The organism is Catenovulum maritimum (genome assembly GCF_001050375.1).
Lineage (GTDB): Bacteria > Pseudomonadota > Gammaproteobacteria > Enterobacterales > Alteromonadaceae > Catenovulum > Catenovulum maritimum.
The window spans coordinates 1-57,671 of sequence record NZ_KQ130483.1 but is presented as its reverse complement, the minus strand read 5'-3'; the positions used below and the strand labels follow the sequence as shown (position 1 = coordinate 57,671).

Genomic DNA, 57,671 nt, shown 5'->3' with positions numbered 1-57,671 from the left:
CATCCGACCACAGCCTGCGGAAAATAATGTATCACCACAAAAAATCCAATCTTGATTGTAGAAGGCAATGTGATCCAGCGTATGACCAGGTATAGTGATTATATTAAAACTAAGGTTTAATGCTTCAAAATAAATTTGAGATTGATCATTGAGTTTAACATCAATATTTGGGTAAGGACTGTTACTTGGGCCATATACTTGTATATTTGGAAACTCCTGCTTTAGCGCTGCAATCCCACCTGTATGATCCCTGTGATAATGAGTCACTAGTATCCCGACTATTTCGTCATCTGAATTTAATTGTTTTAAGACAACATCAGCATCACCAGGGTCAACTAAAATTAGTTTGGAGCCTAAACTAATTTTCCAGATATAGTTATCCTGAAATGCAGGAATGGGTGTAACTTTATACATAGTGCTTTGCTTCTGATTAAAACTTTGCATATAGTAATCAAAGCGTCTAGATAAAGATAGAGTAATAGGGTAACGCAATTAAATGAAACCAGCTTTGCAAGATTTATTATTAGAATTACCTAGTTGTTGGTCTGACTTGCCTAGTGGTTTATTTGTTCAGAAACAAATTGAACGCCACCTAAACCCCTGGCTTCCAAAAGTTTTTGGTTATCATTTTTTAAAATTAGGGCGTTTAAGCACTGCAATTAATACCACTAATTGCTCCATTAAACATCAAGTTAATGTAGGCAATGAAGGGCACAACCTAGGCGTGTTAGCTGATATACATCACCTACCATTTTCTGAAAACTCTGTAGATGGTATTTTATTAGCTCAGTCGTTAGATTTTACAAGCGATCCGCATCAGGTACTAAGAGAAGCTCATAGAGTACTCATACCAGATGGTTATATCTTCATCACGGGTTTTAATCCAATTAGCTTAACCGGTATTTGTCGCTATTTACCTGGCATGAAAAAAAACTTGCTCAACAATGCAAGGTTTTTTTCAGTTAACCGTATCGGCGACTGGTTGAATTTATTAGGGTGCGAAGTAATAGATGATAGTCGCTTTATTTTAAGCCCACTCACGGGCGGTTCTAATAAGTACAAGCCTAAGTTTTTGCGTCAATCTTGGTTTTCTAGTTTAAGCTATAAATATTTTAATCGGCTCGGCTCTGTCTATTTAATCGTTGCTAGGAAAAGAGAGCTACCTTTAACACCAATAAAACCCAAATGGAAAGTAAAACCTAAACTTCAAACGGTAACAAACGTTAGAATTAAAGCTGGTGTAGATTGATTTTAACAGAGTAATTTTACAAATTATTATTCAACGAATTTCTCTGAGATTATTCTAAATTTTCTGAATTGAATACTTAAGTTAAGCTGCTTGCCTTCATTATATTTCTACCTTTTAATTGATTTAAAGACAGAAATAATGAGAGAAAAAATGAAACAAGCTCAACTGTATACAAGTGTGTTATCAAGTCTGTTTATATTGGCAGCATGCAATAATCTTAACACCTTCCAAATCAATGATCACCAAGGTGTACCAACAGAAAAAGCTATTCAAGCAACTATGGCGCCTAAGATTGATGGACCTAATATAGTTCCAAGTCATTTTACTGCTACTCAGTATCAAATTGATCAGCTGAATAAAAGAGAGCGAGCAGTTCAATTCTTTGAAGGCCTATTTTTGCGCGACCCATATTTGTTTTTAGCGCCAGATGGACAGTATTATTTTACCAGTACCAGATTAGAGCTAATTGAAGGAGGCGATCCAAACAATCATTTAACTGAGGGCATTGAATTATGGAAAAGTTCAGATTTGTTAAATTGGCAGCTTGTTGGTGTGCCTTTTCGTTTTCAAGATTTATCTTGGCATAAAGAGCTAACTGAAATGGGTGAACAACTTAAGCGTAAACCTATGCTTTGGGCACCTGAGATACATTTTATTAATGGTCAATGGTTATTAACTCATACGACGAGTGTCAAAAGAGCGAATGTGTTACTGGCTGATAAACCGGAAGGCCCATATAAAGAGGTGTTTGAGGGTCCTAGTTTTGGCCATAGACACGACCCGAGTTTTTTCCAAGATCAAGATGGCAAAGTTTATTTGCTGAATAAAGCTTATGAAATGATAGAAATGTCAGCATCGCTTGATGCTTTTGTGGGCGAACCATTCAGAGCAGAACCTTCGAACAGGAAAATGGGACATGAAGGTTTAACAATGGCAAATATTTTAGGTAAATATGTTATTTTTGGTACAGCATGGAGCACGGATAAAATGCGTCATGGTACATATAACATGTATTATGCAACTGCTGATAACTTACATGGTCCTTATGGAGAACGTCAGTTTCTTGGACGATTTCTAGGGCATGGCACGCCTTTTAAAGATAAGCAAGGTCAATGGTGGGTTACTGCGTTTAAGAATGGCGAAGTTTATACTCATGAAGAAATAGCCAGCCGAAAAATTCAAGATGATAAAGCATATACGCCTATGTCGAGTGGTTTTATGCTAGTGCCGATTGAACCTAAATTAGATGTTCAGGGAAAGTTTTATTTTGATGTGTTAGATAAAAGATACAAATATCCTGGTCCAGAAGAGGTTCAAAATTTTAAGATAAGGTAAGTATACTTAAGAGAAAGTAAATATAAAAAAAACCGGCAGGGAGCCGGTTTTTTATTAAGTGTTCTTATCTTACTTTACTAAGAAACTTTAACTAATTTTAATGTATTAGTTGCACCAACAGTTTCCATAGCATCACCGTGAGTTAATAATACTAAGTCATCTTTATTTAAGTGACCGGCATCTTTAAGTGCTGCCAATACATCATTAGTTAATGATGCAGGGTTTGATTTAGTTGAATCAAAATAGAAAGGTTGTACACCACGGTATAATGCAGTTGTCGTTAGCGATTTATCGTGACGAGATAAAGCGAAAATACGAATACCTGAACTAATTCTTGAAACTAAACGTGCAATGCTACCTGACTCAGTTAAGCAGATTAATGCTTTAACATTTGGAGTGTGGTTTGCAGCATACATAGCAGATAAAGCTACTGTTTCTGTAATTGAGTCAAACTCTTCACTAAGTCTATGTTTAGAAGCTAAAACACTTGGGTGTTTTTCAGCACCAACACATACGCCAGCCATAGACTTAACTGTTTCTACTGGGTATTTACCAGCAGCTGTTTCGCCTGAAAGCATTACAGCATCAGTACCATCTAAAACCGCGTTTGCAACGTCCATAACTTCTGCACGAGTTGGCATAGGGTTATCGATCATTGATTCCATCATTTGAGTTGCAGTGATAACCGCACGGTTTAATTGACGTGAACGTGAAATTAATTTTTTCTGTTTACTTACTAAAGCAGCATCACCAATTTCAACACCTAGGTCACCACGAGCAACCATAACAACGTCACAGTTAGTGATGATGTCATCAATCGCTTCGTCAGTTTCAACTGTTTCAGCACGCTCTACTTTAGCAACAATTTGTGCATCTAAGCCTGCTTCTAATGCTAATTCTTTAGCATAACGTAAATCAGCACCCGATTGTGGGAAAGAAACAGCTAAGAAATCAACGCCAATTTTAGCTGCTAATTTGATATCTTCTTTATCTTTATCTGTTAACGCTGGTGCAGATAAGCCGCCACCTAACTTATTGATACCTTTTTTGTCAGATAATTTACCGCCAATTAAAACAGTAGTTAGAATTTTAGTACCTTCAACACTTTCAACAGTTAATTGAACACGACCATCATCTAACAATAAAGTGTCACCATGAACAACATCATCAACTAGATCTTTATAATCTAAACCTACCGCATCTTGGTGGCCTTCTTTTGGACCCATTGCTGCATCTAGGATGAATTTATCACCAACAGCTAATTGAATAGGACCGTCCTTAAAAGTAGAAACACGAATTTTAGGACCTTGTAAGTCACCTAAAATACCAACGTAAACGCCTAATTTTTTTGCAATTTCACGTACTTGGTTTGCTCTTTCTATATGATCTTCTGCTGATCCATGTGAGAAGTTCATTCGAACTACATTTGCACCTGCGGCAATAATTTTTTCTAAATTACCGTCTCTATCTGATGCTGGACCTAAAGTTGTAACAATTTTCGTTCTTCTAAACATTCGCTGGGCTCCCGGTGTGCGATAATTATAGCGATTTTTTAATTCTTAATATTGAACCAATGTTAGCTCAACATGTAAAATAAATATGATAAATAAAGTCTATTAGTGATCACGCATTCCTTTACTAAATCGTGATTCTTTAAGGCCGTCTTTAACACGTTTTAAATTTTCTCTAAACTTACTACCTCGTCTTAACGTAAAGCCTGTTGCTAATATATCCACTAAAACAAGTTGGGCAATACGAGAAGACATAGGCATATACATATCTGTATCTTCAGTAACTTCTAATGATAACACGAGATTGCACTCTCTTGCCAAAGGACTTGCTGAATCTGTTATGCCAATAACAGTAGCATCATTATTTCTTGCTAACTCAGCACTTTCAACATGACTTTTGGTTCTGCCCGTGTGTGAAATAAATACAACCACTTCACCTTCGCAGCTATTTATACAGCTCATACGTTGCATTAATACGTCATCAAAGTGAATAACAGGCACATTAAACCTGAAAAATTTATTTTGAGCGTCTTGAGCAACTGATGCTGACGCGCCTAAACCAAAAAAGGATATTTTTTTAGCTTGAGTTAAAATATCAACGGCTTTGTTAATTGTATTTATATCTAAATGTTTCCGCGCAACATCTAATGCTGCCATAGTTGAATCAAAAATTTTCGAAGTGTAGGCATCTGGACCGTCTTCTTCTTCAACATGTCGGTTTACGTAGGGTGTTCCATTTGCTAAACATTGAGCAAGATGTAATTTAAAATCAGGAAAACCTTTTGTTTCCATCCTACGACAAAATCGATTAACAGTAGGCTCACTGACATCTGCTGCTTTTGCTAACGTAGCTATACTACTATGCATTGCACTTTGCGGCGCAGCTAAAATAACCTCTGCGACTTTTTTCTCAGATTTACTGAACTCAGGTTGACCTTGAGCAATTTTTTCTAGGATGTTCATAAAAAGTTTACCAGTTACATTTTATTTACATTGGAGTGGTTATTATGCACTAAGTTTATTGGTAATTTAACTACAAAATTTACTTTTTGTTGTTTAATTATGTAATTTCACTACATTTCAGCTTGCAATATGGAATATAAATTGGTTGAATATGTCGAAAACTTGGTTATTTTTTGCATTTAATCTTATTGATATTATCTATTGGTTGTAAAATTACCAAATTTAGTGTTCAATACCCCGCTTAAATTGCGCAATTGCGTATTGGCTAAATACTTATTTTAAGACTATCGGGGAGCAATCATGGTCTCGCAAGCAAACAAACCATGTGATCTTGTATTATTTGGCACCAAAGGTGATTTGGCACGCCGTAAGCTTTTACCATCATTATATCAATTGGAAAAAGCAAATTTATTAGATGCAAATACTCAAATTATTGGTGTAGCTCGTCATGAAGTTACTCAAGAAGAATATGTAGCTTTAGTGCATGATGCACTTTCTACATTTATGAAAGAAGAGATAGATCAAGATACTTGGGATAGATTCTCTGCAAAATTAAACTACGCTAAAGTAGATATGAGTAATCCAGAGGAATACTCAAAAATAAAAGATTTAGTAGACCAAGTTAAGCGCGTAACAGTTAACTATTTCTCTACGCCTCCTTCTATTTTTGGGGCGATATGTGAAGGCTTAAATAGCGCTGGCTTAATTAATGATGAAACTCGTGTTGTATTAGAAAAACCAATCGGACACGATTTAGCATCATCTAAAGTAATTAATGATCAAGTCGCTAAGTATTTCGCTGAAGAACAAACTTACCGAATCGATCATTATTTAGGTAAAGAAACAACTTTAAATTTATTAGCTTTACGTTTTGCTAACTCATTATTTGCATCTAACTGGGATCATAACTGTATTGATCATGTGCAAATTACAGTAGGTGAAGAAGTTGGTATTGAAGGCCGTTGGGGTTACTTTGACGATGCGGGTCAAATGCGTGATATGGTACAAAACCATTTATTACAAATTTTGAGTCTAATTGCGATGAATCCTCCAATTAGCTTAAATGCTAGTGATGTTCGTGACGAAAAAGTACGTGTACTTAAGTGTTTACGTCCTATCACTAAACATAACGTGAAAGAAAAAACTGTTCGTGGTCAATATGCAGCAGGCGCAATTAAAGGTAAGCCAGTACCAGGTTATCTAGAAGAAGAAGGCGCAAATACACAAAGTAATACAGAAACTTTTGTTGGTATCCGTGTTGATATTGATAACTGGCGTTGGTCAGGCGTTCCGTTCTATTTACGAACTGGTAAACGTATGCCAGAAAAATTAACTGAAATTGTTATTCATTTCAAAAACATGCCTCATAATATATTTAAAGATAGTTATGCGACATTACCAGCAAATGTATTAACAATCAGAATGCAACCTCGTGAAGGTGTTGAAGTTCAAGTACTTAACAAGGTACCTGGATTAGATGACCATATGACATTGCAAGAAACTAAATTGGATTTAAGTTTCTCTGAAACATTTAAAGAAGCACGTATTGCCGATGCATACGAAAGATTATTGCTCGAAGCTTTATTAGGTAATCAATCATTGTTTGTACGCCGTGATGAAGTTGAGGGTGCATGGAAATGGGTAGATGGAATTTTTAAAGCTTGGGATGAAACATTTGATAAGCCTAAGCCTTACCCAGCAGGTACATGGGGACCAGAAGCGTCTGCATTTTTAATGGCTAAAGATGGCCGTGAGTGGGATTAGGGATAATAAAATGCAATTTGTAGAATTTAAAAATACAGACGAATTAAATTTACAATTTGCTGATCGCATCGCCAAGATATTGGCGAATGCGATTGATGCAAAGGGTAAAGCAAGTTTAGTTGTTTCTGGTGGACGCACTCCATTACCTTTTTTCAAACAATTATCTCAAGCAGATATTGATTGGAGCAAAGTAAGTATTACTTTAGCTGACGAACGTTGGGTTGATAAATCTCACGAAGCAAGTAATACTGCTTTAGTATTAAATAACTTATTACAAAACAAAGCCGCGGATGCTACCTTTGTTGAGTTGAAAACTAAAGAAACTAGCGCATTTGGTGCTGAACCAAGCGTAGCTGAAAATTTGAAAGCTTTGTCTTTCCCAATAGATGCATTGATTTTGGGTATGGGTGAAGATGGGCATACAGCCTCATTGTTTCCTTGTTCTGAACAAATTGTTCAGGGTTTAGAATCGAATGAAGTATGTATTGCTGTTCAGCCTACAACAGCACCACATGAGAGAATGTCGTTAACTTTAAAATCACTACTAAATAGTGAACAAATTTTTGTTCACTCAGTAGGCGACAGTAAGAAAGTGATTATCGACAAAGCTCTAGCTGGTGACGATGTACTAGAAATGCCTATCAGGGCAATTTTGAAACAAGATTCAACTCCGGTAGATATCATCTGGGCACCATAACAGCCAGGAGATTATCTCTGTATGAATTCCATATTGCAGGAAGTAACTGAACGAATCGTTGAACGAAGCAAAGAATCTCGCAAAGCTTACTTAAAAAAAGTTGAAGCTGCGCGAGTAAAAGGTCCACATCGAGAAGTTTTATCTTGCGGCAATTTGGCACATGGCTACGCAGCCTGTGCCAAAAATGATAAAAATATCTTAAAGCAATTCAATAAATCTAATATAGGTATCATTACTTCATATAATGATATGCTTTCTGCTCATCAACCATATGAGTACTATCCACAAATATTAAAAGATGCCATTGCTGAAACAGGCAGTGTGGCGCAGGTTGCAGGCGGCGTTCCCGCTATGTGTGACGGTGTTACACAAGGCCAGCCAGGCATGGATTTGAGTTTGCTAAGTCGCGATGTTATCGCACTAAGCTCATGTGTTGGTTTATCACACAATATGTTTGATGGCGCTTTAATGCTAGGTATATGTGACAAAATTGTACCTGGATTAGTCATGTCTGCGTTAGCATTCGGCCACTTACCTTTTGTTTTTGTACCAGCAGGCCCAATGCCAACAGGTATTTCAAATTCAGAAAAAACTCGTGTCCGTATGCTCCACGCTGAAGGTAAAGTTGGACGTGAAGCGTTACTAGAGTCAGAATCAGCATCTTATCACTCTCCAGGTACTTGTACTTTCTATGGCACAGCAAATAGTAATCAGCTAGTTGTTGAAATGATGGGTTTACATCTACCTGGTTCGTCTTTTGTAGAAACGGATTCAGTGTTGAGAACGGCTTTAACTAAAGCGGCTGCGAAACAAGTTACTCGAATTACAGATTTAGGTACAGAATACACACCGATTGCTAAAATCGTTGACGAGAAAGCAGTTGTTAATGGCATAGTGTCATTACTAGCGACTGGTGGTTCAACTAACCACACTATGCATTTAGTTGCTATGGCTCGTTCTGCTGGCATTATCGTGAATTGGACTGATTTTGCTGACTTATCTAATGGTACGCCTTTATTAACTCGTATTTACCCTAACGGTAGTGCAGATATTAATCAATTCCATGATGCTGGCGGTATGGCTGTACTTTTCCGCGAATTATTATCTGCAGATTTACTGCATAATGATGTGCATACTATTTGTGGACAAGGCTTAGATAAGTATACCAAAACACCTTCACTAGATGATGGTGAACTCGTTTGGTCAGAAAGCGTTACTAAATCTAAAGACAAAACAATTATAGCGACTGCAAAACTACCTTTTAAACCAAACGGTGGTTTACAAGTATTGCAGGGCAATTTAGGTAGAAGCGTCATGAAAACTTCATCTTTACCAAAAGGTGATGTTAGCTTTACTGCGCCTGCCAAAGTGTTTGAAAGTCAGCATGATTTAGAAAAAGCATTCCAAAATAAAGAGCTAGAAGGTGATTTTGTTGCAGTTGTTAGATTCCAAGGGCCAAAAGCCATCGGAATGCCAGAGCTACACAAATTGACGCCGCCATTAGCAATTTTACAAGACAGAGGCCAGAATGTTGCATTAGTTACCGATGGTCGTATGTCAGGTGCTTCTGGTAAAGTACCTGCTGCAATACATATGACACCAGAAGCGATCGATGGTGGTTTGCTGGCCAAAGTGAAAGAGGGTGACTTAATTTTAGTTGATTCAATTAATGGTAAAGTTGAACTTTTAGTTGATGAAAAAGAGTTAGCAACTAGAGAAAATGCAATGCCTGGGTTAGTTGATCAAGAAAGAATTGGCATGGGTCGTGAGTTCTTTGGCGCTTTAAGATCTAATTTATCAGGTGCAGAAGAGGGCGCTTGTAGCTTATTTACTTTAGACGGAGTTAGTTAATGATATCGCTTGTTGCTGATATAGGCGGCACCAATATGAGAATTGCTCAAACGAATGGTGTAAATTCTATTGATCAGATTAAAAAATATAAAGTAACTGATTATGCTTCTCCGGAAGCAACACTCAGAGCATATATGTCTGAGGTCGGTTTAGATAAGGTTGACCAAGTTTGTCTTGCTATTGCTTGCCCGATAAACTCAGATATAGTTTCAATGACTAATCATGATTGGTCTTTTTCAATAAAAGAAACTAAAGCGTCTTTAGGTTTATCTAAGTTATTTGTTATTAATGATTTTACCGCAATTGCTTTATCTGTTCCGTTTTTATCAGATGAACAAAAGATAAAAGTGGGCGGCGGTGAAGCACAGACAAAGCAACCTATTGCTGTTTGTGGTGCTGGCACTGGTTTAGGTGTTGCGCATGTTATTAATGCGAATGACAAGTGGATACCATTACCAGGTGAAGGCGGTCACGTCGATTTTGCGCCAAATAATGATGAAGAAGCTTATGTTTTAAAATTCCTTGCGAATGAATTAGGCCATGTATCAGCTGAACGTTTGTTATCTGGTCAAGGTATCGCAAATATCTATCGAGCACTTGCAGCTAAATCTGATGTGGCAGAAAAAGCATTAGAACCAGCTCAAGTTACCGAAAAAGCACTAGCGAATAGCTGTCCAGTCTGTAAAGCTAGTTTAGATATGTTCTGTGAAGCTATTGGTAGTTTTGCAGGAAACTTGGCACTTAATTTAAACACTACATCAGGTGTTTATATTGCTGGCGGTGTTGTACCGCGTTTTATTGAATATGTTTTAAATAGTAGTTTTCGAAAGCGTTTTGATGCCAAAGGGCGTTTTGAAGCATTAAATAAAAACATACCTGTATATATAGTAACTGAAGAGCAGCCTGGTTTACTTGGTGCTGCTGCTTACTTAGCTCAAAATTAAAAGGCTTATTAAATGACTACAAGAAATTGGTCTATGCAACCTCTAGACGTTATGAATGCTGGAAAAGTTGTACCAGTATTAGTTTTTAAAAAACTTGAACACGCAGTTCCTGTTGCTGAAGCATTATTAGAAGGTGGTACTAAAGTATTTGAAATTACTTTACGTACAGAATGTGCGCTTGATGCGATTGAGTTAATCGCACAAAAATTTCCTGAAAGCATTACTGGTGCGGGCACTGTGACAAATCTTGAACAGTTAAAAGCAGTTGAAGATCGTGGTGCTCAATTTGCAATTAGCCCAGGTTTAACACCAAAGTTACTTGATGCTGCAAATTTAGGTAAAACTGCATTATTACCAGGTATCTCTACTATATCTGAGTTAATGATGGGTATGGATCATGGCTATGATTGCTTTAAGTTTTTCCCTGCAGAATCAAATGGTGGTGTAAACGCACTTAAGTCTATTGGTGGACCATTACCTCATATCAATTTCTGCCCTACAGGTGGTATTAGCCCATCAAACTATAAAGATTATTTAGCATTACCAAATGTCCGTTGTGTTGGCGGTTCATGGTTAGTGCCAAATGATGTAGTTGAAGCTGGAGATTGGAAAAAAATTACAGAGTTAGCTAAAGCTGCTAACAACGTATAATTTATCAATATCTACAAAAGCCACCTTTTAGGTGGCTTTTTTGTATAAGCTTGTCACTTTTTTGTATAAAAACTTATAACGTATTGTAAAAACAATAAATTTGAGCTATTAACTTATTATAATTAAAAATAAATATCACCTTTGATAGGTACCCATAGCATGAAATCTAAAGCAACTTCACTAGATATAGCGTACAAAGCAGGTGTCTCTCAATCAACAGTATCAAGAGCATTGAGAAATAGCCCATTAGTTAATGAAGAAACCAGAAACAAAATTCAACAACTTGCAAAGGAACTTAACTATAAAGTTGATAAAAATGCGAGTAATTTAAGATCTCAGCAGACAGGTACTTTAGCTTTATTATTATTTGAAGACCCTACATCTGATGAATCTATGATAAATCCTTTCTTTTTATCTATACTTGGTTGCATTACCAGAGCGGCTGCAAAGAGTGGTTATGATTTACTCGTTTCTTTTCAGCAACTAAGTGAAGATTGGCATGCTGATTATGAAGATGCATCAAAAGCGGATGGCATCATTTTGTTAGGGTACGGTGATTACGTCGACTATGAAGCTAAATTGACTCAGTTAAATGAACAGGGTACACATTTTGTACGTTACGGAACAATAGTTGAAGGACAACCGGGTAGTTCATTTGGTTGTGATAATTTTGAAGGTGGTTATGTCATTACCAAACACTTGATCGATAAAGGTTTTAAACATTTTGCATTTTTAGGCGATTCATCTGAACATTCTCCAGAGTTTAGAGATAGATATCTTGGCCATTGCAAAGCCTTAACTGATCATGGATTAGACATCATTGCTGAAAATCAAGTACATGCCATTTCGACTGAAGATTCTGGTTGGGATGCGGCGATGAAATTAGTTCGAAATAATGCCAGGATTGATGCTGTATTTGGTGCTTCAGATATGATTGCTGTAGGTGCTCTTAGAGCTTTTCAGAAAGTTGGTATGAAAGTGCCAGAAGATTTAGCCATTGTAGGCTTTGATGATATACCTGTCTCGCATTTAACCACGCCACAACTGACGACTATGCAACAAAACACTAAACTTGCAGGTGAGATGTTAGTTGAAGCCTTAATTAAAAAGATACATAAGATTGACGTTGATTCAGCACTTATCCCAGCTAAATTAATCGTGAGGCAGTCATGCGGAGGGGTTAATTAATTAACCCCTCGAATAACAAGGATTATTTGTTTAGCATTAATCTATCTAATTCAGCTATCAGTGCTTTGTTTTCAGGTGTTTTGTTTAGGACTAAAACGTCTACACCATGTGCTGGTACTTTAATTTCTAGCATATTGTTTTCAACGATATGGCTTGAGTTTGTAATTTGACTCTGCCATTTACCATTAGTTAAATATTTATCAATCGAAATTGTTTTGTCTTCGCCTGATTTATTTAATAAAACTAAAGCCATCTGCTCTACACCATCAAGTTGTAAAACTCGTAAAAAACTAGCTGTGTCTTTAGTGAATTCGATGTTTGCTTGTAAACCACTTTGTAAAGCAGGTGTGTTTTTTCGGACTAGGTTAATTCTCTTTAAATTTTTATAGACAGTCGAGTTAGGCGCTTTATCTATATTAGCTTGGCCATAATAGTTTCTATTACCAAAGTGTTCCTTTAAACCTGCCTGAAAAGCAATCTCAGAACCGTAATAGACTACTGGTATCCCTCGTGAGGTCATTAGCCAATTATTTGCATCAATAAACCCATTCTCGTCTGCATTCATACGGGCCATATCATGGTTATCATAAAACGTCATCAAATCATAAGGATTATGATATGGACCATGTGTTAGATATAAATAATCTAGAATTTCTGTGTAAGAAGACTCCTTATTTTCAAATACTTGCGTCATTAACTTTTGCCCAGGGAAATCTAAAACACTGACTTCGCCGTTTTTAGGTAGTGTGTGCTGAGCTACTTTAGTTGCTTCATATTCAAAACTTTCTCCAAACATAAAAAAGTTAGGATGTTTTGCTCTAATTCTATCACTAAACGCCTTCCATAAATGATGAGGCATATGTCTAATCGTATCAATTCTAAAGGCTTCCGCTCCTTGGTCTATCCATTGTAAATAAGCTTCAACGAAATAATCCAAAACTGCTGGATTGTCTTCATTTATATTAGAAAGCTGTACTAAATCTGTCTTGTTATGAAAAAATTTGTGCAGAGGGTTATTTAAATCTAGTTTTGTTGGGTGAATATTTTGATGGTCCGCAATTAAATTACCAGCTTTGTCATATATCTCACCATACTTTGGCAAATCCTCTTTCATCGTAAAGGATGGAGAACCATGATTAAGTACTATGTCTAATATTGGTTTAACGCCATTTTGTTTTAATTTTTTGTTTAGTTGCTGGTAATTTAAGTCAGCAGAAACTAAGTGTTCGTCTTCTTTAAAGAAATTGACTCCCCAGTAACCGTGATATCCTGTTTTGCCACCATCTTTAAATTGACCACCAAATTCAATTTTCTCACCGCCATTGAATGCCATGTCAGGGTTATCAACAATAGGCGTAATCCATAGCGCTGTGAAGCCCATATCTGTGATGTAATCTATATTATTAGCTATACCTTTAAAATCACCGCCCATGTAGCCTACGTTAGCAGATTGACTACCATCTTTGCTGATTAGTGGTCGGTCAAATGTTTTATGTTTACCGCCTTGATTTGGGTAATTATTATTTTTATCGCCATCGACAAATCTGTCAGTCATCAGGAAATATACAGACTCTTGAGCAAATTGATTTTTAGTTCCATAGTACTCTTTGGCCATTTCCTTTGGAGTAGATTGGCAACCGGATATTAAGACACTTGCAGCAACACTAAATATTAAATGATTTGTTTTGAAATGTTTTTTCATTATTAAGTCTCTTTGTTAAATGTTTTATAATTTAGTTCTTAATGTAAAAATAGCACTTATCACTAGACTCACAGCTCCTATCATTAACGCTGCAATTGCACCTGAATTAATAATAGAAAGTAAAATGCCTAAGATCGAGGCTGCCAATATCTGTGGTATAACGATGAAGAAGTTAAAAATGCCCATAAAGACACCCATTTTATGAGAGGGTAAACTATTGGATAGCATAGAATATGGCAGTGATAAAATAGATGCCCAAGCGAAACCAACGCCCACCATAGAAACTAATAACCAATCTGGATCTTTAATCAAAATGAAACTTAAAAAGCCTAATGCGCCTAGCGTTAAACTAATTGCGTGCGCTTGTTTAATGCCGAATGTACTGACAAGTTTAGGTATAAATATTGCTGCGATAGCTGCGAAACCGTTATAAGCCGCAAATAATACACCGACCCAATTTGCACCTTGGTTGTAAGCAAGATCGTTTGCCTCTTGGCTACCAAAGTGGAAATCAGTAACAGCTGAGGTGGTATATATCCACATGGCAAATAATGCAAACCAGCTAAAAAATTGTACAATAGCAAGCTGCTTCATAGTCGATGGCATGTTAATTAAATCGTGCATTATAGCTGCAAAACCATTATTAAATTTATTCGCAGCTATCATCTTATCTGCGACTAAAAAGCAAGTCGCGACAGCAATTAAGCCTAATGACAAAATATAGAGTTGTTTTTCTAAATCTAACAATAAAATTGCAGCGGTGAAAATAACACCTGTGCTCATCATAAGCAGCGTTGGCTTTTTGAACTTATCGTTACTGAATATTGTTCTTTGTTGTTCAATTGTTTCGTTGTTAAAGCTAGCTAATTCTTCAGGGCTGTACTCTTTACTGCTGACTATAGTCCAACCAACCGCAACTAATAACACTGCCGCACCCCAATAGAATGCGTATTTTACTGAATCAGGGATTTCACCGGCAACCGCCTCATTGCTAACGTCAAACCAATTGGTCATTATCCATGGTAATGCAGAAGCAACAACTGCGCCTAAACCAATAAACAAACTTTGCATTGAGTAACCAAGCGGACGTTGCTTTTTATTTAAATTATCACCAACAAAAGCTCGGAATGGCTCCATTGAAATATTAATTGAAGCATCTAAAACCCACAGCATACCTGCAGCAATCCATAAACTGGGTGAGTTAGGCATAAAGACTAAGCTAATAGATGACAATATAGCGCCAATTAAAAAGAAGGGCCTCCTTCTGCCTAAGCTACACCATGTTTTGTCACTTAAATATCCTATGATAGGTTGAACAACCAAACCTGTTATTGGCGCTGCAATCCATAAGATAGGTATTTCTTCAATGTCTGCGCCTAAACTTTGAAATATCCGACTGACATTTGCATTTTGTAAAGCAAAGCCAAATTGAATTCCTAAAAATCCAAAGCACATATTCCATATTTGCCAAAAAGATAACTGCGGTTTTTCGTTCATGTGACTTCTCATCTATAGCTGTAACGACTAAACATAAGCATAGTTGTTAATAAATTTTTTAAAAATCGAATCTAAAATAATCTTTTAAAAAGCATTATTAAGAATATAAATAAATGACTTAGTTACTATTTCATTCGATTTAACAAATATATAGCCTAGGCCCAATTGTTGACAACTTTATGCATACGTATTCAAGTTTGAATTATTGTTGATAAAATGTTTATAAATTTGAAGCGGGTTAAGTTTATATAACTGTTTTATAAGGAATATATTTTTAATTCTTTGTTAGAACGTCAGATAATGCGTTAACATTGTGATTTATGCATACGATTGCATTAGATTGAATAGTCACGGTGACATCTTCTATTCTATAACTCAGATTGATAAACAAACGAAAAGAGGTCATGTTATGAATCAGCATGAATGGTGGAGAGGCGCTGTAATATATCAAATTTACCCGCGCTCATTTTACGATGCGAATAATGATGGGGTTGGTGATTTACGCGGTATTTCCGAAAAGCTTGATTACATAGCTGATTTAGGAGTAGACGCAATTTGGATATCTCCATTTTTTAAATCGCCAATGAAAGATTTTGGCTATGATATAAGTGACTATAAAGCAGTCGATCCTTTATTTGGCAATATGGATGACTTTGACCACTTGTTAGAGAAAGCCCATAAGTTAGGGCTGAAAGTCATGATAGATCAGGTTTTGAGTCATACCTCAGATCAGCATGAGTGGTTTGCTGAAAGCCGTCAAAATAGACTAAACCCCAAAGCCGATTGGTATGTGTGGGCTGATTCTAAAGCGGATGGTATGCCACCTAACAATTGGTTATCTATTTTTGGCGGTATGGGCTGGAAATGGGATTCTAGAAGACAACAATATTATCTTCACAACTTTTTATCATCACAACCGGACTTAAACTTTCATAATCCAGAAGTACAAAAAGCAGTGTTAGAAAATGTAGAATACTGGCTAAAGAAAGGCGTTGATGGTTTGCGTTTGGATGCTGTTAATTTTTGTTTTCACGATAAATTTTTACGTGACAATCCAGCAAAGCCAATACATGAGCGTAATGGTCGAGGTTTTTCTCCTGACAATCCATACGCATACCAGTACCATTATCACAATAACACTCAGCCGGAAAATCTAGCTTTTATTGAATCGCTACGTCAACTGTTAGATAAATATCCTGGTACAACTGCGCTAGGTGAAATCAGTTCGGAAGACTCTATTCAGACTATGGCTGAATATACTGCAGATAATAAACGTTTGCACATGGCGTATAGTTTTGAATTGTTAACAGATGATTTTACTGTAGAGCATATTAGTAACACAGTAAAACAGCTTGAAAATACCATGAAAGATGGTTGGCCATGTTGGGCTATTAGTAATCACGATGTCGAACGAGTAGTGACTAGATGGGGTAAAGACAATGCCTCAGACAAACAACTTGCAAAAATGCTTACAGTACTCGTCAGTAGCTTAAAAGGCACTGTTTGTAGCTACCAAGGTGAAGAGCTTGGTTTAGAAGAAGCATATGTTTCATTTGAACAACTGCAAGACCCGTATGGCATAGAGTTTTGGCCTAAATTTAAAGGTAGGGATGGTTGTCGAACGCCTATGCCTTGGCAAGAATCTGAATCAGAAGCTGGTTTTAGCGATAGTAAACCTTGGTTACCTATTCCTGCAGACCATAGAGCATTGTCAGTTGACCAACAAAGTGGTGATCCTAAATCTATCCTCACATTTTATCAAAGTTGGATGAAGTGGCGTTCAAAACAAGATATTTTAAAGTTAGGTGACATTGAGTTTATTTCAGTTAATGAATCAGTTTTATGCTTTGAACGAAGCTTTGAAGGTAAGACTTGGTTAGTGGCATTAAATTTATCTGCTGAGGAACAAAATTTTGAATCTGAAGCTGAGCTGCAAGCAATTAAACTAGCTTTTGATTTGTCGCAAGGACAAAAAGACAAAAATTTAATCACGCTGCCAAGATACGCCGTTTATATGGCTGAAAAAGTGAGTTAAGTTTGATCCAGGATACGATATTTAACATTTATCGTATCCTGTTTTAATAATTAACTGACTAGCAATGATTAACCAACACTTCTATTTTCTCTAAACGCTAAATTTTACACTCTAAACTCAAAGCAAGTGCAATTGACTTCACAAACCAATACCTTTTAGCGTCATTAAGTCCTTCGTATTTTAATGCTGGCTATTTATGTCGCGTATTGAAAAGCGGTTATTTGATCTATGATACCTTGAGCATCTAATTTTAATAATTGATACATTTCTTCTTGGCTACCGTGTTTTAAAAATTCATCCGGAACACCAAGATTCAAACAAGGTTTTGCCTTGCCTAGTTTAGCAATACACTCAAGCACTGCCGATCCTGCACCACCTTGTACACAGTTATCTTCAAGTGTGACGACTAACTCGTATTCGTCACATACTTTAGCAATAGCTGATTCATCGATGGGTTTGACAAATCTCATGTCAATTAAACTCGCATCCAAAATCTCTGCTGCTTCTTGCGCAAAATGACATAGAGTTCCAAAGTTTAAAATGGATATTTTTTGACCTTTACGCTTCGTCACTGATTTACCGATTTCTAATGCTTGCATCTCGGTTTGGACATCCGAATCTGGACCTGTACCTCTAGGATAGCGAACTACGCTAGGTAAATTGAGTTGATGACCAGTGTAAAGCATTTGACGACATTCGTTTTCATCAGAAGGCGTCATAATGACTAGATTGGGAATATATCTTAAGAAGCTAATATCAAAGGTGCCTTGATGTGTTGGGCCATCAGCCCCAACAATTCCTGCGCGATCAACTGCGAATAAGACAGGTAATTTTTGCAAAGCAACATCGTGTATTAATTGATCATAACCGCGCTGAAGGAAAGTAGAGTATATGGCGACTACTGGTTTTAAACCTTGAATTGCCATACCAGCTGCAAGCGTGACTGCATGCTGTTCAGCGATTGCTACATCAAAATATTGTGCAGGATAAGATTTGGAGAATTTAACCATACCAGAACCCTCTCTCATAGCGGGGGTAATTGCCATGAGTTTAGGGTCTTTGGTTGCCATATCGCATAGCCAATCACCGAATATTTTAGAATAAGTTGGGCTTGCTGGTTTTTTCTGCGGCAGTTCAGTTACCTTTGGATCGAACTTAGGTACTGCATGATAGCCAATTGGATCTTGCTCTGCTGGTCGATAGCCTTTGCCTTTCTTCGTGACTATGTGTAAAAACTGAGGACCCTTTAAATTGCGCATATTTTTAAGGGTTTCAACTAAACCAAGTACATCATGGCCATCGATTGGGCCAATATAGTTAAAGCCTAACTCTTCAAAAATAGTGCCTGGCGCAAGCATGCCTTTAATATGCTCTTCAGCTTTGCTTGCAAATTCTTTGATTGGTGGCACATTACTTAGTAATTTCTTACCGCTTTCTCGAAAAGAAGTATAAACAGAACCTGAAAGAATTTTTGCTAAATGATTATTAAGTGCGCCAACATTTTCAGAGATAGACATATCATTATCATTTAAAATAACTAACATATCGCTATCGATAGAACCTGCATGATTTAGCGCTTCGAAAGCCATACCAGCAGTAATCGCACCATCACCTATAATTGCAGCAACTTTTCTATTTTGTTTTTCTTTGTTAGCCGCTATTGCGATACCAAGTGCAGCACTGATAGAGGTTGAAGAATGACCAACACTTAACGTGTCATATTCACTTTCTTCTCTCCAAGGAAAAGGGTGAAGTCCATCTAATTGCCTAATTGTATGTATTCGATCTCTTCTACCAGTTAATATCTTGTGTGGATAAGCTTGATGACCAACATCCCAAATTAATTTATCAAAAGGCGTTTTATACACATAATGTAAAGCTACGGTTAATTCAACAGTACCTAAACCTGAAGCAAAATGCCCACTGCTTTGGCTAACAGAAGCTAATAAAAATTGACGAAGTTCATTTGCCAATTGAGGAAGTTCATCTGCAGGCAAGCTTCTAAGATCATCAGGGTCATTGACTAATCTTAATCTAGGGTAATGGCTAATATCAGTTGTCATGAAATACTTAATATTTTCGATTTATTATAAATTCAGCAAAAGCAGCAAGGGAATCTGTATTGTATGGAACTTCAGCCAATTGCTCTAGTGCTGATTGGTAAACTTGTTGTGCTTTTTGCTTAGCGCCTTCTAATCCAAGCAAACTAGGATAGGTACTCTTTGCCAGTTTTTCATCAGAACCTTGTGGTTTGCCTAGAAGCTCTGTGGTTGAAACAACGTCTAGAATATCATCCTGAATTTGAAAAGCTAATCCTATCAGTGCAGTAAAACGGTCAAATTTCTGGTATGTAGAGAGCTTTAGCTCAGGCTTGGCAGCACAGGCCATGTTAGCAGCGCATTTTAGTAATGCACCAGTCTTTAAACTATGTATCTTTTCTAGTTGAGCTAAATCAACTTGTTCATTTTCAGCAATTAAGTCTAAAGATTGACCACCGCACATACCTAAATAACCAGAATGTTTGGCTAAACATTGGGTCCAATATACTTTTACATTATCACTAATATCAGCATTAGATATTAAAGAAAAAGCAAGTGCTTGTAATGCATCGCCGGCTAAAATTGCTGTTGCTTCATCAAATTGAATATGGCATGTAGGTTTACCGCGTCTCAAACTGTCGTCATCCATAGCCGGTAAATCATCGTGGACAAGTGAATAGCTATGTATGCATTCTAGCGCCAGTGCAGCAGGTAGAATTTTATCTGAATTTACACCGATAGTTTCAGCAATAAGAGCCATCAAATAAGGTCTGATTCTCTTACCACCATTCTCTACACTGTAACGCATAGCTGATAATAGTTTAGGCGAAACAGACTCTGGTTGTTGATCGAACAAGTCTTGAACTTGTTGTGTAAAACTTATATTAAAATTAGCAAGTGAGTCTTTAAACTGCATCTATTTTAAATTCTCTAAACTAGTGTCTGATAGGGAAAATTCGTCATTTGTTTGACTTAAAATTTTGATTTTTTGCTCGGCAGCTTCAAGCTTATTTTGACCTGATCTGACCAAAGCTATACCACGCTCATATTGTTTGAGTGCGTCTTCTAAAGCGAGATCACCATGTTCTAGTTGACCGACTAAGTTTTCTAGCTCAGACATACTTTCTTCTAAGCTCATGTTCTCAGGTTTTTTAGCTGCCATTTATGTATCTCGCAATGCCGATTATAAAAGGGCGAAACACTACATTAGCTATGCTTTTGGGTCAAATGAAATTGCTGATTTTAGGCTAAAAAAGAAATAGACAAGTTTTTGGTTAATCTGATAAACCCGTATACAATAAAGAAAAAGTAGCTAACTTGAATCATGGAATAAATTTTTGTCATTTCAAAACAAAGGCCAGATGCATTATTACCAACTTCAGGTTAAACAATATTACAGTTGTGCCGATATATATTTTATAAAACATCGGCTTAATATTTGCTAAGAAAAGAATTAATAACTAAATAACTCAATAAATCAGCACTATAGTTAATTTATTGACGGTTTTTATCAATACTATCACTATAAGTTTGTTTACTTATTGTCTTTGGAGGAAACAGTGGATTTAGCAACGCTAATTGGTCTACTAGGTGCAATAGGTTTTGTGTTGGCAGCTATGTTCTTAGCTGGCGATATAATGATGTTTGTGGACGTACAATCAGTTTTAATTGTATTCGTCGGCTCAATATTTGTTGTCATGTCAAATTATACAATGGGGCAGTTTGTTGGCATCGGCAAAATAATGGGCAAAGCCTTTATGTTTAAAATAGAATCACCTGAGGAATTAATTCAGAAGGCTGTTGATATGGCTGACGCTGCACGTAAAGGTGGGTTCTTAGCATTAGAAGAAGCTGAAATTGACAATCCATTTATGCGTAAAGGGGTGGATATGTTAGTTGATGGACATGATGGCGAAGTCGTAAAGGCAACTTTATCTAAAGATATATTATTGACAACAGAGCGTCATGAAGCTGGGGTGGGTCTATTAAAAGCACTTGGCGACGTTGCACCTGCAATGGGTATGATAGGTACGCTTATTGGTTTAGTTGCTATGCTATCTAACATGGATGACCCAAAGGCTATCGGACCTGCAATGGCAGTTGCATTATTAACAACTTTATACGGAGCTTTTTTGGCAAACGTTATCGCATTGCCTTTAGCGGGAAAATTACAAATTAGAACCGAAGAAGAAAAATTAAATCAGAGCTTAATTCTTGATGCAATATTAGGAATCCAAGATGGTCAGAATCCAAGAGTTATTGAAGGGATTTTGAAAAATTATATTGCTGAATCTAAACGTGCAGTTCCAGAAGAGTAGGGATTAATAATGTCTGATGATTGTCCTCCGTGTAAATGTCCTCCCCCCGGGTTACCTGCGTGGATGGGGACTTTTGCTGATTTAATGTCGCTACTGATGTGCTTTTTTGTACTCCTACTTGCATTCTCTGAAATGGATGTCCTTAAGTTTAAGCAGATTGCTGGTTCGATGAAATTTGCTTTTGGTGTTCAAAATAAATTAGAAATTAAAGATATTCCGAAAGGAACGTCCGTTATTGCACAAGAATTCAGACCCGGTAGACCGGATCCAACACCAATTGAAACGATTCAGCAGCAAACGGTTGAGATGACGCAGCAAGTATTGGAATTTGAAGCTGGAGATGAAGATTCAGCCGGCGGACGTCAAAAACAAAGAGGTAACCAAAGAGGCGGCTCAGCACAAGAAACGGCAAGCCAACAGGCATCTCAAGCTGAGTCTACGGCTTCTGAAGAGCAGGTGAGTGAGCTGGTTAAAAAAATTGCTCAGCAGCTTGAAGACCAGATAGTTGATGGTGCGATTGAATTAGAATCTTTGGGACAACAGATAATTATTCGTATCCGTGAAAAGGGTGCCTTTCCATCGGGTTCTGCATTTTTACAGTCTCAGTTTAAGCCTATTATAAGACAAGTCGCTGCTTTATTGACTCAAGTACCAGGTGAAATAACAGTATCTGGACATACAGATAATCAAAACGTTACTTCTGAATTGTATTCTTCTAATTGGGACTTATCTTCTAAAAGAGCCGTTGCTGTAGCCCATGAAATGGTAAAAGTCACAGGTTTTGATTCACATCGATTAATTGTTGTGGGTCATGCTGATACTCGACCTTTGGTCCCAAATACAACTTTGACCAATCGTAGAAAGAATAGAAGGGTTGAGATTTCTATCATGCAAGGTAAAGCGAAAGAATCAGATCCGATTACAGTAGCCCAATAAACCAAACTTGAGCTAAAGATTTAATCTAGCTCAGGTTGCCCTCCAATTTGTTGAATTTTAGGCTAGTTGCAACTTCACCTAAACTAGCTAAGTGCCCATGTTTAGGTATATAATCTTGCGTTTTAAATCCCAGCTAGAGTAATTCGTTTCCTATGATCAAATTTATCGTCAAAATGCACCCTGAAATTTCTATTAAGAGTCGTTCGGTTAGGTTACGTTTTACTAAAATATTAGAAAGTAATATTAAGAATATTCTAATTAAAGTAGATGATGAAGCTTGGGTTAAAAAAAGCTGGGATTGCATTGAAGTCAGAGGCTGTGAAGCTAAAAGAGACATATTAATTGAAAGGTTAAAGTGCATCCCTGGCATCACTCATTTTATTGAAGTCAAAGAGTATGAATACACAGATTTTGATACGACTGCTGATTTAGTTTGCCAGCTTTTTAGTAAATCAATTGAAAACAAAGGTTTTTGTGTTCGAGTAAAACGTCGTGGAACGCATGATTTTGCTTCAAAAGATTTAGAAAGGTATGTGGGCGGTGCACTAAACCAAAATGTTGAGTCTGCTAGGGTTCAACTAACTAAGCCTGAAGTGACGGTTAAATTGGAAGTGGCAAATCAAAAACTATTTTTAAACATTCAACAGCATGTTGGTTTAGGTGGTTTCCCAATTGCTACTCAAGATGCGGTCTTATCTCTGATTTCTGGTGGGTTTGATTCGGGCGTTTCTACCTATTTAATGATGCGCCGCGGACTGAAAACGCATTATATCTTCTTTAATTTAGGTGGCAGTGCTCATGAAATTGGCGTTAAGCAGGTTTCTCATTTCTTATGGCAAAAATATGGTGAATCTCACCGAGTTAAATTTGTTGCTGTTGATTTTCAGCCTGTTGTCGCTGAAATATTAGAAAATATAGACTCTGGCTTAATGGGAGTTGTCCTCAAACGTATGATGGTCAGAGCTGCTTCTATTGCCGCTGAAAAATTAGGGATTAAAGCTTTAGTTACTGGCGAAGCCTTAGGTCAAGTTTCAAGCCAAACTGTTACTAATTTGAATGTGATTGATAGAGTGAGTGAAACCTTAATAGTTCGTCCACTAGTTGCTATGGATAAGCAAGATATTATTAATATTGCTCGAGAAATCGGCACAGAAGATTTTGCCAAAACTATGCCTGAATATTGTGGCGTTATTTCTCAAAAGCCGAATGTTGCTGCACCCTTGCATAAAGTGGAAGCTACAGAGGCAAATTTCCATATGCCGTTAATTGAGCAAGTCGTCAATGATGCTAAAATTTATGACATTAAAGATTTAAACATTGAAGCAAAAGATACTGTATCGGAAGTAGAGGTCATCTCAGAACTTAACGCTAACCAGGTGATTATTGATGTTAGGTCAGATGAAGAAGAAGAGAGTGACCCATTAGAAATAGCGGGGCAAGAAATCCTTCATATCCCATTTTTTAAAATTGCCAATAAATACTCTGAATTAGATCAATCTAAAGAGTATTTATTGTATTGTAAAAAAGGCGTCATGAGTAAACTACAAGCTCTATACTTGATTGAACAGGGTCATAAAAACGTTAAAGTGTTTCAACCTCAAGCGCTTTAACTTTGTTATATAAAGTTTCAATAGTAGGCAGCTGAAGTTGATTTTCAGCTGCAATATTCAATAAATATCCATTTATAAAATCTATTTCAGTTTTTCTTTTATAGAATACATCTCTATTCATTGATGAAAAATTATCTTTGGTCTTGTCAGCAACCGTTAAAATTTGCTCTAAAATATCATTTTGAGTTAGATGAATACTTTTAGCTAACGCAGCTTGGTTAATTTCATAGGCAATATCTATTAATTGATTACGCCAATCAGCTTTTAATAATTCACCATTTTTAACCTGATAAATTGCGGTGAGCGGATTAATCGCTGTATTGATAGCGAGTTTAAGCCATAGCTTTTGGCTTATATCTTGACTCCAATAAGCTGGTTGCCAAGCATTGATCAACTCATTCAATTTCTGGTTGGCTGTTTGTTCTGTGGTACTGCCAAAATAAGTCTCGCCGAGACCGGTTTGGTTTACTTGGTTAAGTTGGGGTTTATAGGCGCCATGGGTTGTAGTGGCTAAGATAACCCTAGCATTGGGTAATAGCTCATTTACGATTTCTTCTGTGCCCATGCCATTGTGTAATAGCACTAAGGTTGCATTGGGCTCTAGTTGATTTTTTAATTGCTTTAAAGTGTTTTCAACTTGGTATGCTTTTATCGGTAGAATTAAAAAATCAATTTTTTCTTTGAAGTCATATCTAGGTAAGGGAACTTTTAATTGTTTAGCATTAAGGCATGCTAACTGGTAAAAACTTGCCTTATGCTCTGGTTTTAAAATTACTTGGTATTTTAACTTATGCTGAAATAAAGCAGCTGTTAACAAGGACGCAACTGCGCCATTACCCACAATCGTATACATGAGAATTTCGTCTTAAAAAAAATAAAATAAAAAATAACAATACCAAGAATATCGGCTAACCAATCTAGAAAACTCATTTCTCTATTAAAGAAACTGCCTTGAATAATTTCAACTAAAGCGCCATAGCAAGCCAAGTAAACAATTTTTTGTTTGTGATTATTGTTGATGCATAGTTCAACTAAAAAAGATAAAGAGAGAAAAACCAGACAGTGAGCGAGTTTATCAAAATGTGGAAATAATTGAGTGCCTTCTATATTGATAGGTTTAAAAAATAAAAAACTGGTAAAAATAAAGTAAGCAAGGGTAAAAAGTTTAAATAAAGTTAATTTTGATATCATTGAATTATGTTAGGTTATTTATAAGCTAGGGACCAAATCCCTAGCTTAAATAGTTTAAAGACAGGCTGAGCTAATAGAGGCCGTTGTGGTAAAGCCCAGGTTGAATCCAGGAGTTTGATTTCCAGCTAAATCCTTAACTGCTGATACTGATACAGTATATGATTCATTTTGCATAAGACTTGAGCTTGGTGTAAAGGTGAATGACATTTTATCAGTCGATTGCTCTAATGTCCCTGTAACTGCGTTTAGTTGCGAATCGGTTACTTTAATCAAATTGTTAGCTATATCTGCAACTTTAACGGCTTCATTGTAATTAACAAAGATATTAGTTAATTCACAAACCTCGAATTGATTATCGCTAGGTGAAGTACCGGTTAGACTAGCAGCTGTCGTATCGTCATTTTTAGGGTCTGTGCCTGCTAAATATTCATCTCCATCATTAATATCGTCACTATCTGTATCTGGTGCATTAATACTTGTTTTTATTAACCTTTCAATTGTGTCTGATAAACCATCGGCATCTGAGTCGATTAACTCTGTATTACTAGAGTAAATTTGAGTTTCGGCTAGATCATTAATGCCATCTGAATCGGAATCAACTTCTAATGTAATATTAGGTAGGCTGTAATTGTGAGTAAATCCCTTGTATTCAACAGATATTAACATATTCATACTAGCGCTTACCGGAGCAGTGAGCACTGCATGGTATGGCCAATTTGAATCCGTATATACAGACTCATCATTAATTTTGAAGTCTACTTTAACTGGCATTGCAGTATTGGATACTAGGTTATTAAAATTGACGATAGCAGCAATATTAAACAAAGCGCCTTGGGTTAGTTTATTATTATCTAACCAATTTGTGTAACTCATATTAAATTGAGATTCGAAACCTGTCGTCCCATCAGTCATGTCGCTTGTATCAGGAATAATGACTTTATCTAGGTTTCGATATTTTATGATATTGAACTGACCAGTTTGTTTAGAAACAGTATAAATATAGCTTGTATCAGCGGATATTCCTGTTACTTCATTTATATTTAAATCTACTGGCGTTATTTGCAGTGAACTCAGATCTGTTATTTTGACTGAGTTATTATTCATTACATCAATTAAAAAACTTTTATCTAACGTTTGGTAGATTTGGTTTGTACTGACACTTGTCGTCGAAGATAATTGAGTTATCTGATTAATATTCGATTGTGAAATGTCTAGAATCACGTAGCCGCAAGCGCTGCAACTATAATGTAATTTGTCATCATATAAACTAATACTAGTTGTCCCACTTGGAACTTGATAATTCGAGTATTTCAAGCTGTTGTCGGTGTTTAATAAATCATTTTGATCAATAATGATTAACTCTGAGCCTGTAGCTAAAACTAGATATTTTAAATTATACGAGACTGAATAGACTTGGTTGAAATTAGCAAACAAACTAGAGGAATCTAGTTTAACCGGCGTTTCACTCGCCTTACCTATGTAGTAGATAGCTAAACCTGCATCATCTACCGCAAGGTACATAACTTCGCCTTGCATGGCTATATCAAGTGCTTTACCTTCGGTTCCAAAGGCTTGTTTCAGGTTAACTTGGCTTGGCGTTGTAATATCGAGTATTTCAACGCCATGAGTACCCAAAGCTAAAAATAGCAAGTTGGTTCCTATTTCTAAATCTAATATTTCATTCTTAGCTTGATAATCTATTATGTGCTGTGGTGCTGTTTTATCGCTAATATTGTATACACTAATAAATTGATTGCTGGCGACATATGCAAAATCACCATCTAGTATTACCTTACTCGCGTTTTCAAGTGCTAGTGATGAACTTGATATTAATCTCGGTAGGGTTTCAGGTGCAACATTGATAACTAGGCTAGATTGATTCGAAGGTAATTGATTATCATCTAAAGCGATAAAAACAATAGAATCGGTTTGATTATCTGTAATAGCGCTGGCGTTATAAGTTAAAATATTTCCAGAGAGACTAGCAGTGCCTATTTCACCTTCGGTTCTGCCATTGTCAACAATCTGGAAGCTAAAGCTATCACTGTCGACATCCGTAACATATTCAGACAGATCAATTTTGACTTGATCTGTAGCGATTATATTAAAACTAGCATCTTGTGTTACAGGTGCATCATTTACTGGATTTATATTAATTGTAATATTAGCCGTGACGGTAAACTCACCGTCATTCACACTTAGATTTAGAATGTCACCTTGAGTATCATTTAATTTAGGCGTGTAAGTTAAAGTATTACCAGAAATTAAAGTAATTTCATCGATAGGGTGACCACTAGAAACTGATTCAACTTTGTATATTAATTCACTCGAACTCGTTTCTTCATCACTTGAAATGTCGTCAAGAGTAATAACTAGCGAAGTGTCTTCGGTAATGTTGAATTCCGCATCTTGAATTTGTGGTTTATCGTTAACGGCTTTCACATTGACATTGAAAGTAAAACTGACTAAACCACCTAAATTATCATTCGCGGCAATTGTAAATGAGTCTACAGTGTCGACAGATAGGCTAGATGGTGGTGTATAGTTAACTTGATTATCGATTAATTCAACAGTACCTAAGGTTATATCATTCTGTATATGACTAAAAACTAAGGTATCTTGGTCCGGATCGTTAATGATTTGGGTCAAATCTGGAATATTTAGGATAGCGCCTTCACTAACTTCAAGTGGCACATCACTTACTTTAACCGGTGAATCATTGACAGAATTTACTAATATGGTGATTTTTGCTTCATTTGAATCATCTTTCCCATCATTAGCAATAAACGAATAAGAGTCTTGGCCATTGAAGTTAGCATTCGGAGTGTAGATGATTGCGCTATCGGTAATTTCAACCGAACCGTTTGTTGGTTGAACTGATATTTTAAATGTTAACGGAGACGATTCTGGATCACTTGCTAAAGCTGTAAATGGAGCGGTTAATACAAAATCTTCATCTATGGTTTGGGTGCTATTATTTGCCACAGGTACTTTATTAGCTGCTAATACGTTAATCATTACATCTTGTTCGGTCTCAGCACCATCTTGATCTTGGGCTAAGTAACTAAATACTATAGTACCAACAAAATCACTACTAGCTTGGTAAGTAAAACTACCATCTTGACTGAAATCTAAACTACCTGAACTCGGCGTTTTAGAACCTAATTGTGCGGTTAAACTTGTTGATTCCAAATCAGTATCGTTAGCCAGTACGCCAAGCATACTATTGACGACTAAAATATTGCCTGAATCGACTGTATATACGTCTGCTATGGTTTGGGGGGCATCATTAATATTATTTACTGATAGTTTAACTAAAGCTTGAGCGGTTTGACCGCCTTGCTCAATTTGGTAAACAAAACTATCTGAACCTGTAAAATTTGCATTGGGTGTATAGGTAATTGAGCCATTATCTCCCAGTATTAGCACCCCATGAGAGACAGCTTGTATAAAGTTTATTTCAATTGCAATATCTGATTCAAATAAATCATTAGCTATTAAATTTGCCTGTATAAAACTATCTTCATTAAGTGTGAAATTATCGTCAACAGCTAATAGGGTATTATCTGTACTACCTACTTTTAGAAACACTTGACTAGTATTAGATAGGGCACCATCTGCATCTTTAGCTGAATAAGTAAAGGTATCAATGCCAACAAACCCTGTGTTAGTTTGATAATTGAAACCGCCTGTCGTCGGAGTTAATGAGCCATTTAACGGAGCGCTAAAACTAGCTATCGTCAGTGGACTATTTTCTAAATCCAAATCGTTGCTAAATAAATCAGCATAACTAATGAAAATACTGTCAGTGTCTAATGTAATCAGGTCATTTAATGTTATTGGCGCATCATTCACGTTCGAGACGATAAAATTAATCAGTCCCTGACTTTCTAAACCAAGTTGATCTACCAGTGTATAACTAAAACTATCTATACCATTGAAATTTTGTGCTGCTAAATAAGTTATATTACCTGATATATCAATTGAAATTTGACCATTTTTATCAGTACTAAATGTACCGATAGATTGTGTTGCCACAGTCAGAGAATGCTGATCTATGTCAAAATCGTTGGCTAAAATATTTTGGTTGGTTAAATTTGTATCTTCTATTGCTTCAAACGTGTCAGTTGTTGCAACAGGGGCCGTATTATTTAGGTTTATTATATTTGAAAAAGCACTTTCTCCGTGTGCATCTATCCCTGTAACTTGTATGCTTAACGCCCCATCTGCTAAATCGTAATCTGTTTCAAATGCATTTCCGACATAAGATAATCTCTGATTTTTATTACCTGATACTAGGTTTTCAAGGTAAATATTATATCGAGTGTGGGCGTCTGTTGGTTGCGTCCATGTTAAGCTTATCTTGTTGTTTTTATATTCAGATGCCAAAGTTATATTTTGTTTATTCCAATTAAAAGTTTGGCTTCCTAGCAGGCGAATTGTCGACTCATCATCATTTTCTGCTTGACCCCACAATTCAAGTGTTAAAGCGCCATCCGAAAGTTGAAAGTCAAGTGGATTTACCCCAGTGACAGTGTAATCATAAGGTGAAACGCAAGGTGAGCAAACTTTTAAAGCGATATCTGAATTAGAAAAACTTAAATAAATATCCGTTAAAGGTTCTGTATTACTTACTTCAGTCGTTAAATTAAAGCGAGTATAAAAATTTCCACTTATGTCACTCGCTAAATGAGAAAAAGTAGTAGTCCAATCGCTATTTGTTATCTTAGTGAAATCTGTTGTCGGAGAAATAATATTCGCTGTCGCGCTAAATTTTCTGGCTAATTGAGGCGTTTCCGTTTGAATATTTCGGCTAAAGATACTTGGGAATTTTTTTTCAGAAACGTCTAATTGATTAATATTGGTATTAGAAAATGCTACTTTGTCGTCAGGCGATTGATTACTATCACCACAACTAACCGCACTGATGCCAACTAAAGGTAATATGAAAATTTTTAAAAATTTTAGCATCTTAAATTTCCTATATAAGACTTAAAATATTTATTGGATCAGCTAATTATGGCTTAAATTAGCTGAATGGGTTAATAAATAGCAGATGCACCTGGGTTAATATAAGAAAATACACTAAATGTTTCTAAATTGACGATTTCTAATAACTCTTCAATATCTTTTTCACTTAAACCATAGTGCTTCAATACTGCTTGTGGGATTATCGACTCAACACTATACAATTCAGGATAAGTGTTTGTTAATGCTAATCGAGAGGCAAAGTATAAAAGGAGTTCAGGCTCTGCTTTAATGGGGGTGTTAGCATTATTTAAAGCATCAATCATTTTTTCTGGAAAATTCCAGTGTCTTAGCAATTCTGCACTTAAATTAGTATAACTGAAGCTTAAAACTGATTGCTGAACTTGGAAAGGTTGTGTTTTTTTATCGAACTGATTACATTGTTTTGCAAGTTCAGGCGTGTAATTAGCGACGACTAACTCCCCTAAATTATGCATTAGACCAAGCAAAAATAAAAACTCAGCTTGTTTTTTGTCGTAATGATGAGCAAGTTTTTTTAGAATTAAACCTGTATTAATGCTATGTTGCCAAAATAAGTCCAAATCAATTGCTTTAGTACTTATATTACTTAGGGAACCTGAAGTTCCACAAGCCATAACTAAATTATAGACAGCGTCAGAACCTAATACCTTTATCGCTTTTGAAACTGTGTCTATTTGTGATGGGAAATTATAAAGGGCACTATTAGCTAGCTTTAAAATAAGACCAGAAATGATAGGATCATAAGATACGAGCTGCGCAATGTCATCAATATTAGTTGAATCGTCATTGAGCATTTGTTGTAATTTGACACAAGTATCGGGTAAAGCGTAAGCATTGCCCATTTTGTTTATATATTCTTTCAATTTCATAGTCTTGCCTCACGACAAAACATTCCATGTTTTTTATAAGATAATAATAGCTAATGTTGGCATTAATATTAAGCAAGGTACAGTAAATATTAAACGTAATTTGAATTACTGCACAACTGAAACCTAATTAATTTAGTATAAATCAAAAAGGATAAGATAAATTGTATATAAAAAAATACTGTAAATTCAAATTTGTCATCAGCTTTCTGATTGTTTTAGTTTCGCAAAGTAAGCTTTTGGCAAGTGAAACGCAGTTAATTAACGCCAATTTATGTCAATTGGCAAACAACACTCTAGATTATATAAATAAGAGTAAGTTTTATCAGGGTACCCAATTGGTAGGTCAAAACGCTGGGGTTGAAGAGACGCCTGAAAATATAATTAAAACGTTAAAGCATATTTGCCAATTACAATATTCTAAAAATCAGATTGCAGATTTAAAGCGAGTTTTCAAGTTGCAGCGATGGCAGCCAGATTTAACACAGGCACACAAAATTGCGGCAACAACGAGTAATCCTAATAAACGATCTATGCTCAATAGAATCCCGACAGATAAAATATTATTAACTAAATATTATACTAAATTAGTCGATGCTAGGTTAACTCGACAAAACGAATATCAGCAAGCTATTTATCAATTACCTTATGATGAAATAGCTCTAAGTTTTGAACAAGCTGAAGACATTTCTAACAAGTTAACACGTTATAAATATAGCCGACAAGCCGTAATGCAAGGCATTCTTGATAAGCATAATTTAGCTAAACCTTTACTTTGGTTGACTGAGAAAAGTTTACATGACGTAATGTTACAGGGAACAGCTGTTTATAAAATGGATAATAAAACTCTATTTTTTAATGTTCACCGAAATAATGGTATTAGCTATGATTACGCATTAAACAAGGATCAACAAGCTAGATATTGGTATTTCAAACAAGTACCTAGCATTATGGGATATGGTAAAGATCCCGACCATAAAATTCCAATTTATCCCAACGTAACGGTTGCGGGTAATATTAAAGATCTAGGTTTAGGCCGTTTAATATTATTAACTGAAAATACACCAGCGGGACAGTTTCAAAGATTAGTCATTTTAGCTGACGAAGGTGGGGCATTTGAGAACAACTTATTTCAATTAGATTTATTGGTTGGCTCATATAAAGGGTGGTCAGACTATCACCAAGCTAATAAACACTTACCTGATTTCGTAAAAGCTGAGTTTTTGACATTAAAATAAGCAACTGTGTTTTTTATATTCTTGGAATAAAAAACACACATTTTATTGCTTTAAAACCTTAGTGATTTTATAGCAATACAATTTGTACTAACCGATTTATAAATGGTTTTCTATAAAACTTAGTGAGCGAGTTTCCATCCAATATTCACCTTTGAAAGGTGTTTTTCCTGAAATAAAACCGACATGTCCACCAAATTTACTCATTTCGTATGTGACTCTATGAGATAAATCGCTCGATTTAGGAACACTTTTATTAGATAAAAAAGGATCGTCTAGAGCATGTAAAAGTAACGTTGGTTTTTGAATGTTTTTGAGAAATTGTTTACCGCTGCTTTGTTGATAATAATCACTGGCGTCATGAAAATCATGTAATGGTGCAGTAATTAAATCATCAAACTGCCATAAATTTTTTATTGATTTTAAGGCCTTAGGTGAAATATTTATTTTATGAGACAAATCGACTCTTTGGAGTTTACGAGTAATATTATCAAGCATCATATCGAGCAAGTATTTCTGGTAAACCTTAGAGAAGCCTTTTTGGATTCTGACGCAGCTTGCGGCTAAGTCTAACGGTGGGCAGATACCAACACTTGCAATAAAAGGCGCCAGTTCCCCAGATTCACCGAGATACTTGCAAAGAACATTAGCGCCTAAACTGAAGCTGATGCAGGATAGCGGGGTCTCTGGGTATTGCTTTTTCAACCAGTTTGCAATGAAAGCTAAATCGGTTGTTTCACCTGAATGATACGCACGCATCAGTCTATTGGGGCGCCCACCACATGATCTAAAGTGTAACAACACACCAATCCAACCTTTATGCTTTATGGCATTCATCATGCCTTTAGCGTAGGTACTATTTATTGAACCTTCTAATCCATGTAAAACTAAAACAATTGGTTTATTACAATCTTTGTTGGGCTTTTCAGTCCAATTTAACTGAATAAAGTCACCATCATCCAGCTCAATTGTTTGCTCGATTGTTTCACACTTTAATTTACGTCTTTCTATTTTTTGCCAAATTGTTTGGCAGTGACGATTTTTCAACCACCAAGCAGGTTTGAACTGACTTTCAATAATCATATTTGTTGCTTGTCCGAGCGTTAATGTTTGTTCTTCTTTTTAGTTTCTAGTACGAAGTCAGAGCGGGATCTTAACTTAGCTTTATGCCTGATCGCCTCAAATGGATCATTCTTCATATCAGCAATATTTGGATCTGGCACACTTGTGTTAGAACTTTGCTTTATATTTGGTTGGCTATGATTTGGTTTTAACAAATATTTGAAGCCCCATATATAACCGAGCAAAGTTGAAATAATACATAGCCACTTGGCTAACAAAGCATAACCCAAATATTGCGTCAGATCTTGACTATTAAAATACTCTTTAAGATCTAGATGAATATAATGTATTAAGGTGATGAATATAATAATAACTAAGGTTAAAACGATTAACTTTTTATACTTAATCAAAAAACTGGTCATTAACCCTAAACGCAATAAAGGGGCAATCATTAAATCCACCACCCAAGACCTAATGCAGCAGCCATAGCAAATAGGCCTTTCTCCTTAATTTTACTTTTAATTTTGTCTTCTTCTTCTTTAACTATGATCTCTAATTCTTCAGGACTTAAAGATTCAGCTTTTAGTCCTGCTAATATTATCCTTGAACGAGCAGCATTAATTGCGGATTCTCTAATCTTGCTATCTAAATTTTGTTTGAATTGGCTTACTGGGTTTTTAAGTTTCATAAATTTCTAATTATTAATGAGGCTAGAATGAAATTTAGATACTAGCTATCTCTATGAAATGAATTCTATCCACTCTTGGATTAACTTAGAAAAATCGCTTAAACCACAACCAGTCATAGACGAAGATTCAGTATCATTTATTAAGTTAGGATATGACAGAGTAAAGTCATCTTCTTCTGATGGGTTTTCTACTCTGTCTAAATCTTCTGCTATTTCACCATAAACCAACTCAACTTCATATTGATTCATGCGCAAAATATAGTTTTGATGTTTGAATTCTTTAGATTTTATCTGTTTTTCAATGAGTGAATTGATAGCACGACTTATCTCTAGCAATTGAGGGTTTAGTTGGTTAACTTCGTCCGTTAACCAAACACCAAACAGCTCATATTCGCTAGGGCAGGTTGCGAGTGCGTCACCCGTTATGTCTTGCTTAAATTCGTATTCCATTTGTTTTTTACCTAAGCTAGGTTACTTTCAATATTAATCGGTATTCTTATGTAAAACTCAGTGCCAGTGCCCAGTAAGCTATTACAAAGAAATTCACCTTTTAATTTGCCTTCTACTATTTCCAAGCAAATGGACATACCTAAACCCGTATTACCATTTGCTGAATTTGTGGTGAAAAATGGAATGAAGAGTTTCTCTAGGGTTTCTTCAGTCATCCCTTTACCATTATCTGCATATATTAGCAGAATTTCTGTATCATTTTCATTGAAGTTAAAAACTGAAATTTTAATCCTTCCTTCTTCCTGTTGCTCAAATGCATGAGTTAAGCTGTTGTTTATTAAGTTAATCAATACTTGGCTAAGTGGCCCTGGCATAGAGGTTAAACAGATACTGGAGCTGCAGTCGGTGATGACTTCAATGAGTGTTTTTTTCAATCTTGGTCTTAAAGTATTTAAAGTGTCATTGAACAACTGATTTAGTGGAAATAGCCTAATATTTTCGCTCTGTTGATCTACCGTTACTTGCTTAAAGCTCGCTATTAGTTCATTTGCTCGATTTATATTACTTTCTAGTAGAGTTTGACTATTGACTGACTCGTGTAAAAATTTTTCCAAGACTGGTTTAGATAGTTTACCTTCGTCTAGCTTTTGAAGGATACCTTCTGTTGCGGCAGACAACATAGAATTTGCTGTGACACATATACCTATAGGCGTGTTTATTTCGTGCGTGAACTCAGGCAACATAATCGCTATGTCAGACCTTTGTTTATAAATCAATAATTGTTCTTGGTAATAGGCTAGTTTCTCAATTGAATCATCTAATATTTGTGATTGTATTTCTGATTCCGCCGGCGTCGTTTCTTCGACAGATTCAACTAAGGTGCTAGGTATTTGAAAAATCAGTAGGACTTGGTTTGAATTTTCTAGCTTAGATAATTTTATATAAACAGAGTTATCCAACTCAGTTAATTTTGTTGATATTGAGATTGAGATTTCATCGGCTTTTGTATAACTAAATTTCTCCAGTGCACGAGTTAAATCTACTCGTTCTGGTTCAGTTAAAATACTGAGTAATTCGGGTAAGTTTTTAACTGATTTAATTTCAGCTAATTGCTCAAAACTAAAAAAATGAACGAGTTTTTTAGAGCCTAAATCTAGCGAAGAAATATATTGTTTTTGTAGCGGATTGGCATTTTCGATCGCAGAGCTCATTAATCTGAGATTATTGTAATAATCTTTCCGATTATATATGTGATAACTAAGCATTAATAAGGTCAAAATTATTAAGCATATTATCCCAAGCAGCATATTGACTAAACCTAATTAAATTAAACACATTAAGTTTAGTTCTTTCTTTGTAATTTACTAGCTAGTGTGTGTTGATCTTTTGACTGCAACTTTGCAGCAGTTTGTTTGAGATTTAGACAAAGCATAGCGATTGAAATGTAGTGAGCTCCCTGAATGAGCTATGAATTTAAAACAAACGCTGTCCTTCGGATTCGTCTTAAACACTTTTTGCTCTTTGTTGCTCGATATTTACATAGAATAACTATGCTGTATATCTCGCGTCGCGAGCAAAAAGCGTTTAATTAGAACAAAATATATACGGCAAACGTCAACACACCCTAATGAAATTTAGCTTTAATCTTGTCTATTGATTCTAGCCTTTTCTGCGTGATAGCTGCTTTAATTTCTAGCCCTTTTAAGCCTTGCTGCACAAACTCTTTCGCTGTAATTTTCTGCGTTTCTACAACTAATTCTTTGACATAATCAAGCTGAGGATATGTCTTATTTTCAAAATCTTTTCTTCCTTTAAAATCGGCATAACTTGCTAGCATTATCTGCTCAAATCGGTCTGGCTTTCGCCATAAATCACAGCGGTCGAAAACTTTTAGCCAAGTTTCAGCTCTAAGCTCGAAAGCCTTATGAAAGTGGCAATGGAATTCGCTTACTAAAACTGCTAACTCTCGATATTGGTTTGGTACTTTTAATCTTTTACACATTGAATTGATAACATTGATACCCGCTTTTTCGTGACCATGATGACTTGGCCAGCACTCTTGAGGTGTTAACCCCTTGCCTAAATCATGACATAAAGCAGCGAACCTTAGTACACTTGAGCCACTTAATTGACTACTTTGAGCTAATACCATCATAGTATGTATGCCAGTATCTATTTCTGGATGCCATAATTTAGGGTTTGGGACACCCCATAATCTATCTAGCTCCGGCATAATGGTTTTGAGTGCACCAATATCATGTAATATTTTAAAATAAACTTCAGGATTGGGCGTGTTTAAGGCTTTTTCGGTCTCAATCCAAACTCGCTCAGGCGTTAAGCAATCAAGTTCTTCACCAATTGAGATTAAACGCATTAAATCTAATGTATCATCAGCAATTTTAAACCCAAGGTAATTAAGTTTAGCTGCAAATCTTGCAACTCTAAGGACTCTTAAAGGGTCTTCAGAAAAAGCAGGGGATACATGCCTTAAGATTTTATCATTCAGATCTTTTACGCCATTGTAGGGATCATGTAATTGATCTTCTTGATCAAGTGCAATTGCATTGATCGTCAAATCTCGACGCGCTAAGTCGTCTTCTAAACTAATCGCCTGAGAAAAATCGCAAATAAATCCAGTATATCCATTGCCTTGCTTTTGTTCTGTTCGAGCGAGTGCATATTCCTCTTTTGTTTTAGGGTGAAGAAAAACGGGAAAGTCCTTTCCCACTTGTTGGTAACCTTGTGAAAGCATTTCTTCTGGTGTACTTCCAACAACTAACCAATCTCTATCTTTGACAGCTATATTGAGTAAATTATCTCTAACTGCACCACCCACTAAAAAAACTTGCATTAAATGCCTCTTGGAATTTCGACTCAAGCAGCCTATATTGTGCCACTGAATTAGCTAATAATGTAAAAATTTATGTATAAAGGATTTTTTGGTTTAACTGAAATACCTTTTTCAATCGCACCAAATCCAGATTTTTTGTTTATGAGTGAGCGCCATAAAGAAGCGTTAGCCCATTTAACTTTTGGTTTAAATGAAACTGGTGGTTTTGTTTTATTAACAGGTGAAGTTGGAACAGGTAAAACGACAATCTCTAGGTGTTTACTGGATAATATTCCGGACAAGACTAATGTTGCTTTTGTTTTAAACCCATCATTGACTGAGCAAGAGCTACTGGCCACTATTTGCGATGAATTTAAATTAGATTATGACAAAAATAATCTTAGTATTAAGGCACTAAACGATACGATTAAGGCGTTTTTATTATCAAATCATGCTGAAGGTAAGAATGCTTTACTTATGATTGATGAAGCTCAGCATCTCAGACCTGAAGTGCTTGAGCAGTTGAGGCTACTAACCAATCTGGAAACTAATACTAAAAAATTATTACAGGTTATTTTAATTGGCCAACCTGAATTGCAACAGTTACTTAAAAGGCAAGAGCTTAGACAGCTCGCACAAAGAATAACAGCCAGATATCACTTATTGCCATTAAACAAGCATCAAGTCGCAGAGTACATTAGGCACAGGCTTAAGATAGCCGGTTGCAACAAAGCTTTATTTACTAAAAGCGCGATAAATGAAATTCATAAAATTAGTCAGGGTATCCCGAGATTGATTAATTTACTCTGCGACAGAGCTTTATTAGGGGCATTTGTAAAACAGCAACAAGTGATAGATAAAAAGATTGTTTTAATCGCAGCTAAAGAGTCTATTGATTATCAAGATCCGCAGCAAAGCTTATTGACTAAAGTTAATTTACTCGCGGCAACGGTTAGTTTTATTTGCTTACTTGTGGTTTATTTTGTTATCAACACACAGTCCAATGAAAGTATGGAAGCAAAAACACTCTCAATTAGTTCAACTGATGTTGAAGTAAAAGCGAAACAGGATGATTTGGAATCGGAGCAGCTTAATATTCAAACGCAACATATTGTTGATTTAATACCAGAGCAAGATTTATTAACAAACTTAAGCAATTTATCAAATAAGTGGTTAGTGGAATTAGACATCGCGGCTGAACAGCCTTGCCTTGATTTAATTGAATATGGCTTAGCATGCTATGAATTTAATGGCAGTTTAAAACAGCTTAATATTCTAAATTTACCCAGTATTCTAGAGCTTTATAGCCATGACGGTCGTAGTTTTTATTCACTTTATCTTGGTAGTAATAATCGGAACAAATTAATACTGGATACTAGCGAAAAGCAGATTGAAATTGAACAAACGACATTAGACAAATATTGGCGCGGCAAAGCATTAATTGTTTGGCAACCGCCAGCAGAAAACATCATTAATATCGATGCCGATTCGGATATTGAATTAATTCAATGGTTGGAAACAGCTTTGTCGGTTGAGTTAAACCAATTACGTCGTAAAGTGAGTTTTTTTGATAAACCATTACAACTTAAGCTCAACCAATTTCAAAATAAGCTTGGTTTATCTTTAACGCCATATGCGGACACCATGAGTTTAATTGCATTGCAGCAAAAGTTCGTTTCGTCGTCACCTAAACTACTAGGGCCTAAGTAAATTTATGTCGTATTTATTAGAAGCTTTAAAAAAATCTGAAAACAATACCTTAATTGAAAAAGAACAAAGCGCTTCGTTATATGCTCAAGATACTAAAGCTGATTTTATATATAGACAGTTTAAAATTTGGCCCTTGGTTTTTATTTTTACTGGCTTAGTCTTTTACTCTGGCTATTATTTCGCAATTAAAAGTGTATCTGATGCAACACAGATAAACAGCTTAGCTGTCGCAGCGCCTGTTCCTGAAAATTCTAATTTAAGTTTGGATAACAAAACGAGCAAAGATAAAGCGCCGCTGGTTTCCAGCCAAGAAACTATACCCAATAAACTTAAAACTGAAAGGGGTATTAAAGTCGAGGCTTTTTCTATATCTGATATGTCGATTGCAAAACTACAAAAGACTAAAAAGAAAGAGGCGGTGACCGCTGTTGAATCGATAAAATCGACAGTAACAAACTCAAATCCAGTTAGTGAAGTGGAAGAAGCGTTAAGCTTAGATGACAATGAAAAGAGTCAATCGAGCAATTTTGTTGTAGCAGTAAAAACTAAAGATACAGAAGATGAAGCTACAAACTCTCAAAACGACGCAAGAATAATTGAATCTCCAGTGTCAGACGATTTGTTGAAAAAGTTTGCTCTTGCGATGGAACAAACCATGGCATTATCAGATGAAGAGATTAGCCATAAAGTTCATAGTCAAGTGAAGCCTTTAGCAGAACACCCTTATGAATTTCAAAAACTGATACCAAGATTAGAGTTTCAAACGCATATTTATTCTTCTGATCCGAATCAAAGATGGATCAAAGTAAATGGCAAAGTATTAAATGAAGGGGAAACGTTTGAAAGCGGGCTTAAACTGATAAAAATTGAACCGCAGAGTATTGTACTAAGTTATCAAACTAAATTATTTTCATTAGAAGCACTATCTAATTGGTAAATTATCTAACCCGGTATCGGGTTAGATAATGAATCATTTGATGATCAATTACTCATCTAGTTTAGATTTTAGTGGTTTTAAACTCGCTTGCAGTTTTTCTAAGTTATCAGGACCTAAACGTAGCATAAACTTTTGAATTGGATTTAGTGATTCTAAATCGTCATCTGCAAATTTATACATCGCTGAAGGTGCAACCAGTTTAATATCATTTCTAATAACAGGCGTTTGTAAGATATGCGTAATAGTATCTGATATTGTGACCTTTATGTCTGCGGATTCATAGCCAATCTCTTGGTAAGCTTCTGTTAATAATGGCTCAAATTTGTCGAGATAATCTAAAATCGTTTCTGTAGATAACTCAGTTACTAAATCAACATACTTGTCATATCTTTGATAAGTGGTTGGATCAATAATATATTCTTTATCATTAATCGGAATTGCTTTAAAAGCTTGAGATGGTTTTAATACTGGACTGTGTCTTTGGATTAAATCTCCCTGAGCAGCATTTTCACTAAAAACAACAAATTTTCTAATGACGTCCTCAGGGACGAGTAAATCAATCAAACTTGAGCTTTGATAACTATCAGCTAAATCTTGTTTAACTAGAGAATCACTGTTATTAAGACTGGGTAATTTAGGCTGTTCAGGCTTTTTTAACTCTTCAACTTCGTCATCAGACATATCATCTTGATTGTCTAACACGACAACTGGCATTTCCGGCTCTTTATTAACTTTCTCTGGTAATTTAGCAAGAGTAGGGGGGGTAATTGGTTTTATTTCTTCAACTATTGGTTGATTAACAGACTCTGGTTTTTCATCACCAGACAATGCAAAATATAAACCAGCTGAAACGACGGGTACTGCGATTACCGCAGCAATTAACATATTGCTAGAGTTCGATTCTGACATTTACTGACTCCCTTGATTTGATTGAATTAATTATAGATTAAGAATGACAAGTTAGTATTAAAGTTCGAAATTTATTTAAAATAAATTGAAGCCATCCTCCTCCAGTAATAGCCAGTATGTGCTCTCTCTTCCCAAACATAAAAATTATGTTGTATGTCTTTCTGATTTAGGATGTGACATAGATCTAGGTTATTTTGAAAGAATGGGTCTTCTTGACCTATTACTAGTGTGATTTTTAAATTTCTGATCTCAGCAAGCTGTTTCGGACATGATAAATTGGGTAAAAAATGAGTCGGAGTATTAAAATAAACGTCTTCATTGTAAAAGCCATTAAACAGGTCGGAGAAGTACTCGACATTTAAAGTGAGATCATATCGGCCACTAAATGCCATTAATTCAGTAAAGATTTTTGGATATTTAAATGCAATATTAGCTGCATGGAAAGCGCCTAAACTGCAACCGTGAGAGATTAATTCAGGGTGCTGATTTTGTTCATTTATAAATGGAATAACTTCATTGATAACGTAATCTTCGTAAGCTTGATAGCGGTTAATCCGACCAGATGGGTGAGCCCAAAAACAGTAAAATGTTTCGGCATCTATGCCGTCAATACAAAATAATTGAATTTCACCCTGTTCTATTTGACTGGCTAGTCGCTGTACTATTCTTAAATCTTCATACTCATAAAAACGACCACCACGAGTTGGAAAAACTAAAACTTTTCGTCCGGAATGACCAAAAATCAATAACTCCATTTCCCTTTCTAATGCAGGACTCCACCATTTTTGGTACTCGCGCTTCATTTCCATCTCTCTGCTTATAATGTGTTAAAAAATGTATCTAATTCTTTTAATAATGCTGTATCTTGCTTTTGTTTATTTGGGTAATCATGGTGCCCAGCTTCTAATACAAATAATGACTTATCATCACGTATTGCATTATAAATACTAAATTGACCTGGCGGGGCGACCATAGGGTCAAATAAAGCGGCTGCCGTATGTGTCGGTATAGTAATAAACTTAGCCGCTATTGCAGCATCATAATATGACAAGGTGTTTAAAGTTAACTGCTTATTTTGTTTATAAAAATTTTGGACTGAGTCGGCACTACCTGTGGTTGCTAATTCAAGTCTAAGAGGCTGATTGCCAAAACTAGGAATATTAAAATGTGCTTTTGATATTCGTTTATCCCAAGCAACAGCCATAGCACCAACACCACCGCCAAAGCTAATTCCGAGGAAACCTATGTGTTGCTGTAAGTTCGGAAAAAGTCTGATGAGGGCACTAACTGCTAACCAAATATCTTCAACGCAGCCACCTATTATGTATTGATCCTTTTTGTCTATGTCATGTAAAACATGCCATTTGGGTTCTGTTGAAATAGGTGATTGAGCACTTCTAGATAACCCCCTACAACATGGAAATAATATGGCTGAATCTGAAAAAGGTAAATGATAATCAGGCCCTTCTCGTCCCGCATAACCATGAGATACAACAAAACCTCTGTTAACTCTGCCTGTAGTGGGTAAACATAACCAACCATTTATTTTAAAATCATTGGTTGAAGTATATTGTATTTCAAATACTCTATGTTGGCCTCGAGTTACACCAGTATCAAGTATTCTAGGCATAGGGTGAATGGTAAGGGCATTAGCATATTTCGCATGCCAAAACTGTTCATAATCTAGGGGTACAGCTGGGGCAGCAACTTTTAACAATGAATGCAGGTTATAACCATAAGTTGGATCAAATGGATATTCAATTAAATTATCGATAACTTGCCTCCAACTATTTGAGTCATTCTATAGCTTTATAACTTTTGTCTTTTTCTAACTTACCTAAGACAATGCCATCTATCGGTTCTAATTATGAATAAAGCTATAAAAGCTCTCATACCATATCAAAAAATCAGATAAATATATTGTTTTATATAAAATTAATTATTTATTCTAATAAAATGAAATTATTGAGAAAAAAATCAAATTTAGATTTGCTAAAGTTAAATTTTTAACCAACAATTGTAAATCATGTAAGGTTATTTTTGTAAATAAGGAAAATCTTAAGGTTATGGCAACCCCTGTGTTAATTTGTGATGACTCAAGTTTTGCTCGCAAACAAATGGCAAGAGCTCTCCCAAAAAATTGGGATGTAGAAATTACATTTGCTTGCAACGGTGAAGAAGCGATTCAAGTTATCAAAGAAGGTAAAGGCGAAGTTGTTTTTTTAGACCTTACAATGCCGGTTATGGATGGCTATGAAACGCTTGCTTATATCAAAAAGAATGAGCTTAATGCATGCGTTATTGTAGTTTCAGGCGATATCCAACCTGAAGCTCGAGCCGAAGTAACTCAATTAGGTGCATTAGAATTTATTAAAAAGCCAATTTCGACAGATAAAGCCGCTGAAGTACTAACTAAATTTGGCATTTTATAATTATTTAAAAAGAGAATTATATTAGTGAATCAATCAGTATCCGTTTCAATCACTGAAGATCAACGAGATTGCTATCAAGAGATCAGTAATGTTGCCATGGGGCAAGCAGCTGATTTACTCGCTCGTTTACTTGGTGTAAAGGTTATATTACCAATACCCGTGGTAAACTTGATTGAAGTAAATGAACTTAGGATGGCTTTAAGTGGGATTGAAAATTCAGATACAGTTTCTGGTGTGTGCCAAGGTTTTATCGGGAACGCAATCTCTGGTGAAGCATTATTAATCTTTAATGACACCAGTTTTAGCGATATTTCGAGCTTACTGCAATATAAAGGCGTATTGGATGCTGCATTAGAACTTGAGCTTCTAATGGATGTTGCAAATATTCTTATAGGTGCATGTTTGCGAGGAATTGGTGAACAACTTGATGTTAATTTTAGTCAGGGACACCCAGTTGTTTTAGGTCAACATGTTAACTTAAATGATTTACTTAAATCAGATAATTACAGATGGACTAAAACATTAGCCATAGAAATCAATTACAAAATTGAAGGTTATGATATTAACTGCGATTTATTAATATTATTCACTGAAGATGCAATTGATGTGCTTAACCGTAAAGTAGATTACTTATTGGAAGATTAATGACCGATTCATCACAATCATCAGACCAATTTAAAGAAATGCATTCATTTATGGCTATGCTGCAAAACTTAGATGTCGGCTTAGTTGTACTTGATCGTGAATACAAGATTCAATTGTGGAACAATTTCATGGAAAGCCATAGTGGTTTGCATCCATATGAAGTTCGTGAGCAAGTTTTATTTGATGCCTTTCCTGAAATTAATAGAGACTGGTTTTGTCATAAAGCAGAAAGTGTCTTCCAACTTAATACCCGAGCTTTTACAACCTGGGAACAACGACCTTATTTATTTAAATTCAAAAACTATCGTCCAATTACTGGTTCTGCTCAATTTATGTACCAAAATATCACTATAATCCCACTTGATTCGTCAGTTGGAGTAGTCGAGAAAATAGGGATTATTGTTTATGACGTAACAGATGTTGCAGTAAATCGAATTGAATTAAATGCGGTCAATAATGAGCTAAAAAGATTATCAAGAACTGACAAGTTAACAGGTCTATATAATCGTGGTTACTGGGAAGATTGCTTAGCTAAAGAATTTAAGCGAGCGCAACGTACAGAACAAGTTAGTACTTTAGTTATGTTTGATATTGACCACTTTAAAAAGGTTAATGATAAATATGGTCACCCAGCTGGCGATGCAGCAATTAAAAATACAGCTGATTTGCTGATAATGAATATGCGAGAAACCGATGTAGCGGGACGCTATGGTGGTGAAGAATATACAGTGCTATTAATCGGAACTACAGCAGAGCAATCGATGACCTTTGTTGAACGTTTGCGTAAAAGTATTGAGGACTCTGTTGTTCAATATCAAGATCAAAAATTTAAATATACAGTTAGTCTAGGTGTCGCCGAACTAACAAAAAATATAAAATCACATAGTGAATGGATAGAGTCAGCAGATCAGGCTTTATATCAATCTAAAGAAAATGGTCGAAACTGCGCCACAATTTATAAATAAACAAATCCTCTATAAAAGCACTTAAATTTCTCTTGAAATTTAAGTGCTCTGCCTACATATTATTTTCCGATTAGTAACATTCAAAAAACTAACAAAATAAATAGTTTATATTGTTATTAATACTTCTCTTTTAAATTTACTTTAAAGCAATAGGAAAAATTTGACGTTATGATCCGTATAAAAAATCTGACTAAAAAATTTGGTGATTTCGTCGCTGTCAATCAACTAAATTTTGAAGTGAGTCCTGGAGATATTGTTGGTTTTCTAGGCCCAAATGGCGCTGGGAAATCTACAACAATGAAGATGATTACTGGATTCCTTGAACCAAGTTCAGGCAGTGTTGAAATTCATGATCTAAATATTATTAAGCATCCAATCAAAGCTAAAAAACTTTTAGGTTATTTACCTGAAGGTGCACCAGCATATGGTGATATGACTGTTGCTCAATTTTTAACTTTCATTGCTCAGGTCAGAGGCTTAACTGGAAAATATAAAAAAGAAAGATTAGCCGCCGTAGTTAAGCAAGTTGAATTGGAGCAAGTTTTAGATCGTCAAATTGATAATTTATCCAAAGGTTTTAAACGCCGAGTAGGTTTAGCACAAGCGATTTTACATGATCCTAAAGTACTGATTCTGGATGAGCCTACTGATGGATTAGATCCAAATCAAAAACATCAAGTTAGAAAGTTAATACAGAATTTATCAAAAGATAAAATTGTTATTGTTTCTACACATATTTTGGAAGAAGTGAGTGCTGTTTGTAATCGTGCCGTTATTATCGCTTCAGGTGAGAAATTATTCGATGGAACACCCGAAGAATTAGAGCAAAAATCTAAGTTCAATCAAGCTGTTACTATCGAGTTTGAAGGTACACCTCCAGACTTTTCTCAACTTAGATTAGCCCCTGGTGTAATTGATATGATAGAACAAAGTAGTAGTGTCGTTACGCTAGTTGCGCACGAGAGCTATGATTCACTATTCCCTCAAATTTTCGACATGGTACAAACACACAATTGGTCAGTAAAGGCTATGTATCTTGAAAAAGGAAAGCTCGACGACGTGTTTAGACAAATCACTCAGACTCAATCAATGGAGGTAGCATAATGACTTGGGTTATTTTCAAAAGAGAATTTGCTAGTTTTTTTGCTACACCTGTAGCTTATGTCTTTATTTTGATTTTTTTAATGATGAGTGGTGTATTTACTTTCTTTTTCGGAGGGCTTTACGAAAGAGGTCAGGCTGATTTACTACCATTTTTTAATTTTTTGCCTTGGTTATATTTGTTTTTAGTACCAGCAATTGCAATGAAATCTTGGTCGGAAGAAAGAAAATCAGGTTCGATTGAATTACTAATGACATTACCTATTACGATAAAACAAGCTATGTTTGGTAAATTTTTAGCAGCATGGTTTGTTATCGGTTTAGCACTCATTTTAACTTTCCCACTTGTGATAACGGTTAATTATCTTGGTTTACCTGATAACGGCATCATTATTTCTGCGTATATTGCGAGTTGGTTTATGTCCGCTGCATTTTTAGCTATCGGTATGTGCATGTCAGCTATCTCAAAAAGCCAAGTGGTTGCATTCATTTTAGCTGTTGTTGTTTGTTTCTTATTTGTTTTAAGTGGAACAGGCATGGTGCTTTCTGCGTTAAAAGGTATTGTACCAAGTTTAGTACTGGACACAGTTGCGTCTTTTAGTTTCTTAACTCATTTTGAAGCTATGGCGAAAGGTGTCATTAGCTTAAATGATATCTTTTATTTTGTATTAGTTAGTTTTATCTGGCTATGGGCTGGATTAGTAGTTGTTCAGCAAAAGAAAGCAGATTAAGGAGTGATAACAATGAAAAAAACTCAAGTAACGATTTTCATGATTACTTTAGTTGCACTCTTTTTTGGTGCAGCTTTACTCAATAATTTATTTTTATCTAAGTTTCGCTTAGATTTAACTGAAAATCAGGTTTACAGCCTGTCTGATGGAAGTAAATCTATTTTACAGAAAATGGATGAGCCAATTCACTTGTATTTTTTCTTTTCAGATAAAACCTCTGAAGGGATGACACAAATCAGAAATTATGCCCAACGAGTACAATCATTATTAGAAGAATATGAACTTTATAGTAATGGAAAATTGAAATTACAAGTAATCGATCCTGAACCATTTTCTGAAGCGGAAGATAAAGCGGCCGAATTTGGTTTAACCGCCGCTCAAGTTGGCGCTATGGGCGAGAGTCTATATTTTGGATTAGGTGCAAGAAACTCAGTTGATGACCAAGAGATAATTGCTTTTTTCGATCCAGCAAAAGAAACATTCTTAGAATATGATATTAGTAAATTACTGAATAAACTCTCTGATGCTGACAAAGTTAAAATTGGATTAATAACTGATTTACCAATTACAGGTGGACCAGCTAATCCGATGAACCCAATGGCCGGTGTGCAGTCACCTTGGGTTTTTTATCAGCAGTTGACCCAAATGTATCAGGTAGAACAACTAACAGACAATATTCCTGATGATTTAGATACTTTAATGCTAATTAATCCAAGTAATTTATCTGATGATTTAACTTTCGCTATTGACCAATATTTAATGAAAGGCGGAAAAGTACTTGCCTTTATTGATCCGTTAAGTGAATCTAACCCTGACGGAGGCATGCCAACAGCAAGTCCTTTAGCTGGGCTAGTCAATAAATGGGGTATTTCATTTGAAGGTGACCAAGTTGTACTAGACGCAGCAAAATCACTTGAGATTCGTTTACCTTCAGGCGGAAGTGGTAAACATTTTGGCTTCCTTGGTTTAACTCAAGAAAATATTAGTAAAGATGATGCTGTGACAGGGCAGCTGGATTCAATTAATGGAGCATCGTTCGGCTATCTGGAATTAGCTGAGACAAATTCAGGTATTAAATTAGAGCCACTATTTACAAGCTCTGAGTATGCGTCGACTACTTCAAGTATGCTTTATATGAGCCAAACAGACCCGGTAAAGCTTCAAACTGGATTTACACCATCGGGAGAAGTTTATACATTAGCTGCTAGGATACATGGTGAAATAAAGTCAGCTTATGCTGATGATGAAGAATATAATCAAAATCCTGATTTTACTTCCTCCAACTCTGAATCTAATTTAATTTTAATCGCGGATACAGATTTGCTAGCAGATCGCTTTTGGGTTCAAACATCAAACTTCTTTGGCCAAGCCATAGCGACACCATTTGCAAATAATGGAGACTTAGTCGCGAATGCGGTCGAAAACTTAAGTGGTTCGTCTGATTTAATCAGCATCCGAGCTAGAGGCAAATTCAGCCGTCCTTTTACAAAAGTGGAAGAACTTGAAGTAAAAGCTCAAGCTCAATTCAGAGAGAAAGAGCAAGCTTTACAAGCTAGACTTTCAGAAACTGAGCAACAGTTAAGCCAGCTACAAACTAGTGAATCGGGTAATTTAGTTTTATCTGACGAGCAAGAACTCGCGATTAAAAACTTCCTTCAAGAAAAAATTAATATTCGTAAAGAATTAAGAGAAGTTCGCCATCAATTGGATAAAGATATTGATGAGCTTGGTAGTTGGTTAAAATTCTTAAATATTGCAGTTGCGCCAATAGTTTTAACTTTCTTACTTTTTTTACTGAGCTTATTGTTTAAACGTAGAAGATTAGTTTAGGTGATTGCATGAAAAACATTTATGTACTTATTTTAATCGTTTTTACCGCGAGCCTGATTTTTTTAGGCATCAATTTAAATAGTTCATCTGATATCGATGATACTCAGTTTTATCCACTCTGGAACTCAAGCGTTGTAGAGAATAAAGCAGGTCTAAATGGTATTAAGATTTATGATAAAGCTGGCCAACTAATCATACATGCGCAGTTAGACAATAATATCTGGCGTATGGTTAATGCGGCTAATTACCCCGTTGATCTAAACCAAGTCTCAAGCTGGTATAAGAATATCTTAGCAGCTAAAAATATAGAACCTAAGACTGGGTCAGCAGACAAGTACTTTAAACTTGGGCTAGATGTAAACTCTGATGATATAGAAGAGCGGCCTAATTTGATTAAGCTTGATTTCGAACAGACTCAATTTGAATTCTATTTAGGCAATGTAGCCAGTTCTGCAAAGGGGAGCTATATAAAATTAGTGTCTAACCCTCAAACTTGGTTGCTAGATCAAAATATCAATCTACCTGAAGATAATATTGATTGGTTAAACACCAGTTTGTTTAGTTTTAATACTAAAGATATTAAAAGTCTAAGCTTTGAATCAGTCGAAGCTGACCAAGCTAAACAAAGCTGGACATTGTCAAGCAGCCAAGAGCCAGACCAAGATTTGACTTACAGTCTAAGCTTAATTCCAGAGGGTTATGAGCTAAATAATCAGCAAAAAATTATAGATTACTTTACTGATATTAAGTCGCTTAATTTTGAATCTGTCTTTGACTATGACACTGAATTATTTTCTGCCCCGAATATTTTAATTAAAATTGAATTACTTGATGGCAAGAATCTAACTTTAATGGCTAAACAGCAGGCTGAAGATTATTATTTATATATTCAATCTGATGATAATCTAAAGCAACAAGCTTGGCATTTTAAAATCAGTGAGTATGATTATGGCCGCTTAAATAAACCTGTCACTTATTTACTTAGTGAAATTGTTAAGCCAGATGTTGAAGGCTAGCTAATATAACTAGTATTTTAATAGCCGATGGCGCTTCATCGGCTTTTTTATATCCAGCAAATGACATTCGTCTAAAACCCTCTATAAACTCGACTTGAGAAACATCATATTCATAGCTCTCATATATCACCCATCTAAAAAATCTATTACTTGCTGTTAATACAGGGATAGCATTTGGCGCTTTAAGCTTTAAATTCAAAATAAATAAATTGAGCTCGGGGTAAGTGGCTTAAGTAGAGTTAGGATTTTAGATTCCTGACTTTGGCTGGTGTAAGAGGCAAGGCTTTAAATCATTAAGAAATGAAAAAGCCGCTAAACTAAGTTTAGCGGCTTCAAAACATCAATCAACTAAAGCTAAATATTAGAAGCTTTCGATTGCTGAGTTTAATGTTGCACTAGGGCGCATAGCTTTAGAAGCTAACTCAGGGTTTGGTTGATAATAACCTTCAACATTTTGTGCTGGACCTTGAGCTCCGTTTAATTCAGCAACGATTTTCTCTTCATTTTCAGTTAAAGTTGCAGCTAATGCTTCAAACTGAGCTTTAAGCTCTGCATCATCATTTTGCGCCGCTAACTCTTGTGCCCAATACATAGCTAAATAGAAGTGGCTACCTCTGTTATCGATAGAGCCTAACTTACGTGCAGGCGATTTATCATTCAATAAGAAAGTACCTGTTGCTTTATCTAAAGTGTCCGCTAAAACTTTTGCTTTAGGGTTTGATGCAAAGTTACTTAAATGTTCAAATGAAGCTGCTAAAGCTAAGAACTCACCTAAAGAATCCCAACGTAGGTAGTTTTCTTTTTCGAATTGTTGAACATGTTTAGGTGCTGAACCACCCGCGCCAGTTTCAAATAAACCACCACCATTCATTAATGGTACGATTGAAAGCATCTTAGCTGATGTACCTAATTCTAAAATTGGGAATAAATCAGTTAAGTAATCACGTAATACGTTACCAGTTACAGAAATTGTGTCTAAGCCATCTTTACAACGCTGTAAAGTTACTTTAGTTGCTTCTACAGGAGATAAGATTTGGATATCTAAACCAGCCGTGTCGTGTTGTGGTAAGTATTGCTTAACTTTCTTAATCATTTGCGCATCGTGAGCACGGTTTTCGTCTAACCAGAAAATTGCTGGTGTATTAGATAAACGTGAACGAGTAACAGCTAATTTAACCCAATCTTGAATTGGTGCATCTTTAGCTTGAGACATACGGAAGATATCGCCAGCTTCAACAGCTTGTTCCATTAATACTTCACCGCTATCAGAAACAACTTTGATTGTACCCGCAGCAGATGCTTGGAAAGTCTTATCGTGTGAACCGTACTCTTCAGCTTTTTGAGCCATTAAACCAACGTTAGGCACAGTACCCATAGTTGTTACGTCAAACGCGCCGTTTTCAATACAGAATTTAATCGTTTCATCGTAAACACCAGCATAACAACGATCTGGAATTACAGCTTTAGCGTCTTGCTCTTTACCAGCAGCATCCCACATTTTACCGCCACCACGGATCATTGCAGGCATTGAAGCGTCAATGATTACGTCTGATGGTACATGTAAATTAGTAATGCCTTTATCAGAGTCAACCATAGCTAAGCTTGGAGCTGCTGCGTAAACTGCGTCAAAATCTGCTTTGATTTCAGCTTGCTTAGCTGCGTCTAAACCACCAATTTTAGCGTAAACATCACCAATACCGTTGTTTACATCAACACCTAACTCAGCAAATAAGTCTGCGTGCTTAGCTAAAACATCTTTATAGAATACAGATACACATTGACCGAAAATAATTGGGTCAGAAACCTTCATCATGGTTGCTTTCATGTGTAATGAAAATAATACACCTTGTGCTTTAGCGTCAGCAATTTCTTCAGCTAAAAAGGTTTGTAATGCTTTAGCACTCATTACAGATGAGTCAATGACTTCACCTGCTAATAAAGGTGCGAAATCTTTTAATAAACTTGTTGTACCGTCTGCAGCTGTAAATTCAATTTTGAATTGGCTTGCTGATTCAACCGTAACTGATTTTTCACTCGCGTAGAAATCGCCTTCAGACATAGAAGCAACATGAGCTTTAGAATCTTTAGCCCATTTACCCATGCGGTGTGGGTTATTTTTAGCATATTGCTTAACTGAACCAGGTGCACGACGGTCAGAATTACCTTCACGTAGTACAGGGTTTACAGCTGAACCTAAAACTTTAGAGTAAGCTGCTTTAATTGCTTTCTCTTCATCTGTTTTGGCTTCTTCAGGGAATTCTGGTAAAGCAAAACCTTTTGCTTGCAACTCTTTAATAGCTGCTTGTAATTGAGGAATTGAAGCTGAAACATTAGGTAATTTGATAATATTTGCTTCTGGTGTTTTAGCTAATTCACCTAATTCAGCTAGTGCGTCAGCTACTTTTTGATCTTCTGGTAAAAAGTCTGATAAATTGGCAAGAATACGGCCGGCTAAAGATATATCACGTGTATCGACTTCAACACCTGCTTTAGCTGCATATGCTTGGATAATTGGTAATAAAGAATGAGTTGCCAATGCCGGCGCTTCATCAGTAATTGTGTATATAATCTTAGACTTATCAGTTGTCATAAATTTTCCTTCAACAGTATAAAGTGATTGTTCTTCTTTTAAATAAAAGAGATAAATCAACATATAAATTTAAAAATATTCTGCGACGAAGTATAGCAGGTGAATGTACTAATAAAACACTGAAATGAAAGGAAAGGCATTTCTATAGTGAATCTAGGATATAACGTTTGAGATATCTTAGTTTGATGATATAAACCGATATTAAATTTTTGGAGTGAGCTTATGTACCAATTGGAGATGCAAGTTAGAGACTATGAATGCGATATGCAAGGAATCGTAAATAATAGTGTATATATGAATTACTTGGAGCATGCTCGACATGAATTTTTGAAAATGAAAGGGATTGATTTTGCTGCTTTGGCCACACAAGGCATTAACTTAGTTGTAATTCGTGCTGAGGTAGACTATTTAAAATCATTACAAAGCTCTGATAGTTTTAAAGTCGCTGTAAACTGGAGTCTTAGTTCAAGGTTAAAGGTTTGTTTTGAGCAAAGCATAATAAATCAAAATAATGAAAATATTATGAGAGCAAAAATTTATGCCACTGCGTTGAATACAAAGGGTAGGCCTAAAATCCCAGAAGAAATTGCAAAAGCAATTAATAACGACAGTTAAAAATGTATCTCAGGGTTAAGGTGCCTTTTTAAAATTCGCGCTTTTTCTTCGTTCTCAACTAAATGTTTGTAATTATAAATCACCATACCATCTTTAGCTTCTACAATGTTACGTTTGAGTTCGGTTTCAAATTGGTTGTTTGGAATGTCAAATTTCAAACGCCAATGATCTACCTGTAAACCATAGTAAATCTTCTTGTCACTAATGGAGTGGTAATATTCCATTAGCGCGGCTTTTTCAGATGCTTCTTGTGGGGTGATATGGCTAAATGCAATTGGGCAGATAGCATCAAAGTAATTGGCAAGAGTATCAAGTTTTTGACCGCCGAATTTTTCTAACGCTGAGTTAAATTCGTCATATTTCCACGGCATAGTATTTAGGATAATTTCAGACTTTGGCGCAATTGTTTTTATTTCATTATAGAGTTTTTTGGCTGTCTGAGTAATTAACTCAATTCGCCACGCTTGGTATTGTAATTTAACTTGGGTTTCACTAGTGACATCTGTGATTGCAATGTTTTGCTCTGTCTCTTGTATGAATCGATTTAGGCATAGATTGCAAAAACAGCCATACTCAATATCATCTGCATTTATTAATTCATAAGGTTGATCTTGCCAAAATAAATAATGGCGTAAAAAATCTAGACTGATATAACTTACCTGATCCGCTTCTAGCCAGCTTTTTAAATCTGACACAAGTTTGTCTATATAACCTGACTGGCTAGGGCAAACAAATTGGCACCATGACGTTTTAGCAATATGTCCTTTGTTACTGATGGCAAAATGTTCTGGTTTTCGCTTTAAATATTCAGGCGCATTAAATATAGATACATTTAGCCATATTTTGAGACCGTAAGATTTTACCAATTCAAAGTTATCGGGATCATTTAATAAGTCAGGCGAGAGAATTAAAGTATTAACTCCCCAAAACTTAGCGTTTTGACAGCAATCTTCTAAATTTAGCGCATTACTGAGCGCGTATATTGCTATAGTTTTAGCCACTCGATTTATTTCTTATCATTTTTAAATTAAGATAAATCTAATATATGCATGAAAAATGTACAGTAATTTAGTGAAATAAATTATTTAAGATCAATCTATTATTTGTGTAAAGCAGTATAATAATTTAGTTCAAAATTATAAAATATATAAGTTTGGTTATAAATTTTGATTTAAGCGGGCTATTCAGATATAAACATTGAATTACAGATGGTTATTAACATAAGCTCTGCATACTTATCTTATTCGGGAGAATCTAATGTTTAAAAAATTATTACTAGCAGCTAGCGCATTAGTATCAATAAATGCCTTTGCACAACCGCCTCAAGCAGCTCTATGCGCTGGTTGTCACGGACAAAACGGGATTTCTGCAATTCCTATGTATCCAAATTTAGCAGGTCAAAAAAAGCAATATTTAGAAGATCAGCTAAAGAAATTCAAATCTGGCGAAAGACCTAATGCTATTATGAAAGGTATGGTTGCTAGTTTGAGTGATGCAGATATGAAAGCATTAGCTGAATATTATGCTAACATGAAATAGTAATAAAAATGGCGCGTAATGCGCCATTTTTGTTTGTACCAGAATAGGTTTAGTGAAAATGGACCTGATCTTTCGCACCTATTATTGTAAATAAACCGACCGATTTTGCATTCGCATTTGTAACCTTAGTCCCACCAATTACTAAATTTTTGAATACAATGTTTTTGATCTCACCATGCTCACCTGAATCGTTTATAATACTAGATGGCCTAACGACAGGTAAACCTCGCCAATCCACTGAACCTGGCTTGTAAGCACCATTGCCAAGTGGTGCATATGTTAATATTTCCTCGTCATTAATTAACCTTTCGATAAAAATGTTTTCAAAAGTGATATTTCTAAACGACTGATTTTTTACTTGCTTATTTTCAAGCCCAACAATACGAGTTAATGGACCTTCTACCCAGATATTTTTAAAAGTTGAATTATCTAATGATTTTCGACTTGCTGGATCAACTCTATTATATCCTCGGTCAGCGAAGTTAAATATACCTGCATTTTGATTTCGACCCGTTTGCTCAGCATGTATAATATCAAGGTTTTCTACCTCTAAATTTGATATATCCTTTGCGTACCAGCCAAATTGAAAAATTGCGCCATTATCTCCTTGCCAGATAACGCAATCGCGTACTTTACCATTTGTACTGTAGGTTTTAAATGCATCATCGAATGCAGATATAAAGCAATTTTTGATTGTTGAATTAGCGTGAATTGCAGCACCATCTCCATTCCATCGCCAATTACCTAAAACTTTAAAATTATTTAATGTACCCGAATAATGTGCTTCTTCAGTAAAAATATCGTCCCCGATTGGATCTTTTTCAGGTGCGTCTTCGCCATAGCCATCGTTTGAATTCCAGACAATGTTATCGTCTTTAAAACCCGTTATGACATAGCTTGGTGCGTTTACAAAGGTGACACCGTCTACGTAATATTGATCTGTCCCAACTTGAAGTAACTTAACTGTGTTAAACCAACAATCGATTGCTTCTCCTTTGTCATTAATGCAAGGCACTATACCATTTTGTCTTTTATCTGCTCTCCAAGGAAAAGCTTCACCAGATACAATACCTCTACCAGTGACTTTAAACCCTTTTTGATACCTTTTATAAGGCATAGCTGAGTTTATCGCCCCTTTAACATAAGCTCCTCCGGCTAAATAAACATGTATAACTGATTCAGGTACTTCCCAATAACCCAGTTCATGTACACCAGCTTCAAAATATACTGCAGTTGCTTTATTCGCTCTCGAGTGATCGAATGATTCGCCATATTTAACTACATAAGTATCGTTTGATTTAATATCCGGAGCCTTTATTAGATCCTTGGATTCAAGTGGATCGGTAAAAATCATTAAACCATCAAGTGGTAACTCCCTTACTTTATGATATCTATCATCAATATATTCTATAGATAATTTTGCGCTTGGTTTTAAGACCTGCACTGTGATAGTCGCATTTCTTAAATCTTTTTTTATGATTTTATAATCGATATTTTCAGTTCGGCGGGGTCTGACAAAAATGTCGGAAAGCGCTCCAGCTACTTTGTTCTTTTTCACGGTAAAACTTGCTTGTTCAGCAAAAGAAAATTGAGTCCAAGCTGTACTTCTTTTATCTTTTCTTGCATTGTCTGCACCATCACAGTTGTAGTTTATGCATAATTTCTCTAAAGGGGGAGTTGACTCAAACACGGTTAAATTTTGATCTTTTACTGTGACGTTATAGATAATAGATTGCTGGAGTTTTTCTGCACCGGGTGTTTGGTAACTAACTATATTATCTGTATGTTTATCTTTGTTGCTGCAAGCGATTAAGCTGCTTAATACGATACTTGTCACGATAGTTTTTACTAAAATATTTTTCATATTATTTAATAGTTAGGGGTAGGTAACTTAAATATATATAAAAATGGTTAAACATACCGTTTCATAAAGTAGCAAATTGTTTGTTTTTGTTAACCTAAGTTAAGTAGTATTTATCTATCTGTTTTTTATGGAAAATCACATTAAATTTGCCAGCCTATTACATCAAAAATGCCAGTCATTATCATTCGACACAGCCACCAAATGACATTTACGGTCACCACTGAATTCCATTAAGTTTGCCGCTGACAAATTAAGTTCACTGTGGCACAAAGCCTATATTTCTGCTTTGAGCGAATTGCAGATCTTAACTAGATTATAGTTGGGCGCCAACTAACCGACTCAAAGCAGACATATGTTTTACTTCTAGGATATCGACGTCTTAAATAAGCCAAATTTTTCTGACAATTCCATTTTAGTTGAATCTATGAATATATATTTAGCCATCAGTAAATCCTTCAACCCAATTGCTGGTTGTTTATACAGTTGTAATGGCAAGATGCCAAAAACTCAAATTATTTCTCGCTTTGTTTTTAACAAGGTATTGGTTTCCTGAAGATAATAGTAATTAACAATATGATTTTATTCGTTTTTTATAATAGTGAGTTTACATAACGACCCTATATTTGACTCGCTTTGACGATTGGCTTGGTTTCTAACCTAAAATTGTTGTTGCACTTTAGTTAATTTAAGCTTAAGTTTATGAAATTATTAATTTAAAACTTATTGGAATGGCGTTGTTAGACTCAATATTGAAAAGTTCTATACGCACTTCTAATGATTAAGCTGTTAGGTGCTTATCAAGGATGGTGATGAAGTTCTATTTCTCGATACCTATTTTACTTGGTATCTGTCTAAGTATTTTGTCGGTACTGTATAAAAGTTTTGATTTTTATTCTTTTCTAATAAGCATATTTGGCGGCACTTTATTTTATTGTACTCCGTATATTGCTTGGTTAATTTTTACTTACTTTATTAAACCTGCCAATGCTGTTGTTCATGCCGGTTATATTGGTTCTACATTGTCTTTAGTTTTAATTTCCAGTTTTTGGTTGTTGCCGCAAGACCCTTCGGGTCTTCCAATTCAATGGATGGCATATTGGCCTTTGTCTGGTATATTAATTATGTTTTGCGCAGTTGTTACGTATGTATATATTCGTGTACGCAG

General features: G+C 35.7%; 47 protein-coding genes and 1 pseudogene (1 of these 48 running past the window's edge). 24 read left to right on the top strand and 24 right to left on the bottom strand.

The window, feature by feature from the left end:
* A protein-coding gene (gloB, locus tag XM47_RS02775; RefSeq protein ID WP_245623409.1) for a hydroxyacylglutathione hydrolase crosses the window boundary here: on the bottom strand, positions 1-492 show its 5' portion. Its footprint begins 351 nt before the window's first position; only the first 492 of its 843 coding nucleotides appear in the window; its start codon is at positions 490-492; its stop codon lies beyond the left edge, outside the window.
* 4 nt (positions 493-496) lie between these two features.
* On the opposite strand from gloB, the gene XM47_RS02770 reads away from it, so the two are divergent.
* Positions 497-1,249 (top strand): class I SAM-dependent methyltransferase, encoded by a 753-nt coding sequence (locus XM47_RS02770; protein ID WP_048689353.1) that lies wholly within the window; start codon positions 497-499, stop codon positions 1,247-1,249.
* Positions 1,250-1,399: 150 nt separating this feature from the next.
* Positions 1,400-2,584, top strand: coding sequence for a family 43 glycosylhydrolase (locus XM47_RS02765; protein ID WP_172656493.1), 1,185 nt, complete (start codon positions 1,400-1,402; stop codon positions 2,582-2,584).
* Between the two features lie 77 nt (positions 2,585-2,661).
* On the opposite strand, the gene pyk is transcribed toward XM47_RS02765, so the two are convergent.
* Together pyk and XM47_RS02755 are read right to left on the bottom strand one after the other, a co-directional pair.
* Entirely contained in the window at positions 2,662-4,098 is a 1,437-nt protein-coding gene (gene pyk, locus XM47_RS02760) for a pyruvate kinase (RefSeq protein WP_048689346.1), read from the bottom strand.
* Between the two features lie 102 nt (positions 4,099-4,200).
* On the bottom strand, positions 4,201-5,058 hold the full coding sequence (locus XM47_RS02755; RefSeq protein WP_048689343.1) for a MurR/RpiR family transcriptional regulator: 858 nt from the start codon (positions 5,056-5,058) through the stop codon (positions 4,201-4,203).
* Positions 5,059-5,358: 300 nt separating this feature from the next.
* Between XM47_RS02755 and zwf the strand changes: the two genes are divergently transcribed.
* From zwf to XM47_RS02725, 6 genes are all read left to right on the top strand, one after another.
* Positions 5,359-6,822 carry a glucose-6-phosphate dehydrogenase gene (zwf, locus tag XM47_RS02750; protein WP_048689342.1) on the top strand — a complete coding sequence of 488 codons (1,464 nt, stop codon included), beginning with the start codon at positions 5,359-5,361 and terminating at the stop codon, positions 6,820-6,822.
* A 10-nt stretch (positions 6,823-6,832) separates the two neighbouring features.
* Positions 6,833-7,519, top strand: coding sequence for a 6-phosphogluconolactonase (pgl, locus tag XM47_RS02745; protein ID WP_048689339.1), 687 nt, complete (start codon positions 6,833-6,835; stop codon positions 7,517-7,519).
* 21 nt (positions 7,520-7,540) lie between these two features.
* Positions 7,541-9,370: a phosphogluconate dehydratase gene (gene edd, locus XM47_RS02740; protein WP_048689335.1), complete on the top strand. Its 1,830-nt coding sequence runs from the start codon at positions 7,541-7,543 to the stop codon at positions 9,368-9,370.
* Entirely contained in the window at positions 9,370-10,314 is a 945-nt protein-coding gene (locus XM47_RS02735) for a glucokinase (RefSeq protein ID WP_048689333.1), read from the top strand. Before edd ends, XM47_RS02735 begins: the two co-directional genes overlap by 1 nt.
* 12 nt (positions 10,315-10,326) lie before the next feature.
* Entirely contained in the window at positions 10,327-10,965 is a 639-nt protein-coding gene (locus tag XM47_RS02730; RefSeq protein WP_048689330.1) for a bifunctional 4-hydroxy-2-oxoglutarate aldolase/2-dehydro-3-deoxy-phosphogluconate aldolase, read from the top strand.
* A 159-nt stretch (positions 10,966-11,124) separates the two neighbouring features.
* Positions 11,125-12,153 carry a LacI family DNA-binding transcriptional regulator gene (locus XM47_RS02725; protein WP_048689329.1) on the top strand — a complete coding sequence of 343 codons (1,029 nt, stop codon included), beginning with the start codon at positions 11,125-11,127 and terminating at the stop codon, positions 12,151-12,153.
* 22 nt (positions 12,154-12,175) lie between these two features.
* Here XM47_RS02725 and XM47_RS02720 read toward each other — a convergent pair whose 3' ends face one another.
* Both XM47_RS02720 and XM47_RS02715 read right to left on the bottom strand, forming a co-directional pair.
* Positions 12,176-13,855, bottom strand: a complete 1,680-nt coding sequence (locus XM47_RS02720) for an alpha-amylase family glycosyl hydrolase (protein WP_048689326.1) — start codon at positions 13,853-13,855, stop codon at positions 12,176-12,178.
* Between the two features lie 24 nt (positions 13,856-13,879).
* Positions 13,880-15,352, bottom strand: a complete 1,473-nt coding sequence (locus XM47_RS02715) for an MFS transporter (protein WP_245623408.1) — start codon at positions 15,350-15,352, stop codon at positions 13,880-13,882.
* Between the two features lie 409 nt (positions 15,353-15,761).
* Between XM47_RS02715 and XM47_RS02710 the strand changes: the two genes are divergently transcribed.
* Positions 15,762-17,387: an alpha-glucosidase family protein gene (locus XM47_RS02710; RefSeq protein WP_048689321.1), complete on the top strand. Its 1,626-nt coding sequence runs from the start codon at positions 15,762-15,764 to the stop codon at positions 17,385-17,387.
* A 194-nt stretch (positions 17,388-17,581) separates the two neighbouring features.
* On the opposite strand, the gene dxs is transcribed toward XM47_RS02710, so the two are convergent.
* The 3 genes from dxs to XM47_RS02695 are packed head-to-tail and all read right to left on the bottom strand — an operon-like array spanning position 17,582 to position 20,588.
* Positions 17,582-19,450: a 1-deoxy-D-xylulose-5-phosphate synthase gene (gene dxs, locus XM47_RS02705; protein WP_048689319.1), complete on the bottom strand. Its 1,869-nt coding sequence runs from the start codon at positions 19,448-19,450 to the stop codon at positions 17,582-17,584.
* Positions 19,451-19,457: 7 nt separating this feature from the next.
* Positions 19,458-20,342 (bottom strand): farnesyl diphosphate synthase, encoded by an 885-nt coding sequence (locus tag XM47_RS02700; RefSeq protein WP_048689316.1) that lies wholly within the window; start codon positions 20,340-20,342, stop codon positions 19,458-19,460.
* Complete coding sequence (locus XM47_RS02695) at positions 20,343-20,588, bottom strand: exodeoxyribonuclease VII small subunit (protein ID WP_048689314.1); 246 nt, start codon at positions 20,586-20,588, stop codon at positions 20,343-20,345.
* 397 nt (positions 20,589-20,985) lie between these two features.
* On the opposite strand from XM47_RS02695, the gene pomA reads away from it, so the two are divergent.
* The 3 genes from pomA (at position 20,986) to thiI (ending at position 24,290) form a co-directional block, all read left to right on the top strand.
* Positions 20,986-21,744, top strand: a complete 759-nt coding sequence (gene pomA / locus XM47_RS02690; RefSeq protein WP_048689311.1) for a flagellar motor protein PomA — start codon at positions 20,986-20,988, stop codon at positions 21,742-21,744.
* Between the two features lie 9 nt (positions 21,745-21,753).
* Positions 21,754-22,680, top strand: coding sequence for a flagellar motor protein MotB (locus tag XM47_RS02685; RefSeq protein ID WP_048689308.1), 927 nt, complete (start codon positions 21,754-21,756; stop codon positions 22,678-22,680).
* A 155-nt stretch (positions 22,681-22,835) separates the two neighbouring features.
* Complete coding sequence (gene thiI / locus XM47_RS02680; RefSeq protein WP_048690047.1) at positions 22,836-24,290, top strand: tRNA uracil 4-sulfurtransferase ThiI; 1,455 nt, start codon at positions 22,836-22,838, stop codon at positions 24,288-24,290.
* Here thiI and XM47_RS02675 read toward each other — a convergent pair.
* From XM47_RS02675 to XM47_RS02660, 4 genes are all read right to left on the bottom strand, one after another.
* The gene (locus XM47_RS02675; protein ID WP_077066453.1) at positions 24,262-25,143 is read right to left on the bottom strand and encodes a ketopantoate reductase family protein; all 882 of its coding nucleotides are present in this window, start codon (positions 25,141-25,143) and stop codon (positions 24,262-24,264) included. The genes thiI and XM47_RS02675 overlap by 29 nt on opposite strands.
* The gene (locus XM47_RS19500) at positions 25,101-25,481 is read right to left on the bottom strand and encodes a VanZ family protein (protein WP_048689304.1); all 381 of its coding nucleotides are present in this window, start codon (positions 25,479-25,481) and stop codon (positions 25,101-25,103) included. Before XM47_RS19500 ends, XM47_RS02675 begins: the two co-directional genes overlap by 43 nt.
* Positions 25,482-25,535: 54 nt before the next feature.
* Positions 25,536-30,452, bottom strand: coding sequence for a tandem-95 repeat protein (locus tag XM47_RS02665; protein ID WP_048689301.1), 4,917 nt, complete (start codon positions 30,450-30,452; stop codon positions 25,536-25,538).
* A gap of 71 nt (positions 30,453-30,523) precedes the next feature.
* The gene (locus tag XM47_RS02660) at positions 30,524-31,360 is read right to left on the bottom strand and encodes an HDOD domain-containing protein (RefSeq protein ID WP_048689298.1); all 837 of its coding nucleotides are present in this window, start codon (positions 31,358-31,360) and stop codon (positions 30,524-30,526) included.
* Between the two features lie 335 nt (positions 31,361-31,695).
* Here XM47_RS02660 and XM47_RS02655 point away from each other — a divergent pair, with 335 nt between their 5' ends.
* Positions 31,696-32,595, top strand: coding sequence for an MltA domain-containing protein (locus XM47_RS02655; RefSeq protein ID WP_172656492.1), 900 nt, complete (start codon positions 31,696-31,698; stop codon positions 32,593-32,595).
* Between the two features lie 96 nt (positions 32,596-32,691).
* Here the strand turns inward: XM47_RS02655 and XM47_RS02650 are convergent, their stop codons facing one another.
* The 6 genes from XM47_RS02650 to XM47_RS02625 all read right to left on the bottom strand — a co-directional run bounded on the left by XM47_RS02650 (position 32,692) and on the right by XM47_RS02625 (position 37,643).
* Positions 32,692-33,675, bottom strand: a complete 984-nt coding sequence (locus XM47_RS02650) for a hydrolase (RefSeq protein WP_048689297.1) — start codon at positions 33,673-33,675, stop codon at positions 32,692-32,694.
* Positions 33,676-33,695: 20 nt separating this feature from the next.
* Complete coding sequence (locus XM47_RS02645; protein ID WP_048689294.1) at positions 33,696-34,106, bottom strand: hypothetical protein; 411 nt, start codon at positions 34,104-34,106, stop codon at positions 33,696-33,698.
* Positions 34,106-34,342, bottom strand: coding sequence for a hypothetical protein (locus XM47_RS02640; protein WP_048689292.1), 237 nt, complete (start codon positions 34,340-34,342; stop codon positions 34,106-34,108). Before XM47_RS02640 ends, XM47_RS02645 begins: the two co-directional genes overlap by 1 nt.
* 51 nt (positions 34,343-34,393) lie before the next feature.
* A complete protein-coding gene (locus tag XM47_RS02635; RefSeq protein ID WP_048689290.1) occupies positions 34,394-34,792 on the bottom strand; it encodes a YacL family protein in 399 nt (132 codons plus the stop codon).
* An 11-nt stretch (positions 34,793-34,803) separates the two neighbouring features.
* Complete coding sequence (locus tag XM47_RS02630; protein ID WP_048689288.1) at positions 34,804-36,003, bottom strand: sensor histidine kinase; 1,200 nt, start codon at positions 36,001-36,003, stop codon at positions 34,804-34,806.
* 413 nt (positions 36,004-36,416) lie between these two features.
* On the bottom strand, positions 36,417-37,643 hold the full coding sequence (locus tag XM47_RS02625; RefSeq protein WP_048689285.1) for a multifunctional CCA addition/repair protein: 1,227 nt from the start codon (positions 37,641-37,643) through the stop codon (positions 36,417-36,419).
* 72 nt (positions 37,644-37,715) lie between these two features.
* Here XM47_RS02625 and XM47_RS18685 point away from each other — a divergent pair, with 72 nt between their 5' ends.
* Positions 37,716-39,332, top strand: a complete 1,617-nt coding sequence (locus XM47_RS18685) for an ExeA family protein (protein ID WP_077066452.1) — start codon at positions 37,716-37,718, stop codon at positions 39,330-39,332.
* Positions 39,333-39,336: 4 nt separating this feature from the next.
* Positions 39,337-40,269 (top strand): general secretion pathway protein GspB, encoded by a 933-nt coding sequence (locus XM47_RS02615; protein ID WP_048689283.1) that lies wholly within the window; start codon positions 39,337-39,339, stop codon positions 40,267-40,269.
* A 48-nt stretch (positions 40,270-40,317) separates the two neighbouring features.
* Here XM47_RS02615 and XM47_RS02610 read toward each other — a convergent pair whose 3' ends face one another.
* The 3 genes from XM47_RS02610 to XM47_RS02600 form a co-directional block, all read right to left on the bottom strand.
* Entirely contained in the window at positions 40,318-41,178 is an 861-nt protein-coding gene (locus XM47_RS02610) for a DUF3014 domain-containing protein (RefSeq protein ID WP_048689280.1), read from the bottom strand.
* Between the two features lie 71 nt (positions 41,179-41,249).
* The gene (locus XM47_RS02605; protein WP_216595969.1) at positions 41,250-41,987 is read right to left on the bottom strand and encodes an esterase family protein; all 738 of its coding nucleotides are present in this window, start codon (positions 41,985-41,987) and stop codon (positions 41,250-41,252) included.
* Positions 41,988-41,995: 8 nt separating this feature from the next.
* A complete protein-coding gene (locus XM47_RS02600; protein ID WP_245623407.1) occupies positions 41,996-42,895 on the bottom strand; it encodes an acetylxylan esterase in 900 nt (299 codons plus the stop codon).
* Between the two features lie 349 nt (positions 42,896-43,244).
* Here XM47_RS02600 and XM47_RS19245 point away from each other — a divergent pair.
* The 6 genes and pseudogenes from XM47_RS19245 (at position 43,245) to XM47_RS02565 (ending at position 49,898) form a co-directional block, all read left to right on the top strand.
* Positions 43,245-44,255, top strand: a pseudogene (locus tag XM47_RS19245) (response regulator).
* Positions 44,255-45,220, top strand: a complete 966-nt coding sequence (locus tag XM47_RS02585) for a GGDEF domain-containing protein (protein ID WP_048689272.1) — start codon at positions 44,255-44,257, stop codon at positions 45,218-45,220. The pseudogene XM47_RS19245 and the gene XM47_RS02585 overlap by 1 nt, the downstream one beginning before the upstream one ends.
* 168 nt (positions 45,221-45,388) lie before the next feature.
* Complete coding sequence (locus tag XM47_RS02580; RefSeq protein ID WP_048689269.1) at positions 45,389-46,324, top strand: ABC transporter ATP-binding protein; 936 nt, start codon at positions 45,389-45,391, stop codon at positions 46,322-46,324.
* Positions 46,324-47,052 (top strand): ABC transporter permease subunit, encoded by a 729-nt coding sequence (locus tag XM47_RS02575; RefSeq protein ID WP_048689266.1) that lies wholly within the window; start codon positions 46,324-46,326, stop codon positions 47,050-47,052. Before XM47_RS02580 ends, XM47_RS02575 begins: the two co-directional genes overlap by 1 nt.
* Positions 47,053-47,064: 12 nt before the next feature.
* Entirely contained in the window at positions 47,065-48,882 is a 1,818-nt protein-coding gene (locus tag XM47_RS02570; protein ID WP_048689263.1) for a GldG family protein, read from the top strand.
* Between the two features lie 8 nt (positions 48,883-48,890).
* The gene (locus XM47_RS02565; protein WP_048689259.1) at positions 48,891-49,898 is read left to right on the top strand and encodes a DUF4340 domain-containing protein; all 1,008 of its coding nucleotides are present in this window, start codon (positions 48,891-48,893) and stop codon (positions 49,896-49,898) included.
* A 361-nt stretch (positions 49,899-50,259) separates the two neighbouring features.
* On the opposite strand, the gene XM47_RS02555 is transcribed toward XM47_RS02565, so the two are convergent.
* Complete coding sequence (locus tag XM47_RS02555; RefSeq protein WP_048689249.1) at positions 50,260-52,488, bottom strand: NADP-dependent isocitrate dehydrogenase; 2,229 nt, start codon at positions 52,486-52,488, stop codon at positions 50,260-50,262.
* Between the two features lie 222 nt (positions 52,489-52,710).
* On the opposite strand from XM47_RS02555, the gene XM47_RS02550 reads away from it, so the two are divergent.
* Positions 52,711-53,103, top strand: coding sequence for an acyl-CoA thioesterase (locus XM47_RS02550; protein ID WP_048689246.1), 393 nt, complete (start codon positions 52,711-52,713; stop codon positions 53,101-53,103).
* Here XM47_RS02550 and XM47_RS02545 read toward each other — a convergent pair.
* Positions 53,100-54,104 carry a hypothetical protein gene (locus XM47_RS02545; RefSeq protein WP_048689244.1) on the bottom strand — a complete coding sequence of 335 codons (1,005 nt, stop codon included), beginning with the start codon at positions 54,102-54,104 and terminating at the stop codon, positions 53,100-53,102. The genes XM47_RS02550 and XM47_RS02545 overlap by 4 nt on opposite strands.
* A 256-nt stretch (positions 54,105-54,360) precedes the next feature.
* Here XM47_RS02545 and XM47_RS02540 point away from each other — a divergent pair, with 256 nt between their 5' ends.
* A complete protein-coding gene (locus XM47_RS02540; RefSeq protein ID WP_048689241.1) occupies positions 54,361-54,642 on the top strand; it encodes a c-type cytochrome in 282 nt (93 codons plus the stop codon).
* Between the two features lie 49 nt (positions 54,643-54,691).
* Here XM47_RS02540 and XM47_RS02535 read toward each other — a convergent pair whose 3' ends face one another.
* Positions 54,692-56,506 (bottom strand): hypothetical protein, encoded by a 1,815-nt coding sequence (locus XM47_RS02535; RefSeq protein ID WP_048689239.1) that lies wholly within the window; start codon positions 56,504-56,506, stop codon positions 54,692-54,694.
* Between the two features lie 809 nt (positions 56,507-57,315).
* Between XM47_RS02535 and XM47_RS02530 the strand changes: the two genes are divergently transcribed.
* On the top strand, positions 57,316-57,671 hold a 356-nt coding region (locus XM47_RS02530; protein WP_048689237.1), incomplete at its 3' end, for a hypothetical protein.

Excerpts from the sequence above, each read along its gene's own strand:
- XM47_RS02605 (WP_216595969.1), bottom strand. The coding sequence starts at position 41,987 with ATGGAAATGAAGCGCGAGTACCAAAAATGGTGGAGTCCTGCATTAGAA.
- XM47_RS02550 (WP_048689246.1), top strand. The coding sequence starts at position 52,711 with ATGTACCAATTGGAGATGCAAGTTAGAGACTATGAATGCGATATGCAA.
- XM47_RS02730 (WP_048689330.1), top strand. The coding sequence starts at position 10,327 with ATGACTACAAGAAATTGGTCTATGCAACCTCTAGACGTTATGAATGCT.
- pgl (WP_048689339.1), top strand. The coding sequence starts at position 6,833 with ATGCAATTTGTAGAATTTAAAAATACAGACGAATTAAATTTACAATTT.
- XM47_RS02535 (WP_048689239.1), bottom strand. The coding sequence starts at position 56,506 with ATGAAAAATATTTTAGTAAAAACTATCGTGACAAGTATCGTATTAAGC.
- edd (WP_048689335.1), top strand. The coding sequence starts at position 7,541 with ATGAATTCCATATTGCAGGAAGTAACTGAACGAATCGTTGAACGAAGC.
- XM47_RS02625 (WP_048689285.1), bottom strand. The coding sequence starts at position 37,643 with ATGCAAGTTTTTTTAGTGGGTGGTGCAGTTAGAGATAATTTACTCAAT.
- XM47_RS02615 (WP_048689283.1), top strand. The coding sequence starts at position 39,337 with ATGTCGTATTTATTAGAAGCTTTAAAAAAATCTGAAAACAATACCTTA.
- XM47_RS19500 (WP_048689304.1), bottom strand. The coding sequence starts at position 25,481 with ATGATATCAAAATTAACTTTATTTAAACTTTTTACCCTTGCTTACTTT.
- XM47_RS18685 (WP_077066452.1), top strand. The coding sequence starts at position 37,716 with ATGTATAAAGGATTTTTTGGTTTAACTGAAATACCTTTTTCAATCGCA.
- XM47_RS02640 (WP_048689292.1), bottom strand. The coding sequence starts at position 34,342 with ATGAAACTTAAAAACCCAGTAAGCCAATTCAAACAAAATTTAGATAGC.
- XM47_RS02565 (WP_048689259.1), top strand. The coding sequence starts at position 48,891 with ATGAAAAACATTTATGTACTTATTTTAATCGTTTTTACCGCGAGCCTG.
- pyk (WP_048689346.1), bottom strand. The coding sequence starts at position 4,098 with ATGTTTAGAAGAACGAAAATTGTTACAACTTTAGGTCCAGCATCAGAT.
- XM47_RS02770 (WP_048689353.1), top strand. The coding sequence starts at position 497 with ATGAAACCAGCTTTGCAAGATTTATTATTAGAATTACCTAGTTGTTGG.
- XM47_RS02735 (WP_048689333.1), top strand. The coding sequence starts at position 9,370 with ATGATATCGCTTGTTGCTGATATAGGCGGCACCAATATGAGAATTGCT.
- XM47_RS02645 (WP_048689294.1), bottom strand. The coding sequence starts at position 34,106 with ATGATTGCCCCTTTATTGCGTTTAGGGTTAATGACCAGTTTTTTGATT.
- XM47_RS02635 (WP_048689290.1), bottom strand. The coding sequence starts at position 34,792 with ATGGAATACGAATTTAAGCAAGACATAACGGGTGACGCACTCGCAACC.
- XM47_RS02720 (WP_048689326.1), bottom strand. The coding sequence starts at position 13,855 with ATGAAAAAACATTTCAAAACAAATCATTTAATATTTAGTGTTGCTGCA.
- dxs (WP_048689319.1), bottom strand. The coding sequence starts at position 19,450 with ATGACAACTGATATTAGCCATTACCCTAGATTAAGATTAGTCAATGAC.
- zwf (WP_048689342.1), top strand. The coding sequence starts at position 5,359 with ATGGTCTCGCAAGCAAACAAACCATGTGATCTTGTATTATTTGGCACC.
- XM47_RS02585 (WP_048689272.1), top strand. The coding sequence starts at position 44,255 with ATGACCGATTCATCACAATCATCAGACCAATTTAAAGAAATGCATTCA.
- XM47_RS02665 (WP_048689301.1), bottom strand. The coding sequence starts at position 30,452 with ATGCTAAAATTTTTAAAAATTTTCATATTACCTTTAGTTGGCATCAGT.
- XM47_RS02715 (WP_245623408.1), bottom strand. The coding sequence starts at position 15,352 with ATGAACGAAAAACCGCAGTTATCTTTTTGGCAAATATGGAATATGTGC.
- XM47_RS02540 (WP_048689241.1), top strand. The coding sequence starts at position 54,361 with ATGTTTAAAAAATTATTACTAGCAGCTAGCGCATTAGTATCAATAAAT.
- XM47_RS02580 (WP_048689269.1), top strand. The coding sequence starts at position 45,389 with ATGATCCGTATAAAAAATCTGACTAAAAAATTTGGTGATTTCGTCGCT.
- XM47_RS02685 (WP_048689308.1), top strand. The coding sequence starts at position 21,754 with ATGTCTGATGATTGTCCTCCGTGTAAATGTCCTCCCCCCGGGTTACCT.
- XM47_RS02695 (WP_048689314.1), bottom strand. The coding sequence starts at position 20,588 with ATGGCAGCTAAAAAACCTGAGAACATGAGCTTAGAAGAAAGTATGTCT.
- XM47_RS02725 (WP_048689329.1), top strand. The coding sequence starts at position 11,125 with ATGAAATCTAAAGCAACTTCACTAGATATAGCGTACAAAGCAGGTGTC.
- XM47_RS02575 (WP_048689266.1), top strand. The coding sequence starts at position 46,324 with ATGACTTGGGTTATTTTCAAAAGAGAATTTGCTAGTTTTTTTGCTACA.
- XM47_RS02765 (WP_172656493.1), top strand. The coding sequence starts at position 1,400 with ATGAAACAAGCTCAACTGTATACAAGTGTGTTATCAAGTCTGTTTATA.
- XM47_RS02630 (WP_048689288.1), bottom strand. The coding sequence starts at position 36,003 with ATGAGCTCTGCGATCGAAAATGCCAATCCGCTACAAAAACAATATATT.
- XM47_RS02660 (WP_048689298.1), bottom strand. The coding sequence starts at position 31,360 with ATGAAATTGAAAGAATATATAAACAAAATGGGCAATGCTTACGCTTTA.
- XM47_RS02570 (WP_048689263.1), top strand. The coding sequence starts at position 47,065 with ATGAAAAAAACTCAAGTAACGATTTTCATGATTACTTTAGTTGCACTC.
- XM47_RS02710 (WP_048689321.1), top strand. The coding sequence starts at position 15,762 with ATGAATCAGCATGAATGGTGGAGAGGCGCTGTAATATATCAAATTTAC.
- XM47_RS02650 (WP_048689297.1), bottom strand. The coding sequence starts at position 33,675 with ATGATTATTGAAAGTCAGTTCAAACCTGCTTGGTGGTTGAAAAATCGT.
- XM47_RS02755 (WP_048689343.1), bottom strand. The coding sequence starts at position 5,058 with ATGAACATCCTAGAAAAAATTGCTCAAGGTCAACCTGAGTTCAGTAAA.
- XM47_RS02555 (WP_048689249.1), bottom strand. The coding sequence starts at position 52,488 with ATGACAACTGATAAGTCTAAGATTATATACACAATTACTGATGAAGCG.
- XM47_RS02610 (WP_048689280.1), bottom strand. The coding sequence starts at position 41,178 with ATGTCAGAATCGAACTCTAGCAATATGTTAATTGCTGCGGTAATCGCA.
- XM47_RS02675 (WP_077066453.1), bottom strand. The coding sequence starts at position 25,143 with ATGTATACGATTGTGGGTAATGGCGCAGTTGCGTCCTTGTTAACAGCT.
- XM47_RS02700 (WP_048689316.1), bottom strand. The coding sequence starts at position 20,342 with ATGCAGTTTAAAGACTCACTTGCTAATTTTAATATAAGTTTTACACAA.